This window comes from Pseudomonadota bacterium, assembly GCA_030860485.1.
Lineage (GTDB): Bacteria > Pseudomonadota > Gammaproteobacteria > JACCXJ01 > JACCXJ01 > JACCXJ01.
Genome location: JALZID010000357.1, coordinates 1 through 57,671, shown reverse-complemented (window position 1 = coordinate 57,671; position 57,671 = coordinate 1). Strand labels below are relative to the sequence as shown.

Sequence of the window (57,671 nt, the reverse complement as noted above, 5' to 3'; positions counted from 1 at the left end):
AGTTGGAAGCAGGCCTGACCTATGCTACTGGGGGACGAAAGGCCCTGCATGTGGTATTTCAAGGAAAGCCGGTATCAGAATCTATCATTGAACAGCCTCTGGTTCTATCGTCAGGGACCTATCACCTCGGGGGCCGGGTACGTCCAGACATGCTACAAGCACCTCATGGTCTAGCCTGGACCCTTTCCTGCGCCTCCGAGGACCGCCGGATACTGGCTTCGAGCGAGCGGTTCCTGGGGGCGGATCAGTGGCGCAACTTCGTGGTGGATTTTACCGTGCCTTCAGTCAACTGCGCCGGACAGCGTTTGTCCCTTCAGGTGGTGGGCAGGCATGCCGAAGATTTTGTAGCAAACGGGGAGATTTGGTTTGATGATATAGCCATTGAATGGCTGAATGATCAACCCAATGAACGATCTCTTGGCTCACGCGAGGCACCTCAACAGAGGACAATACAATGAATCATACACGTATGATCAAGCTGAATGATCAATCCAATGAACGATCTCTTGGCTCACGCGAGGCACCTCAACAGAGGACAATACAATGAACCATACACGTATGATCAAAAAGATAAGACTATTCTTTGGTTTTAGTGGTCTGGTCTTGGTACTTGTCCTTTCCAGTAGTAGGCCTGCTCTAGCCGCAACACTGGTCGTCGATGATGATCGTGTGGAATGCCCAAATGCAGGGTTTACAACTATTCAGGGCGCGGTCGATGTAGCACGTCGTGGGGATAGGATCAGGGTCTGCCCAGGAACCTATAACGAGCAGATCGGGATCACAGAGCCATTGAGTATCATAGGCAATAATGCTGTCGTGAAGCCGTCGGTGATGACGGCCAATACTACAAATCAGTTCACCGGGATCCCTATAGCCGCAGTGATCCTAGTCAGGGACACTGACGTTACTATTAGTGGACTGACGATCGATGGGGGCGACAACCGGATCGCAGCTTGTGAACCTACCCTAATCGGGATCTTCTATCAGAATGCCTCGGGGAGGATCCGAAATGTAGATATCATGAATATGAAATTAGGAGCTGGGCTTGAGGGATGTCAGAGCGGCCTCGGTATCTTCGCCCAGAAGCTAGGGGGGCGGGTGAAGGAGGTCAGGGTAGAGACTAGCAGGATCCATGGCTACCAGAAAAACGGGATCACAGCCACCGAACGGGGTACTAAGATCCGGGTCGACAGGAACACAGTCACCGGCATCGGGCCGACAGTTGGAGCTGCCCAAAACGGTATCCAGATCGGCTTTGGTGCCACTGGCGAGATCAATCGGAACGTGGTCATGAATCACATCTGGTCACCGTGCGTTTCAGTTGATGACTGCGCATTTGCAGCGACAGGTCTGGCCATCGTTAGGACCAAGAATGTGAGTATCCGCGGGAACACGGTGGGAAACAGCCAGTGCGGCATCTGCCTCTCTGGAAGAGATGAAGGCCAGGTTAATGTCAGCCAGGTTATAAGGAATACGGTCTTTGGTACTCTGGTTTTCGATGGTATCGCTCTGACCGGTAACAATAACGAGGTTGGGCGCAACATCATTATCGACAGCAGCAGATGCGGTATCTTGGTGAATGGCGATCGCAACGAGATCCTCAGAAACAGGATCAACGGGGCGCGGTGTGGCGTGTTAGAAACTCCCGGTAGCACAGGCAATGTGATAAGGGGAAATCGGTTCGTCAACGCTCGAACGCAACGCCAGAATACCGCTAGGGAGGCAGCAGATCCAACTGCAGTGCAGTCTGACGAGGCGAGCCTCGAACTCTTTCGCTAAGAGGGATCGGCACCCAGTGTGCTATCATAGTAGTGTTGTCGGACCTATTGGAACGACATGTGTACGCGGCACTGTCCTCACAAAAATCTAAACGGATGGATTTCATCCAAAGGAGGTCTATATGACTCGAGTTCGCCATTGCTTACCTATCATTACAGCCGCTTGCCTGACAAGCATTGGCCCTGTCCAGGCGGATGACTCAACTGGTGGGGTACTCCGTGAGGTTCAAGGGAACGTCTTGGTCAACCAGGGTACGAATTACGTTGTAGGCTATTCAGGCATGACGCTCAAACCTGGGGCGCGCGTGCTCACCCGGGACGGATCGAGTGCCGTTGTAAAGCAGACCGATGGCTGCCTTACTCAGCTTGAACCCAACTTGCGGTTTATGCTAAGGGAGTCAAGTATCTGTCAGACGGGAGTTGCCACCATGGAGAGAATCGGCCCCACTGACACTGGTGCGATCGGCGCCGGCACCACGGACGATGTACCTGCGGTAGCGTCCGATGCACCTGCGGTAGCGTCCGGCGCTACCAGCGATAAGGGGCCGTCCATTATGGAGACCATTGAAGTCGCCCCACAACAGCAGGGCATAGACGACCGACCGCCGCGGATAAGTGCATGGCGATAACCCCGTCTTGAGTCCGTCCACATGCAGGCAGCCACTATCTCACTGCAGAGACACAAGGAGACAGCGGTGGCGGTAGGGCTCGCCTGCCTGCTGATCTTTGCTCCCCTGCTTCGGGGTAGCGTCCATCCACTGCCTTTGATGCTCTTAGAGCTTGGGGCAGTGGCCGCTCTCCTGCTTCGCCTCTGGCCTCCAGTCTTCTCTGGCGAGACAAAGCCTCGCCCCCTCACGTGGGCAGCTCTGGCCTTGCTCTTCTTGTATGCGCTGATCTACTTGATCCCCTTGCCCTTTGCACTTTGGGCTGAGCTGCCGGGGCGCACACCCTATGCAGAGGCCCTGGGTCTGCTTGAGGCGCCCGATGTGCGGTGGCGACCATTAGCCATTGTGCCCATGCTGGCCGAATCTTTCTGGCTTGCCCTCTTGCCTCCCCTGGCGGTTTTTCTGGGCGCCGTGGCGCTGCCTATCCGCTCTCTCAATGTCTTGATAGCGATTGTGCTGGGGATGGCAGTGACCCAGGCCTTGCTCGGGCTCATGCAAATGGGCGCGGGGAGTGGCAGCCCCCTTTGCCTTGGCAATCCCTATTGCGGAGGCAGCGCCACGGGCACCTATGTTAATCGCGATCACCTGGCCGGCCTTCTCGAGATGGTCTTGCCGGTCGGCCTAGGCTTGCTTGCCGCCACCGTCGGGCGGGCCCCAAGGGATAAGCATTATCGGCGCTCATGGCGCGAACGCCTGCTCTTGTTATCGACGTGGCGCGCGCATGTAGCGGTGCTCTATGGCGCCGCCAGCATTGCCATACTGCTCGGCCTTATCTTCACGCGCTCCAGAAGCGGTCTCATGCTCGCCATGCTCGGGATCCTGCTTGCCGCTCTCACTTTCGCGCGTCGTCTCGGCGGCAATAACGTATTCGGTACGATAGGTACCCTCACCGCCATCGGTGTGGCCCTCGCTGTGGAGATCGGGCTGGCACCCGTGCTGCAGCGCTTCACTCTGCAAGACCCACTCCAGGACAACCGCTGGACTATCTATTCAAGTGCCCTGCAGGGCATCGGCAGCTTTTTCCCCTTAGGCAGCGGTGCGGGTACCTTCCCCGAGATCTACCGCCAATTCCAGCCCCTTGAGCTCGGCCGCTTCTCCGTCGATCATGCCCATAATGAATATCTCGAATGGCTGTTCGAAGGCGGGTTGATGGGTGCATTCATTTTGCTGCTCTTGCTCGCCCTCTATTCTCGCCAGTGGTTCAGGATAGGGGCACACACCCAGTGGCCGACCTTCCGCTTTGCCCAGATCGGGGCGGGCATAGGATTGTTATTGATCTCCCTGCACGGGTTGGTGGACTTCAACTGGCATATTCCCGCCAACGCCCTCTACACCGCCTTTCTCGCGGCCGTGTTCTTTCATGCTCCCGATATGCGCCCAAACAAACCGCCTGAAAGGCGTCGGTCCACACACCGAACATTCGAGCGCGAGGCATTACCGATTAAGCCCCTGCCTGCTCCTGTGCCCGTGACCAATCCTTTCTTGGAATGAGGTGTCACAACGGAACGGATAGCTCGTTGGCTTTTAAGCGACCATGATCGACCTCCACTGCCACATGCTACCCGCGATCGATGACGGTGCGCCTGAGTGGGACACCGCCTTGGAGATGGCCCGCATCGCCATAGGCGATGGGATCCGAGTGACGGTTTGCACACCCCACATCTATCCTGGTCTCTACGAGAATACAGCGCAGGGTATTCGCGCGTCTGTGACGGTGTTTGAGGAGCGCTTGCAACAGGCGGGGCTTTCTCTGAAGCTTGGCGTCGGTGCAGACACCCATCTCGTCCCTGACCTACTGGCCGGTTTGCGCAGCGGCCGTATCCCTACGTTGAATGGCAGCCGTTATTTCCTGTTGGAGCCGCCGCACCACATAGCCCCACCGCGCTTGCTGGAGACCTGCTTCGCACTGCTTGCGACCGGTTACCTACCGATCATTACGCATCCTGAGCGTTTGGGCTGGATTGAAGACAACTATCCATTGTTTCAGGAGTTGGCTAATCGAGGCGTATGGATGCAGGTGACGGCCGGGAGCCTTACGGGCCGTTTCGGTCCCCAGGCGCGCTATTGGGCGGAACGCATGCTGGATGAGGGCCTCGTGCACCTTCTGGCAACCGACGCGCATGGTGTGCAGCACCGGCCGCCTTTGCTAGCAGAAGGACGGCGAGTGGCCGAGCGCTGGCTTGGTCCACAAGAAGCGATGCGGCTAGTGGAGGAGCGGCCCCAAGGCGTGATCCAGGACATCGATTCAAATCAGTTGCCCGTCCCACCCGGATTGCTACCTCCTGACAGAACAAAGCGCAAGAAAACGGCTTCTTTTTGGCGGCAGCTATTCGGCTGAATTCACAATAAAGAAAATCCTGTGATGAAGTGTTGGAGTTACTCATGCCGGCCTGATAAGTTCGGGCTCCTTGAGCCTACAAAACTATTAACCTTCCAAGTCGTGTTCGATCACAACTCAAGATGCTTCGGTGTCCGCCGCACCTTGCCCTCGCCGTTGAGCTTGAGCTCCTTCACGCGCTTCTTGGCGTAGTCCTTCATCGCCTCGGAATTGTGGTTGGCGCAGCAGAGCAGGCCTCGGGCGGGTCGCGCTTATTCAGGCGGAAAAAAACGTGGTGTTTGTAGAAGGTCATCGAAGCCCTGTTCGAGCGGACGAAAAGCCCCGCTGCTCAACAAGGGCAAATTATCGCACGGGTTCGCGTCGTACTCTAAAGAAGAGCGCGATCAGGAACGCGAGCGCCATGAAGGGCCAGATCTCGTGCAGGAAGCGCGTGAGGGTCGCGAAGCTCGCGAGCTGCTGCCCGTAGGGCCAGCGGAAGAGGCGCAGCGATTCGTCGACGGCGCTGTAGGCACCGAAAATCTTGGAAAAGAGGGCGCCCGCGAGCACGAAGATGAGGGCGAGATAGATGCGCCCGGCGCGCGCGACGCGACGCAGGGGAGCGAGCGCGACGACTCCGGCCACCAATCCCACCACGCGCCCGACACTCAGCCATTCCTCCGCGAAATGGGGCTGCAGCATGAAGGATGCGGCCATGAACTTGAGGCACAGGGCGACGCTCAGGAGCAACAGCGCCACCCGGAGCGTGCCCTGTTTTCCCTTGAGAAACGCGGAAACGAAGAGCCCGAAGCCGCAAATGCTCATCGCCACGGCGCTCCACTGCAGGAACGCGAACTCGACCATTGCCTCGTTGCCGACGATGTTGCCCGCGCCGAAGAAGGGCAGCGCCGGATTGAGCTGGGCGATAAGCCACAGCATCACGAGCACGAGCGCCGCGTCTCCCCAGGCGCCGGGGATCACGATGCGCTCGCGCAGCTCGCCGAGCGGTCGCGTGACGAGCGAATAGAACGGATCGGCGAAGAACATCGCGCCCCAGAGCGCGCCGCCCGCGTTCGCGGCGAGGTCGTAGATCGACGCGACGCGGTAGGGCACGAAGAGCTGCGACGACTCCATCGCGAAGCTCAATGCGGCCCCGAGGCCCACGGCCTTCAGGATCGCCTTCACCCCCGGCTCGGCCTGGCGGAAATAGAGGCAGGCGAGCGTTCCCAGCGGAACGTAGGCGAGGACATTGAGCGCGACATCGAAGCCCGTGACATAGCGCGGCCGGACGAAGAACGCGCCCACCGCCTCCATCGACGGCAACCGCAGGGGCACGAAGGGGTACAGGCTCGCGTAGGCGATGAGCAGCGCCCACACCGCAAGCGAGCCGCGATACCGGCTCGCGATCATCCCAGGGGCTTGAGGCCCTGCCGGTAGTGCGCCGCGCGCTCGACGTAATGCTCGGCGATCCAGGTGTTCATGGCGATCTCCTCGGGCGTGAGGCTGCGCATGACCTTGCCCGGCACGCCGAGGACGAGCGAGCCGTCGGGAATCGTCTTGCCCTCGGGCACCAGGGCGCCCGCCCCGATGAGGCAATTCCTGCCGATCACGGCCTTGTTGAGGATGATCGCGCCGATGCCCACGAACGACTTCTCGCGGATGGTGCAGCCGTGGAGTATCACCAGGTGCCCGATGCTCACGTTCTTCTCAAGCACGACCTGGATGCCGCCGTCGGTTAAGGATAGGAAAGGATAGGACATTCAACGCGGTTTCGCAACGCATATTGCCGGGTCAGACACGCCGGGCTGTGGGGGACCCAGAAATGGCAGTCCTTTGCGCGGACGCGAGTCCAGAACACCACCTCGGACGAGCTCACGGGTCCCATCAACCTCGGCAATCCCGCCGAGTGCACCATGCTGGAGCTCGGCGAGAAGGTGTGCGCCCTGACCGGCTCGAAGTCGTCGATCGCCTTCCAACCCCTGCCGAGCGATGACCCGGTGCAGCGGCAGCCCGACATCCCCTTGGCCCGGATAGAAGAGGGGCTTATGAAGACCATCGCATACTTCGAGAAGTAGCTTAGTGCTTCGTCCACGGATGGGTGACCCGAGGTAGAAGGACTCTTTGGGGAGGTCTATCTCCCAGAGGCTGTCTACCGGGAGGTCGTAGTCGAAGGCACCGGGCAGCCGGGCGCAGCAGAGACCCAGACCGCCGTTACGCAAGGTTGGCTTCAGCAGATTGCCGTCCGGGATAGGATCGCGGTAGCCCGTAGGGCGCCTCCTACCCGCCACCCTGCTATCTATGAAACCCCGTATGGATGTCATACCTTTATACGGATACACTAGGTTTATGAAAGTCCCCTCCTCGGCCGAACGACCGTTCCACTGGGTAGGATCATCGAAGAAAGATCTGTTGTCCTTCCCGGAGTGAGGTAGTGGACGACATCGGCTATGCGCTGGGCGCGGTGCAGCTTGGCGGCACGGTTGCGTCCGCCAAGCCATGGAAAGCAGACGGCACCGGGGTGTTCGAGATTGTGGCGGACTTCCGCGGGGCAACGTATCGGGCCGTCTATACGGTCCGATTCAAGGAGGCAGTGTATGTGCTGCATTGCTTTCAGAAAAAGTCCCCGTCCGGCAACTGTACCGCAAAGACCGATATCGACTTGATTCATGAGCGCCTGAAAGCGGCGCATGCAGACCACAAGGTGCGTTATGGCAAAACTGGGTGAATCGATCCAACCCGGCACCGGCAATGTGTTTGCCGACCTGGGGTTTTCCGACGCGGGCGAGCGCCAGCTTAAAGTGCAGCTTGCGATACGATTGAACGATCTCATTCGTGAGCGCGGCCTGACTCAAGGCAAGGCAGCCAAGCTGTTCAGCGTCCCGCAGCCGCACGTGTCCGATCTCAAGAACTACAAGCTCAACCGCTTCTCCTCGGAGCGGCTGATGTACTTCATGACGTTGCTTGACCGTGACGTAGAGATCATCATCCGCCCGACGGCTACGGGACAAGAGGCGGGCGTGGTATCGGTGCGGGTCGCCCAGTAGCTGCTCACGCCTGTCTTTGCCCCGGGTCGGAACCGAATTGATCGGTGCGTGGGACGCCGCCACCCGTAGGGCCGATTGTATTCGGGCTCATCGCGTAGCAGTATGGGTACTTGCTGGTGACTACACAACCATGATCTGTTTCGGGGTGTCGCCTTTTGGTCAAGCAGTGAAGAGGGTCTTCTAGATTCTCACGCAGCCAATGTTATACAGACCGACTTCAACAAATCTGGCCAAATTTCAAATATGTTTGGCTAGGTAATCAGGCCGATTTTGCCTGCTTCATTGCGCCGCTGGCTGCGGACACAACAGCAGCGCTTGACCCCGCATCCGCCTGTGGGCTGCGCTAGCTAGGCGAGCTTCGAGCGGATCCGGAACATCGCGCTGTATTTATTGGTGCGCGGCCGAAGATGCGCGATGGTGCGCAGGAGCTCGTCCGGATGACGTTTCTTCTGCAGCGGATAGCGGGAAGGGGGTGCGCCTGAGTGGGACACCGCCTTGGAGATGGCGCGCATCGCCATAGGCGATGGGATCCGAGTGACGGTCTGCACACCCCACATCTATCCTGGTCTCTACGAGAATACAGCACAGGGTATTCGCGCGTCTGTGACGGTGTTTCAAGAGCGCCTGCAACAGGCGGGACTTTCTCTGAAGCTTGGCGTCGGTGCAGATACCCATCTTGTCCCTGACCAACTGGCCGGTTTGCGCAACGGCCGTATCCCTACGCTGAATGGCAGCCGTTATTTCCTGCTGGAGCCGCCGCACCACGTGGCGCCACCGCGGCTGATGGAGACCTGCTTCGCACTGCTTGCGACCGGTTACCTACCGATCATTACGCTATCCTGAGCGTTTGAGCTGGATCGAAGATAATTATCCATTGTTTCAGGAGTTGGCCTATCGAGGCGTATGGATGCAGGTGACGGCCGGGAGCCTTACAGGGCGTTTCGGTCCCCAGGCGCGCTATTGGGCGGAACGCATGCTGGATGAGCGCCTCGTGCACCTTCTGGCAACCGACGCGCATGGTGTGCAGCACCGGCCGCCTTTGCTAGCAGAAGGACGGCGAGTGGCCGAGCGCTGGCTTGGTCCACAAGAAGCGATGCGGCTAGTGGAAGAGCGGCCCAAAGGCGTGATCCAGGACATCGAGTCAAATCAGTTGCCCGTCCCACCCGGATTGCTACCTACTGACAGAAAAAAGCGCAAGATATCTGCTTCTTTGTGGCGGCAGCTATCGGGTGAATTCAGAACAAGGAAAATCCTGTGATGAAGTGTTGGAGTTACTCCACCGCCTGGAGGTGCGAGTAGCGCCCCTCGTCGTCCCCGACGGACTTGAACCGACCTCCCCCGTCCCCTCCAGAAAAGCCTTGAGTCTGCTCCAGCGCGTACAGTCGCGTCTCGTTCCTGTCGATCCCCATGGCACCCAGGATCGACCCAACGGCTACCGTTCAGACTCATACCAGATTGGAAACGACTGCAGCCCTTCCGCAACGCCTTGAGTTTGGCGATCGCCTGATCAACAGGGGATCCCGCCGTCGTCACTGGTTATGACTCCGTGATGAAAGGCATGCCCGTCACTCCGCGCCAAGGGCAGGTGTGGCCTCACCGGCCGCAAACGGCCTGGTGGTGACCTGCACGTCGACACGCCGGTTGAGGCGGTTAAGGATGGTTATGAGCCGGTCCACGGTGAAACGGCCAAGCTGGGCCGTGCGAATGCGCGAGAACTCGCTGGCGTTGATGCCGGTGACGCCTTCGGCCTTGCGCACCGACAGTTTGCGGTCATCGAGTACGCCGATGATCGCGGCGGCCAGGATGGATTTGAGCTGTTCCACATCGGCCCTGGGGTGACCCAGGTCACGGAAGACATTGCCGCTGCCTCTGATCAGTTCCAGGTCCTTGTTCATGTGAGCATCTCCTTCAGACGTTTGATCCGCTCGCGGATCAGGTCGATCTCATGTTTCGGGGTCTTGGTACCTTTGGTCGATTTCTTCTGAAAGGCATGGACGACCCAGAGCTCTGGTCCCAGCGGCACGATATAGACCGTCCGGTACGCCTCTCCCCGCCAGGACAGGGCGACCTCATAGACGCCGGACCCCAGCCCTTTCATCGGTTTGGCGGTATCGGCTTTGCGGCCTTCGGCGGCGATGGTCAAGGCGCGCAGGATGTCACGTTGTGCGCCCTCGGGAAACTTTTCAAACTCCTTCCGCGCCGCCTTGATCCAGGAAATGGGCCTTGTATTTCTTATCATAGCGCAACGTTGGCAATTTTGTCAACACCTGTCAAGTTCGGCTAGAAGGCTTCCCCTTCACGAACAGCGGCTTCCACGCTGATAATGGCTCGGTCGGTCTCGGCCAAAAGCGCCACATCGGCGACTGTGTACTTTCTGGCAAAGCCCTGTGCCGGCGGACGGTAGCGCTTGGTGAGCCCTCCTGTGGCCAAGCACTGCCGCACCAGGCGGGACGAGCTCACGGGTCCCATCAACCTCGGCAATCCCGCCGAGTGCACCATGCTGGAGCTCGCCGAGAAGGTGTGCGCCCTGACTGGCTCGAAGTCGCCGATCGTCTTCCAACCCCTGCCGAGCGATGACCCGCTGCAGCGGCAGCCCGACATCACCTTGGCCCGGATGCACCTGGACTGGGCGCCGAGGGTCGATCTAGAAGAAGGGCCTATGAAGACCATCGCATACTTCGAGAAGTCGCTTAGTGCTTCGTGATGGCCACCGGGGAATGACTCGAGGTAAGCGGCGGGCAAAGACGATCACCGCCTGCCCCCGGCGAGACAATGCCACACGCTGGGTCGCAGGGAGTCTTGCTTGACTACCGCCAGGGCTTGACTACCGCCAGGGTTGGGTGGATCATAAACAGTGACAGAAAAACTGCGCATCACGGGGAGGTCTTATGCATCGAATGCATCGTTGTCTCTGCGGGCTCGTCGCCACCGGGGCCTGTTCGGCCTTGTGACCGTCCAGGCCGCCGCTCCCGAGGGGGGTCCTGGGAGAGGGTGCAGGGGATAGTCCTCGTCAGTAGTCAGGGCGGGACCTACACCGTCGCCCAAAGTGCAATGAGATGTACCGATGAGAGGGTCGCAAGCTATTGAAGATCCGGCTCTTCGAAATCTCCCGGATCCCGTATAAGGCGGAGCTCAATGAATGGGGGGAAATGGTCCTTCCCCCGCCTACAATAAAGGCGGGCTCCTACAAGCTCAACGATCTGGGCTCCTCAAGGACAACCGGCACGATGGCAGGGTAGTAACGGAATGCTGAGTGAGCACCCCTGAAGGTGTTGCATAGCGGCTGTTGCAGGGAGATCGAAACGCCCTTCACGTCGCGCTGCTTGGCTCGAGACGATAGAGAGGTGTGCATATGGGTAGCTCGTCCAACGTCGTCCGTTTGCAGCCCATTTTAAGTCTGACGGATGAAGGGCCACCCTATGTTCTCCCTCTCGTTCAGGGAGCACCGGGACACTCCCTCCCCTGTCCGCTTGCGGACGGGGGAGGGCGGGGGTGGGGGTCCGGCCTTGGCGGGCTGACCAAGCCCTGTCCCGGCCGCGGCGCCTTTTACCCCCACCCTAGCCCTCCCCCGCTCCGCAGGGGAGGGGATCGGAAACTCACTCCCCCGCGACCGGGAGCGGGTGGGCATGATGGGATAAAAATCAATCAAAATATTTGATCTGATTCCCCTCATCCTAACAGCCATGTCGAGGGCGTCGACACCCCGAAGGATGAAAGTTTGTACTTTCACGGCAACCTGACGGAGAAGGGACCTCTGAGTTTGTCGAAGTCGTTCTGTATAACAATGGCTGCGTAAGAATCTAATGCTCCACGAGCGATTCAACGCCATCCTGGATACTGCGCGCCATGCATGTCTGACCTATTACGCAGCAAGGCTGGTGAGCCTCGCGGTGTTTGGGTCGGCGGCCCGGGGAACCATGCGGCCTGACTCAGACGTGGACCTTCTTGTGGTGGTGAGCGAGCTTCCTCGGGGGCGCCTGGCCAGGGTCCGGGACTTCGAAGCCGTGGAGGCCGCCACAGCCGGAGTGCTAAGCTCAGCGGAGCGGGAGGGGATCCGGACTACCCTGTCGCCCGTGCTCAAGACCCCGGAAGAAGTGTGGAAAGGGAGCCTGCTGTTTTTGGACATGGTCGACCAGGCGGCGATCCTGTTTGATCGAGAGCACTTCCTGCGCCGGTACCTCGAGGAGCTTAGGGCACGGCTTGCGGCGCTAGGCGCAAGGCGCGTCTATCGGCGGGGTGGCTACTACTGGCTACTGAAACCCGGTCTGAAGCCGGGGGAGGACCTCAGGCTGTGACCGCCGACGAACTGGCACGCGCCTATCTTGCCAAGGCCAGCAAGCGCCGCAGGGTACTGGAAGTGCTGCTCGAGGAGGAAGGCTATTCCGACGTGGTGCGGGAAGCCCAAGAGCTTGTCGAGCTCGCCTTGAAAGGCATGCTCCGGATTGTGGGGATCGACCCGCCAAAATGGCACGATGTTGGACCGATCCTGAAGGAACAGTCGCAACTGTTCCCGGAATGGATGACAAATCACATCGCTCAGCTTGCCGCCATCTCCAGATGGCTGCGAAAAGAACGCGAATTTTCGTTTTATGGCGATGTGGATTTTATCCCAACGGAAGAATACACGCGTGAGGACGCAGAGCGGGCGATGCAGGATGCGCTATTTGTTCTGGATAAGGCACGGCAACTACTGCAAGCGAAGTAAAATGGTCATGCCAGGCGCAGACGTCAGATGGTCGGAAGTGATTGAAGATCCGCGAGCTCGAGGCCACGGGGTCGCCTTCCGCTCACACAGCGACACCGAGGTCTTGCTCCACCTCTACGCCAATCGCGGCGAATGAATGGGGCGAAATCGTCCTTGACCCCGCCTACAATAAACGCGGGCTCCTACAAGCTCAACGATCTGGGCCCCTCAGGGACAACGGGCACGATGGCAGGGTACCAACGGAATGCTGAGCAAGCACGAAGGTGTTGCAGTAGCGGATGTCGCATGGGGATCGAAACGCCGTTCACGTCACGCTGCTTAGCGTGAGGCGATCGAGAGGTTTGCATATGGGTAGCTCGTCCATCGTCGTCCGTTTGCAGCCCATTGTAAGTCTGACGGATGATCAGATCTATGAGTTCTCCCAGATCAACCGGGATCTGCGGATTGAGCGCAACGCACGGGGAGAGTTGATCATCATGCCGCCTACGGGGGGAGATACCGGTAACCGAAACGCCGAGATCACGATGCAGTTGAGGTTGTGGGCCAAGCGTGATGGCACCGGAAGCACGTTCGATTCCTCAACCGGTTTTCGGCTTCCTGACGGAGCAGTGCGTTCACCTGATGCGGCATGGATCCCGTACTCACGCCTGAATACGTTGACGGCGGAACAGAGAAAGCGATTTATCCCTCTATTCCCTGACTTTGTGATCGAGCTCTGCTCTCCAGCCGATGGCCTGAACGATCTACAAGCGAAGATGGGGGAGTATATAGACAACGGGGCCCAGTTGGGGTGGCTGATTGATACAGAGCGGAGGCTCGTCCATGTCTACCGCCCTCACGAACCGGCACGAGAATTAGAAAACCTCGAAACAGTATCGGGTGACCCGGTGCTTCCCGGCTTTGAGCTGGACCTGCGTGAGATATGGTAATAGGGTCAAGTTCCACAATGGCGATGCTGATACACAAGCTTAAGCTGGAAGTGGCATAGCAGTAGCCGAAATCCGTTCTCTTTACGGAAACGATGGGTCAATCGTTGCCTGAGCCTGGCCAGTCATTCTCACAGGGTGGATGAAGCTATCAAGGCGCGAGCAGAGGAACTCGAAAAGCAAGGTCTGGGGGTGATAGATGCACTGCACGTGGCCTGTGCTGAGGCATCTGAGAGAATGAACCATACGCAAATATTCACGATGTTTAGGTCGTGCATAATGAATATCTCGAATGGCTGTTCGAAGGCGGGTTGATGGGCGCATTCATTTTGCTGCTCTTGCTCGCCCTCTATTCTCGCCAGTGGTTCAGGATACGGGCACACACCCAGTGGCCGACCTTCCGCTTTGCCCAGATCGGGGCGGGCATAGGATTGTTATTGATCTCCCTGCACGGGTTGGTGGATTTCAACTGGCATATTCCCGCCAACGCCCTCTACACCGCCTTTCTCGCGGCCGTGTTCTTTCATGCTCCCGATATGCGCCCAATGAAACCGCCTGAAGGGCGTCGGTCCACACACCGAACATTCGAGCGCGAGGCATTACCGATTAACCCCGCACCTTCTCCTGTGCCCGTGGCCAATCCTTTCTTGGAATGAGGTGTAACAACGGATAGCTCGTTGGCTTTTTAAGCGACCATGATCGACCTCCACTGCCACATGCTGCCCGCGATCGATGACGGTGCGCCTGAGTGGGACACCGCCTTGGAGATGGCCCGCATCGCCATAGGCGATGGGATCCGAGTGACGGTCTGCACACCCCACATCTATCCTGGTCTCTACGAGAATACAGCACAGGGTATTCGCGCGTCTGTGACGGTGTTTGAGGAGCACCTGCAACAGGGCGGGGCTCTCTCTGAAGCTTGGCGTCGGTGCAGATACCCATCTTGTCCCTGACCTACTGGCCGGTTTGCGCAGCGGCCGTATCCCTACGGCAGATCCAGCTCGAAGCCGGGGAGTACCGGTTTACCCGATAGTGTTTCGAGGTTTTCTAATTCTCGTACCGGTTCGTGAGGGCCATTTTGGCGGGTCGATCCCCACAATCCGGAGCATGCCTTTCAAGGCGAGCTCGACAAGCTCTTGGGCTTCCCGCACCACGTCGGAATAGCCTTCCTCCTCGAGCAGCACTCCCAGTACCCTGCGGCGCTTGCTGGCCTTGGCACGATAGGCGCGCGCCAGTTCGTCGGCGGTCACAGCCCGAGGTCCTCCCCCGGCTTCAGACCGGGTTTCAGTAGCCAGTAGTAGCCACCCCGCCTGAATGGCAGCCGTTATTTCCTGTTGGAGCCGCCTCACCATGTAGCCCCACCGCGCTTGCTGGAGACCTGCTTCGCACTGCTTGCGACCGGTTACCTACCGATCATTACGCATCCTGAGCGTTTGAGCTGGATTGAAGATAATTATCCATTGTTTCAGGAGTTGGCCAATCGAGGCGTATGGATGCAGGTGACGGCCGGGAGCCTTACAGGCCGTTTCGGTCCCCAGGCGCGCTATTGGGCGGAACGCATGTTGGATGAGGGCCTGGTGCACCTTCTGGCAACCGACGCGCATGGTGTGCAGCACCGGCCGCCTTTGCTAGCAGAAGGACGGCGAGCGGCCGAGCGCTGGCTTGGTACACAAGAAGCGATGCGGCTAGTGGAAGAGCGGCCACAAGGCGTGCTTCAGGACATCGATTCAAATCAGTTGCCCGTCCCACCCGGATTGCTACCTCCTGACAGAAAAAAGCGCAGGATATCGGCTTCTTTTTGGCGGCAGCTATTCGCGTGATTCAGAATAAGCAAAATCCTGTGCATGAAGTGTTGGAGTTACTCATGCCGGCCTGATAAGTTCGGGCTCCTTGAGCCTACAAAATTATTAACCTTCCACGTCGTGTTTGATCGAAACTAAAGATGCTTCGGTGTCCGCGGAAAGGGGATCACGTCCCGGATATTGGTAGTCCCGGTCAGCATCACGGTTAAGCGCAGCGGTCATCGACACGACCACGTTGCTCATTCCGCCGTAACGCGCGGCAATGGCCGGTATCACGTGCAGAGTCCTTATTGCCATCGCAAGTTACTGAAGAAGCTTGCCATCGAATAGCTCAACCCGCAATTCGCGCGTTTGCCAATCGCTCATAGAGCGAAAGATAGCGCCGCGCCACGTCGTCCAGTGAAAAGCGTTCCCGGTTTCGGCGGCCGAGTTCGACCAGATTCTCGCGGTACGCCGCGTCATTTATTACGCGCTCACAGCCCTGGCGGATTGAATTCACATCAAATGGATCGACGAAGCACGCGCCACGTCCAGCCACTTCCGGCATGGAAGAGCAGTTGCTGGTCACAATTGGCCGCTCGACCCACTGCGCCTCGATAATCGGCATCCCAAATCCTTCATAGGTAGAAACGAAACTGACGAGATCGCACTCGCAGTACGCGCAATACATCGCCGCCTCGTCAAGATTCTCTTCCGCTTTATAGGAGATACCGCTATGTGCCAGTTCGTATCGCAAGGATGGATTTAGGTGGCCGACGATCTTCAAATGACAGGGCAGTCCCTGCAATGCTAGAATCAATCGCAGTAGATTCTTGTTTTCCGCGGTTCCAATGTGCAGAATTCGCGGGCATTCGCTCCGAAAAACATACCGACTGGGTTGGAATACCGGCGCGGCAGCGTCGGGTATGACCTCGATCTTGCCCTCCGGCACTCGGACGCTGCGCAATAGCTGGCGTTTTGTTTCCTCTGAAATGACAGTCACAGCAGCCACGCGCTGAATCGGCAAATCGTACCAGAGCACGCGCAGCAACCAGCGCCTGATGCCCGAAAACCGCTCGAGCGACCGGCAGTCGTGAATTGTGAGAATCGTTCTGCCCGGAGAGAGCATCAACGCCACGTAATGAATATCGCCCGTGATGTGGTTCACGCTTCCCTGGTTTCTGCGTGCCCACACGATGTTCGCAATCCGCGGCCAAACTCCCTTCGACCGATGCGGCACGACCGCCAATTTGACCCCTAGGCCAAGCTCGCGCATTTTGTCCCGCAAAATGGCAAACAAAACCTCGATACTGATCTGATCGGGGAACGGGTTGCGGTGAAAGTGAACGACGCGCCCGGAGATGACTTTTAGATTTGCAGTAGTACTCACGTCGAGGAGCGGCCGGACTTAGATTCTTGCGCGACCGATATTCGATGAGCGGCACTCATTCGCGTTGCTAAGCCGTGTGTAACTTCGTCTCACTCAGGTAGATGTCTGAACACAATGACGAAAATGCGCGAGGAGGGAAATGCATGAGCTTGCTAATCCAGCGGACTGGCCCCCTGGACGAACCGTGGCCCAGCCAGTTGCGGCCGAAGATCTTCACGTCGTGCAAGGCCCATATCATTTGCAATGCAGCGCAAAATCGTCCACGCTTGGCTCTCTCACAGGGCCGCGAAACTTTTCCTCCTTATACCAATCCTGCATCGAGCTCCACCGACCATAACCGAGCGGCACTCAAATTCGCTTCGCAGATTCACATTGTTCGGAACTCCGAGCACAAATTCTCCGCTAGGCGCAAGACGAGAGCCAGCCTCCCGAAATAGAGATTTCGGTGAATTGTGCCAATGTTCCATGCTGTCGAAACTGGTGACGATATCGAGCTTGTCGACAACGTACTCCAGTTGCATCATAGTTATGGGGTGGAGATTGCAAGTCGCGACATTATCGACGTCGGAATGACCGGACTACCAGCCCACGCTGCGATTCACTTGATCGCCGAAGTCGTCGACAAGCACTACCCGGCCAAATCCTACAGCCGCGCAGCCGATTGAAAATAGACCGATTCCACCTCCAATATCGCAAATCGAAAGCTCTTTGGGCGGTGCGACATTGATCGACGTTAGAATGTGAAATGCAATGCTCGCGGATGTCCTACCGCTTGTCCGGCCACTAAGTTCGGCGGGTATTTTGCGGCAATACCCTGCGCGGACTGCACTATCACCTCAAGCAGGCCGACCTGTGGTTCGTCCCGACCGGCGACGTGCGCGCGATTCTGTTCGACTTCCGCGCCGGCTCGCCCACCTTCAAGCGCGTGACCTCCTTCGAGCTGGACGACGCGCGCCACCTGGCGCTCTAGCCGGCGTCGCGCACGCGTTCCTCGCGCGCATCGACTCGTTCATGACCTACCTCGTGGACGAGTACTATGACGGCGCCGACGAACTCGGCATCCGCTGGGACGACCGCGCGCTCGGTATCGACTGGGGCGTCGCGCAGCCCATCGTCTCGGATCGCGATCGGCAGAATCCCGCGCTCGCCGACATCGGGCCGGCGGCGCGTCCGAAGTACAGGCCGCGCTAGCCGACCGCGTCGATGATCTTACGCGCGCGCACCTGATAGGTGTCGCTGCGCACGCGCTGCCAGCCGGCTTCCGCAATGGCGCGCCGGCGCTTGTCGTTGCCGAGCAGCCCGATCGCCACGCGGCGCAGCTCTTCGGGGGTCGAGAACGTCGCCACCTCGACGCCGTCCTGCATCAGCTCGAGCACGGCGTTGGTCGACTCGGACAGCGCGCAGGCGCCGCACGCCGGGTTCTCGAACGTGCGCATGTTGTGCGCGGTCTTCTGGCTGCGCCGCATCACATTGATGGCGAGCGTGGCGTGTGCGAGCAATGACACCATGGGCTTCCCGTTGCCGACCGAGCCTCGGATACACGCGGCCAACGGATCGCCAGGAGGAAGGCGGGCCCACGACCACCTCCCCCACAGCCCCAGCGGGAGGTCCGCGATGGCACGCAGGTAGCGGATGCGCTCTTCGTCGGGGTTTCCGACGAAGACGATCTCGGGATGATCGGGCGGACGCGGACCGGCGAACTCCGGGTCGTGGATCTCGTGGTCGCGCGCGAACGCCATGAACTCCGCTCGGATTCCCGCCCGCCGCAGTTGACCCACCGCGAATCGATCGTGGACGAAGACGCGATCCAGGCGCTTCAGCTGCCCGGGCAGGGTACGGCCGATCGGCGCCGCGCCCACGGCCTCGCCGGGGTTGTCCGGAAACACGTTGACCACCCGCGCTCCGTTCCGCTGCCAAGCCTCGACCGTGCGTGCCATGACGCCGACACCCTTCACGATGACCACGAGCGGCGGCGAGAGGGCCGAAACCGCGTCGCGCAAGCCTGCCTGGGCGGCCATCATGGCCGCTGATGGGAAGCGAACGTGCTCCCCACGAAGCGCGTGAAGGCCGTGCCGCGACACATCGTGACCGAGGGCCCCGAACGCACGTGCGTAGGTTGAATCGAGCCCGACGTCAGAGTCGGGGCGGAACTCCGAAACGACGGCGATCCTCACGGCGGCCACGCACCCCATTCGTTGCGCACGCTCCGCCGGGCGACGGCTGCAACACTCGGCCAGTCTGCCGGCATACCCTTGTAGCAACACCGCTCCACCAAGTGCTCAAGCTCTTCCGAGGCTGAATCCAAATCGAAGGCCCGGACACGTTCTGTAACCTCTTCGTGGAAGGGCCGCCGGCGGATCGCGGCGGCCAGCGACGCCAGCGCGCCGCCCAGACGGTCGGGATCATCGGGCTCGGCTACCCATCCCGTGCGCCCGGTGATCACGAGATCCGCAGCCGAGCCGACCGCGGTGGTGGCGACCACAGGCACGCCGCAGGCCATGGCTTCGAGAACGCTCAATCCCCAAGGCTCGACCTTGGGCGCGTGAACGAAGATGTCGGCAGCACCATAGTAGAGAGGCAGCTCCTGGTAGGGCACGTACCCTTCCATGCGAAGAGCGGCACCCCATCGCTGAGCGCCGGCAGTTGACCGGGTCGCCTCACGCATGGGGCCGTCACCGACCAGCAGGAAGCGAGCCTTGGGCACCTTCCGGTGCATGCGGCCGAACGCGCGCACCAGGCCCAGCGGATCCTCGCGCTCGCTCAGCTTGGTCACCGCGACGACGACCGTCGCGCCGTCGCCGGCCCAGCGTCGCAGCTCGGCCGAGCGCTCGCCGAGCGCCTTCATCCGCGCCTGCCACCAAGCGACGTCGACGGGATAGAGGCCGCGCGCGATCCGATCCTCGGGAACCCCGGTGCTGGCGCAGAACTGGCGCGCCAGGATCCCGGTCACGAGGAAGCCGTCGAAGAGCCGGTTCTTGGCCGCGTGCGCCAGCGCCGACGCGGTGCGCGTCGGCTCGCGGCGCGTCCGCTCGTTGAGCGTCTTGTCGCCGGGCAGGATCACGGCGGCCCCGCGCCGGGCCGCCGCCGCGCGCGCCGACCAGGTGATGGAGGCGGTCCAACCGGCGGTCAGCACGGCGTCAGGCGCCTCGGGCAGGGCATCGATGCGCGCGGCCACCTCGGCGGCCGGCACCTCCTCGCTCGCGATCGACGGCAGCTCGCCCCAGCCGACCTTGCGGCCGACCTCGGGGTCGTGCCGGCGCGCGGTCGAGGTGTACCAGACCACCGGCCGCAGCCGGCCGCGCCGCTCCATGGCCGCCCACACAGGAGGATCGTACTGCGTCGGATGGTCGAGGACGCACAGCAGCGTCCGAGGCGCGCCGCTCACCGGACGAGCCGCAGCCCGATGACGTCGCCGTCGTGCTGCCGACGCGACCACGCGTGATAGCGATGCTTCCAAAGACGCGGGCCGAGCGACCGGAAATCGGGCGCTGTCCGCGGTCGCCCTTTCTTGCCGTCGGCGTCGACCGCCGTGGCCGCCGCCTCCCAGATCGGAAGGAACTGCACCTCGTCTACTCGAAGCCGCGCTTGGCTCGCAACGGCACGCAGAGCGGCCTCAGTGAAGTGACTGAGGTGATGAGGCAGCGCCATGTTGCCCCACGAAAGCCCCGCCGTGCGCGCGGCCCAGCAGCCGAAGTTGGGTACCGCGATCACGATCGCGCCGTCGGGTCGCAGCCGCTCGCCGAGCTGCCGGAGCGTCGCGACCGGATCGACGATGTGTTCGAGCACGTGCTCGAGCCGGATGACGTCGAACGCCTCCTTCGGCAGGTCGGCGAACGATCGCGCAACCTGGATGCCCGCGCGCTCGAGCTTGGGCAGGCCGGGCTGGTCGATGTCGTAACCCCACAGATCGCGAAACCCCTGCGCGGCCATCGAGCGTAGCCACCAGCCCCAGCCGCAGCCGAAGTCGAGGGTGCGCGCATCCCGACCGCGCTCGAACGGCTCGGACGTCGTGAACGGCACCGTGCGCGCGCCCGCGAACTCCAGCGCCGCGGTCACCACCGCCGCGCCCCGACGCAGCGCCGCCGGCGCCGCCCCCCCGTCGCGGCCCGCGAAGGCCGCGACCTCGGAGATCAGCATCTTCACCTTGCGCGACGGCGTCGCGGTCGCGCGCTGGCCCGCCTCGCCGTCATACGCGCAGTAGTCGGCCGAGTACAGCGCGCGCAGCGTCGCGTCGTCGGGCGGCGGATCGAGACGCCCGAGGCCGCACCCTCGGCACCGGAGAAGCCGAAACTCCCAAGTCCCCCGTGCCTCCCCGGCGCCCCAGGCGAAGCCATCGTTGGCGAGCACCTCCGGAGCACCATCGCTTTCGCAGGCGATGCACCGAAAACCGTTCTGGGCCATGGGTAGATTCTGCCCTTTCGCTAGGTGACGGAAGTCATCGGCGAGAGGGCAGAACCCCCTTTCAAACCCTGCGTGCGGATTTCCCGCACCCGGCTTGCCGATGGTCCGCTGATGGGGCTTGCACCGACTGAGTCGTCGGCTCGGCCCGCACCCGTAGCCCGTCTTGAGGTTCGCCCCAAGAGTGACCAAAGCAGGGCCCCTTCCCTCCGATCACGTTGTTCTGCACGGTCATCGTCGGTACTACGAGCCCCTCGGACTCCCGCTGCGCCGCGCTCGACTTCGCCTTCGGCTTATACGAGCCACGCTGCCCGACCGTAGCCACGCAGACGGGCCTCCCGTGTTCCACGCTGCGCCCCGTACTCCCCCGCCAGGACCCGCCGCGCATTCCGTACTGGTGCGTCGAGGGTGGGCTTCGCCGTGACATGAGCGGCTCCGGCTCCCGGATTGTTCCTCTGTCGAGGCTGCAGGCTTCACCTGATGTTGCGGCCCACGTGCTTGCTCCCCGCTGCGCGGCTCGCGCCGCCTGACGGGCTTTCGACGCCCCGCTTCGACGTACGGCCTCTCGACCGCGATCGGGGGCCTGCTATCCGGCACAGCGGCGTCTACCGGAGCGGGACTTCCACCCGCTGGAAAAGCGCAGCGAGAATCGGCACCGACCGGCCGGACCCTCTTTCGTCACGGCGCACCATACCGATAGTCAAGGATAGGACATTCAACGCGGTTTCGCAACGCATATTGCCGGGTCAGACAGGCCGGGTGGCAACGGGGCAACCGCCGCTGGGACGGGAAGAGGTCGTTTGGGTTGGCCATGGCCGGTGTCCAGGTGGCTGTGGGGGGACGCAGAGGTGGCAGTTCTTAGCCCGTACGCGAGCCCGCCGGTGCCGGTCAATAGCCTTGATCGGCAGGACGGTGGGGAGTGGGAAGGCGCCTACCCGCTCACGCGCTGGTCGAGATCAGGCTCACTCAGCGCGAACGTTTCGCCTTCGCGTGTATCGAAGTCCCCCTCCCCATCGGGGCGGACCTCGGGCGGCGGGGGCGATGCGCGGGGGGGGGGTGGGTGGGCTCGCCGAGGTATGCGAGGATAATGGAATGGACTCCACCCCCTCCCTAACGGCATCGTGATGTGCCACGCTGCGTCTGAAACACGTTCTTTGCAATGTCTAACCCGATCGTCGTAGAATTCATATTTCGAGCGGTGCCCCAGCAGACGCCGCCCCAGCTCGAAGTCTCCGCACCCGAGATCGACGACTTTTGCTTCTGCCGGACCAGTGGGTGTCCAGGTACTCGCCGATGCGGTTTGTATACGGCGTTGTGATCTCGTCGGTGACAGAACCGCCACCGGAGCAGAATTGACGTGATTGACCACCCCAGGCATTGTGCGGTAAACGGTCGCAAAAATTCCCGATGGAGAGCAAAGTGCGTTTTTTCCTGTCCTGGGCCGCTCGTCTGTACGCGCGGTACTGATGCAAGAGCTGTCTGGGTATCAACGATTTCAGCTTTTCTATCACAGTCGTGTCAATTTCCATAGGTCGTCTGCGCGATGTAATGAGTGCGCCGCTCCACTGGCTGCTCGAGCGACATGGGCGATCCGGAGGCCTTCGCACAGTGCGGAGGGAACGAGCTGATGTCTCACCGCGGCTATTACGCTACGCAGACCCCATCATTTCCATTGAAGCGGACGAATGTATCATCTCGGTGCATCATGGTTGAAAGCGAGCGACGCGCATGGTAGCGGAGGCTTTTCGATACCACAATCGCGTAATTCCTCTTCGGTACCGTGCTAGACAGGAGGTCGCTGCAGCCCGTGATAGCATCAATTCCGCGTGCCGCAGAATAGGAGTCCCGGAATGCCGTCCGCTCGAATGTTAGCCCCGTCGCGCGTGCTTTACCGCCTGCTGACCCTCGCGTGCTCCCTGTTCTGTGCCGCGGCCGCCTGTGCGGCGGAAAATCAATCCCTCACGGCGAGCTTCGATCAGGCCTTGACCGCGGGTATCGACGGCCGGGAGTGGAATGCGAGCTTCCCGAATGCCATGACGGTCGACGCCGTCCATCGGGCAGTCTTGGTTCGCTTTCCCGCGGTTGCGGACAGCATAAGAAGCAAGCTCAACGGTGGGTTGGACATCGCCAAAGCCGAGGTAGTCCTCGAATATGGTGGCTACGAAATCGTGCCGCAGGGTTATACGGTTCGCGTCGGAAGCAAACAAAAGTGGGCGCAGAATCAGCCGCAGTGGCATATCGTAGCGTGGCCGCTGCGACAGCCCTGGGTTCCTGAGCCAGGGCACGGACCGACCTTCAATGCCTATGTGGACGGTGTAGGCTATTGGGCCAAGTACGGCGCGGCAGACATTAAACGCGACCGCTTTGACGTGCGACTCGGACCCGTCGAGTTGTCGCGGGTAAGGCCCCAAGGCCGCATCGACATCACCGCCCTGCTGACGGGCAACGGTCTTGATAAAGATATCGGCAAGCGGCTGAGATGGATTGAGGAGAAGGGACTGCTCCTAAAAAAGCTCGAAACCTATGACATGCGTTACCGGGAAAAAACCCCGGATGCCCAATACGAGTGGAACGTTCCTACCGGGGGCCACGGACTGAAGTTCAAAAACGCCCGGCTGGTCGTGACATTCAAACCGGCCGCCGGAAAGCACGCGAATGCCTCGCTCGTGCAACTTCCGCCGCCGACCGACATCTCCAGGCTGATCGCCGAGCTCGAAAAGTCAGGGGCCAAAGGCAAGCCCACAGCAGTGATGCCTTCGCCCGCGCAGTTCAACGAGCTGGCGAAGCAGCTTGCCATCAATCCGTTGACGACGATGACGCCGTGGCTGTTTCGCCACGTAATGGACGTATACAAGATCGGTGGAGACCGAGCGAGCCCATGGGGGAAGGCGTTGGACGCGGGCGATTACAAGCAATATGAGCGGCTGATCCGGGACATATTGGAGACACCGCCGCGCTATCAGCGAGGATGGGGCATCCATGACGAACTTCTGGTCTGGTACTTGTACCGTCAGTTGCTGCCCGATTACGTCCAGGACCACATCAAGGCATATTGGGACTCCTGGCTCATGCCCGACATTCCCACGAGCGAGCTCTTCCACCCGAACAGCAAAGAAGCGGCGGAGTACTGGGAGAAAACCAAGGACTGGCGCGGGCGCTCATCATTCTTCCGCGACGGTTACCTCTACACGATGACGACGCAGAACTTCCACCACACAGCCGCAATGGGCGCGCTTCTCGGTGGAAGCATAATCGGCTCGGAGCATGCAATGGCCGATGGCCGGCACGGTTTGGAACAGTATGTTCTCAAGCTGTGGACGTTGCGTGATGGAACGCCGCAAGAGATGCTCGATCATTATTACTTGTCGGTCACTATCAGCGGACAAAAAGTGATGGCCGATTTCGGTCCGACGCAATCCGACCGGCTCATGGCCGCGATCGCTCTGGATCGCTCCGTCGACCTTCTCGCCAGCGCCTATCATCCCAATCTGAGACGAATCGTCAATCCGTCGGGACGGGCGCGCTTAGCCGGAATCCTCGTTGAACAGGCCGGTATTTACGGGATCCTGCACACACTGTCGCAGAAAGGCGTGCTCAACTATCTCGACCGCGGCTACGATGCAAAGGTCCACGACATGCTCATATGGGATTACGACGTGTCCCCGGGCCGCGTGGGAATGCAAGCTCTTCCATCGAAATGGGCGTCCGACTGGGTCGCCCAGATTGTCGACAACAAGCGCTTTCCGTTCGAGGAAACGGCTACCGACACCATGCGCGGCAATTTCAACCCGCCGCTTTGGCGGCGCGCCTATCTCGGCCGGCATTACGGCTTGGCCAGTCAGGACATCAGAGGGGGCACGGCTGACCTTATAGCGCAATGGACTCACAAGGCGGAGCCAGCCAGCACGATGGAGGACCTCGGGACTCTGACGCTGCGCTATGCCGTCAACGATCCAGACATGGCAACTACGGTCGGGGGCGTTATACCGTATGCCGGCGGCATGGTTACGTATCAGCATAAAAATCGTGCGATTGTGTGTACCAAACCGCTGTCGAATCAAAGTCGCATCATGGCTCTCGCGGGCAAGGACGGCCTCCGCAGTCTCGCTACGGTTATCGCCTTGTGGGACTTCCGAACGCAGCAGAACTGGGAGCTCTACGTCGACGGTCGGCAGATCACGCAAATACCGGCGAAGTTGAGAGCGGGCCAGGTGGTCACCATCAAAGATGGGGTGTCCTACCTCGGCATTATTCCCCTCCCGGCTACGGATCTGTCTCGCGCGAGCGAGATCGTCATGGGCAGCGGCGGCGCAGGCAAGACCGAGCCCACGGGGGCCGTGATCAAGCCTGCGCTTATCATTACGTCATACAATTATCAAAACGAGAAAGGGGCCTCGCCCAAGGATTTGGATTGGGCGAAAATCACCACGGCCAGCTACGGCGGATTCGTTGTCGAATTGGGCGATGCGGCGGAATACGGCGACTTTTCGACTTTCTCGAAGCGAATGCAGTCAAATCGGCTCACTACCCAATGGGACGCAGCGAAGAAGCTTCTGAGCGTTGAATACCGCAGCGGACAGGACGTCATGGAAATGGGCTGTGGAACCGATTATGAACAGCCCGACGCGAACTACCCTCTGAAGCCCGGCATGCAAACGAAAGCAGTTCCATATCGCAGGATAAACGGCACGTGGCCTTACCTGCCGGGGATAGATCGCGACACACCTAACTCGCAGCAGGGAACAACGGGACGCCTCGAGAAAAACGGAGCCGTGTTGACGACAGAAGCGGGACGGCCGGCGTATCTGCGGGCAGAGCCGACGAGTGGCGTTTACACCGGATACAACCCACTGCCGGAGCCAGCCGACTGGACGCTGAGCGTACCAGGTGGCGTCGTTATCAGAGGCGCGGGCAAAGTCGGTCTGCTGCGCGTCGCGATCCAGCCCAAGGAAAACCGCCTCTGGATCGATTATGCGGTCAAAGCCGGTCTGAGCCCTGCTGGCATGGCGACCCAACTCACGCTCACCGGCTTCAGACAAGCACCGCGCGTCGAGGTCAACGGAAAGCAGCTTCCGACGCCGACGCAAAGGGCTTTGCCGAATGGACAGACCGCGTACATCGTGCCGCTCGGATGAGACCGTGGTCGGACGCAATCATCGCGGTTTTTTCCTGAGGAAGAGGAAAACATTACCGCTGAGCGGGTGCAGCAAGAAGCTGTGCAGCAACGACAAAAGGAAAAGGAAATAAAGTGCGCGCGACGCGCCAATACTAAGGCTCCCCCGTGTATACATGTATACAAATGAGTAATCGTCACATTTTTCGGGCCGCTAGGGCCTTTTGACTGATCCGAGGGTATTGAGGCGGTACGCCGCCGGAAACACATCGATCGCGTTCCTGTCGGGCTGAATCGTCTTGAGCACATTCGCGTGAAACCGGTTTTTACCAACCGCGCCCCAACGCTACGTAATTACGGAAGTGGGGCAGGCATCATTAATATTAACCGTCAGTGTGCGAGTGGCGGTGAGGTTTTCGGTATTGTTGAAGCACAAGTCATAGGGGCCGGAGCCGGTGGAAGTCGTGCACAAGCCGCCGCTCTGGAAGAGCGTGGACATTCATGTCGTCGCCGGCGCAGCGGCAGCCAGCGTCTTCGCGCCTGGAGATGCATGAGTGATGCGGGAATTCTGGCAGCCGGCGACACCGGGCCCCCGAAGGACTGCCTCGCTGGGTCGTCGCTGCTCTGGCGATAAGTGCAGGTTGGTTGGCCGCGCCAGCCACCGCGACACCTGTAACCGCGGTCTGGTTTCCGCCGCTGGACGCTACCTCGGTCTGCTGAGGCGAAGGAAATTCGATGCGACTGGTCCAGCTCGTATCCGGCACCGTCGGCAGGAAGCCATTAGCTTGAATGGCGTTACCGTTCATGAGCCACGCCGGTAGCCGCGTTGCGCCAGAGAATGTCAGCTTTACCGTCGGCGTTGTAATCTCCGAAGCCGGCCATCCCCCAGGTCCCGTCGGTCACGGTGGGCAAGTAGCCTTCGGCATTACGGCGGAGCCGTTCATGAGGCAGACGTAGTTCTCCACGGTATCGCGGTTGCGCCACACGATGTCGGCGTTATCTTCTGCGTTGTAATCCGCCATGCCCGCCATGTTCCCTTACACACCCTTCCGCGCAGTGACGTACAGGAAAAAGCCCCAGAGGGGCTCAACCCACCGCTTGACCGCGGCCGGCGCGGGGAACTTGTACAGCTGGCGCAGGTCGACGCGCACCGACGCGAACGAGTTGAAGAACGCGCGCATGTCATCGGCGTCGTAGAACCGGACAAAGGGATGCGCGTTGTCCTTCCCCGGCTCCGACGGATCCGTGCTGAGCGTGAGGATGCGATCGAGATCGAACCCGCGGCCTTCGTCTTTCAGGATCACGAACATGTTGGAGACGCGACGCGGGAGGAAGAGCCGCAGCACGGAACCGAGCCCCAGCTTGTCCGCCGCGAGGAGCAGCGCAACCAGGGGCCCCACGGCGTACTTCACGAGCGCATAGTGGTACGACCGCGTGTTATAGACCATCACGGTCGCGCGCCCACCAGGCTTCAGGACACGATGGACTTCGTTGATGCACTGATCGAATTCGGGGACGCACATCAGGACGCCGTGCGAGTACACGACGTCGAAGCGGTCGCTGGGAAACGGCAGTCGCCGCGCGTCACCGACGAACAGCTTGGCTGGCAGACCGTATACCTGGAATCGCCGGCGCGCGAGGCCGATACCGGCGGGCGTGTAGTCGAGGCCGTGCACCTCGGCGCCGTGACGCGCGAACTGCAGCAGGTCGGTGCCCTGGCCGCAGCCGATCTCCAGCACCGTCTTCCCGCGGGCGTCTTCGAAGCCGGCCATCGTGAGAATGCAGGGTTCGGCGCCGTAGCGGTGTGCCTCCACGGCCTCGAAAAACTCCCGCGTGCCGACCTCGTGGCCGGCGCCCTTCTGTACCGCGTTCGGATGCTTGTTCCAGTAGCGCCAAATCGGATCGTCAATAGGAGTCATGTCCCGTCCTCAGTTCACGAGCGTGCGCGCCGCGCGGCCGCGACGTCTTCGAGTACCTGCACCAGAGCCTTGGCCGATCGATCCCAGTCGAACTCCGCCGCACGCGCGCGGCCCCGGCGCGCGAGCGACGCGGCGTGCGCCGGATCGCTCAGCACGCGTGCGAGCGCGCCGGTGAGCGTGTCCTCGTCGGAAGGATCGAAATAGCTGACGGCGTCCGCGCAGATCTCCTCCGCCACCGGAATGCGCGAGGAGACGACCGGCGCGCCGCACGCCATCGCCTCCCCGAGCGGATGGCCGAATGATTCGATGAGCGACGGAAACACGAAGGCCGCGGCGTGGCTGTACCACCGGGACAGCTCCGCATGGGGCACGGGGCCCGTCCATCGCAATCGCTCGCCAAGTCCGGCACGCGCCGCGTCGGCTTCCACTTCCGCCACGTACGCACGCTCCTGCAGCGCGCCGGCGATCACGAGCAGGTGATCCGGACCGGCCACGCGCGCAAACGCCCGCACGAGCGGTCCCAGGTTTTTGTACGCATTCACCGCACAGACCGTCAGCACGTAGGGAGCGGCCAGCGGCGCCGGCGACGCGGACCCGCGCTCCGCAAAGCGTGCGCTGAGGCCATGATGCACGACCCGGGTCTTCGCGCGCGGAATCCCGCCGTACGTCACGGCCATCGTGCGCGACGCCTCCGAGACGAAGACCACACAATCGGCCTTCCGCGCCGAGGCGCGAAAGAGCGCGCGCAGCAGCGTGAGGCGCGGCTCGTAGCGCCGCAGAAGCGGTCGCAGCTCGGGCGGCGCGTACAGTAGCGAGTTGCGGGCGGAAATCACCGTCGGGCCACGGGCGGCCAGCGGCACAGTGTCCGCCGTACTGAAGAAGACGTCGATGTGCTCCCGCCGCAGCCAGCCCGGCAGCGACAACTGCTCGAAGAGCACGCGCCGGCGTCCGCTCGCCAGCCGCGGGTCGCGCAGGATCCGCATCGCCGACGAGCCGGCGATCTCCGGGCCCTGCGGCGGCACCAGCACGAGATACTCGTGGCACGTGTCGCGGCGGCCGATCGCTGGCAGCATGTTCGCCAGATACGTCGAGCCACCCCCCAGCACGCTGGAAAGCGCGTCGATCGCGACCTTCATCGCTCAACGGCATCGTGCCCATCCGCGCTGCGCGCCTGCCACATCCGGCTGCGGACCCAACGTACTTCCCCGACGGATCCGACGGGATGTCGGCGACTTCTTCGATGACGATCTTCACCGTGTCGCCGAAGCGCTTGCGGAGCTCCCGTGAGAAGAAGTAACGCTCGTCGGCGGTCAGCGGCCGGCTCTTGACCGTGACCACGCGCAGCGTGTCGGGCGCTCGTCCCGCGCGATCTGCACCTTGCGAATCGGCTTGAACGACTCGAGGAGCTGCGCCACCAAGTGCCCCGACGCGTAGCCGCCGTCCGGGAGCGCGAGCAAGTCGAGCGTCCGTGCAACTGCGCCAGCAGCCCGAGACCACGGCCGCAAGCGCAGTGGTCCCGCGCGGCCTCTGCGACATCGCCGACGTGATACCGGATGAGAGACGCCCCATGGTTCGCCAGATTCGTCACCACGACGGCCCCCAGGCCCTGTTCGACGGGGCGTCCGTGGTATGATCACCGCCTGCCCCCGGCGAGACAATGTCACACGCCAGGTCGCAACGACACTTGGCGCCCTTCCCTCCTTTAAGAAGGACAGGGATGTTGCTTGACTATCGCCAAGGCTGGATGGATCATACACTACGAAGGACAGGGATGTTGCTTGACTATCGTCAAGGCTGGACGGATCACAGACTACCGGGAGCAAAAAATGTGCATCAAGGGGAGGTTCTTATACATCGAATTCATCGTTGTCTCTGCGCGCTCGTCGCCGCGATGGGCCTGTTCGGCGTTGTCACCGTCCAACCGCCGCTCCCGAGGGGGTCCTGGGAGAGGTGCAGGGGATAGTCCTCGTTAGTCAGGGCGGGAACCTACACCGTCACCCACTCGGGCATGTTCGGGGCGCGTGTGCTGACCTTAGCGTCCGGGAGCGCCGTCGTGACCCAGGCCAATGGTTGCGTGACCCGGCTTGACCCCAACTCGCGGTTCATCCTCAACTCGCCGAGCGTCTGCCAGGGTGGCGAGGCCGCACTCCAGCGGATCGGACCCTATTATGCGGCAGCGCTGACCGATGTGCCCGTCGCGGCGATGAGTGCGATACGCTTGAGGGGCCTCGGCGGAATCCTTGAAGATACGGGTGCATTTTTGGAGCGACCGCGACGACCGCTGCGTACGTCAGCGGGGGTATTCTGTCCGATATCGCTGGGGGCATTGCGTTTGGGATCTCTGAAGCAACGTCAGGATCAGAGCCATCCCCGGGGCCCTGCGTCATACTTGTGTTCACGCAAGGACGCAAAGCCGCGAATTGTTAGCGCCCCCTTATCTTCGCGCCTTAGCGTCTTTGCGTGTGCTGTAGCTGCCGTTTGAGGTTCATGGTCATACCAGGGCAGACGTCAGTCTGCAACAGAATCCGGTGCAATGAGATGTACCGATGAGAGGGTCGCAAGTTATTGAAGATCTGGCCCTTCGAAATCTCCCGCATCCCGTATAAGCTGGAGTTCAATGAATTCGGAAATCGTCCTTGACGCCGCGTAAAATAAACGCGGGCTCCTACAAGCTGAGCGATCTGGGCTCCTTACGGACAACAGGCACGATGGCAAGGTACTAATCGAATGCTGAGTAAGTAAGCACCCCTAAAGGTGTTGCAGTGGATGTTGCATGGGGATCGAAACGCCCTTCACGTCGCGCTGCTTAGCGTGAGGCGATTGAGAGGTCTGCCTATGGCTAGCTCGTCCATCGTCGTCCGTTTGCAGTCCATTTTAGGTCTCACGGATGATCCGCTCTATCAGTTCTCCCAGATCAACCGGGGATCTGCGGATTGAGGGCAACGCACGGGGAGAGTTGATCATCATGCGACCCACGGGGGGAAATACCGGTGACCGAAACGCCGAGATGACGATGCAGTTGAGGTTGTGGGCCAAGCGTGATGGCACCGGTGGCACGTTCGATTCCTCAACCGGTTTTCAGCTTTCTAACGGAGCAGTGCATTCACGTGATGCGGCATGGAGCCCCTACTCACGCTTGAATACGTTGACGGCGGAACAGAGAAAGCGATTTCCCCTCTATGCCCTGCCTTTGTGATCGAGCTGTGCTCTCCAGCTGATGACCTGAACGACCTACAAGCTAAGATGGGGGAGTAATATAAACAACGGGGCCCAGTTGGGGTGGCTGATTGATACAGAGCGAAGGCACGTCTATGCCATGATCCCACGCGGACCCGATGGCGCAGGGGTTTGGATCTCCGAGGACCGCCGCACCGGCCAGCCCACCGCCGCCTCGCCATCCTCGACTTCTCCGAGCGTGGTGCGCCACAAGGCTGGGAATTTGATATCGTCACAGAAGGTTCTAAATGGAGGGATAACTCCTCCGGCGTCGGAGCGGGTTTATTCCAACCAAGGAAATCCTCCCCTGATTGAGTTACTTGGTAAGGGCTGCAAGCGCTTGCTCGACATCGGCTGTGGCGCAGGTGATAACGCGGGTTTGGTCAAATCCAGGGACTCTGAGTGCGATGTTTTCGGCATTACCCATTCGGCTGTCGAGGCCGATCTGGCACGAAGACACATGGCGCAATGCTGGGTATTCGATATTGAAACAGCGCTTCCTGCTGATCTGGCTAATCAGTCATTCGATGTCCTGATTTTCTCACATGTACTAGAGCACCTTCGAGAACCCGCTGTGGTGTTGGCTCGTTTTTCACGATTACTGCGCAGCGGGGGGCAGGTGCTGATTGCAGTTCCCAATGTTTTGTCCTGGCGTATGAGGGTTCAGTTTCTATTGGGGCGGTTTGAGTACGAATCCTCGGGCGTGCTGGACGACACTCATCTTCGCTTCTTTACCTATTTCACGGCGGATAAGTATTTGCTATCAAAAGCTTCGCAGCTTGAACTAACCAATAAGATCGTAGATGGCAGTGTACCTCTTTGGTGGCTGCGCAGACATGTATTGCCTCGGAAATGGGCGGAATACGTGGATCAATGGGGTTGCCGATACTGGCCCAATCTTTTCGGCGGTCAAGTATTAATCAAGGCAGTAAAGCAATGAAGACGTGTGTTGGAGTGAAAAAAGTTCTGTCTCCAAGAATCTGAAAGATGAAGGAGACTGAGTAGTCCTGGTATTTACCGAGAAATCAAGAATGATCGAAAACGATCTGAATTATGTCAAGCGTCTCGTGGAGCAAAATAAAATAATCGGCCCAGTACTTGAGCTTGGAGCAGGTTATGGCGGCGACACCTGCAGGCAAATGTTCTTGGATGCTGGCATGAATTACCATGCAAGTGACATCCAGTCATCACCTAGTGTTGACTATGTCGCTGATTTCGAGAGTGACAACATCGAGACGTTTTTTAGTTCTACAACAAACTTTAAATCAATTCTGGTGCTAAACGTGCTGGAACATACTTTCAATCCCATCCGCGTACTTGATAATGCGACAAAACTCCTCGACGTTGATGGATCGCTTGTAGTAATTGCGCCCGCTGTCTGGACCTTGCATAAGTATCCTATTGACTGCTACAGGATGCTGCCAAATTGGTATGAACAGTATGCGGCTAGTCGGAAGATGACCCTTGACCGGGGATGCTTTGAGTATATCGGCTATGGAAATGTTAGCTCTTATTTGGATGCGGCCGGAGACTATCAATTCCCACCTCCAAGAGAAAAAGGGATTGCTTATTGGAGGTCCCGTATTGTCCATCGCTTGTTCAATACTTTTGGCAGGGGCATGGTGTTTCCTAGTCACCTTTGTATCGGTGCGGTGATCACCTCAATGGATCAACCAGTGATCCAGGTCCGTGAATAAATCAGCGGGTGCTAGGATTTCTGTTTGCCTGCTTACATACAATCACGTCGAGGTCATCGAATCTTCGCTTAGGTCGATACTCGATCAAACCATCACAGGCTACGAAGTCATCGTCAGCGATGATTGCTCGACCGACGGGACGTGGGAGAAGATTCGTGAACTTGCAGCAGCGGATGAGAGGGTCAAACCTGTTCGCACCCCTCACAACATGGGCATGCCCGGCAACGCAAATTTTGCGGTTGCACAGTCGACGCGCCCCTACATAGCTCTTTTGCATCATGATGACCTCTATCGTAGGGATCTGTTGGAGAAATGGGCCTCTGTCATGGAACGATTTTCCGACACTACTTATGTATTTAACTCTTACGATGTCCCGAATGCAGAATATCACTACGGGGAAAAGTTCTCCTCCGAGCGATTAGACGGACGGGCTTTCTTGGAGAAACACCTTTTTAAGAAATGGCGGTGTCCTGTAAGAGGGACGGCCATGATTCGTCGTTCAGCATGGGACGCAATTGGAGGTATGCGAGAGCAGTTTAATTTATTGGCGGACGTAGATATGTGGATGCGTTTATCACGTATTGGTGCCGTTGGATATGTTCCTGAGCCAGTAATTAAACCCCGGCACCAGCGCCCCGAGTACTACCCAGATATTTACACCGGTAAGCGATGGCATTGGAAAAGACAAACCATCATGTATGAAATATACGCAGCAAACCACAAGGAACACTATAAATTGAGCACATTTATTGGGCTGTGGCGTTGGTGGCAATTTCGTACTCGCTTAAGTCTATTCACCGCGAAGTGGCTGGCCTACGCCGTCGTTCGTCGCAAGGGGCACATGATTGAAACCTGCGCAGATTCCGCAACGCCGCATGATCAGTTGTGGCTCAGAGGGGTGCGTTATCTGCTGTTCGTTCTAACTAGGCCATTCATTACAACGAACTCCAAGAAGGAATGACTTGGTGATGAAATATATTATTAAGCGCTTGATGCTTGAGTCGGTACTGGGGCTCGTGCGTTCCTTCAAAATCAAGAGGCAACGCCGAGAGTTCGCGGCGCTTTCAATGTGCGTAACGTTCTCCAAGATCTATCGTGAGAAACTTTGGGGCGGGGGCCAAGATGAATTTGTCTCCGGCAGTGGTTCGTCGGGGAAAGTCGCTGAAGTATACGCAGATTACGTGTCTCGGTTTATTCGCGGCCATGGTATCGAATCGGTTGTGGATTTGGGATGTGGAGACTTTCGTATTGGCAGGGCGATTTCTCGCGTTGCGCCCCAATACACTGGTGTCGATGTGGTCCCGGAATTGATTGCACATCATGTCGCAAATTATTCAACCGAAACGGTCGCGTTCCGATGTCTGGATATTACCGAGGAAGATCTTCCGGGCGGCGACCTTTGCCTCGTTCGGCAGGTACTCCAGCACCTATCAAACGCCGAGATTGCAGTGGTTCTTAGCAAGTTGACAAGCTACCGTTTCGTGTTGATCACGGAGCATTTTCCCAGGATGAGCGTAGCGTTTTCTGCCAACAAAGACAAACCACATGGCCCAGACACTCGCTTGGTTGATCACTCTGCAGTAGTGCTAACGGCCCCACCTTTCTCGCTTCAGAGAGTTCAGGAGGTGCTTGCCGTCGAGGTAGATGATCTCCAACAATGCTCGGGCGACACAATCAGAACATTTCTATACTCGGGCGGAGATCATCTATCGACGAAGAGGTCGCCACTAGCATGAGATTTGATTCTTCTTAGCCCGTCGAACTCAAGATGAGCATCAAGCAGTTCTTCACGCCCTGCGCTCGAAACAAACGGAAGTGCTGGTGATCAGCGAGAGAATCGAACATCGGGCGGCCAAGGTTGCCTTGGTTAGCGCACTTTGGACTCTGCTATCAGTGGCGTCCCAGCTCATTTCGGTGCCTATTTGCTTGAAATATTGGGGCAGAGAAACCTATGGCAGTTGGGTGGCGCTATACGCTGCGTTCATGTTGGTTCGCTCGCTGGATACCGGGTTTGTTTCCTACGTCGGCAACAAGCTCAACTACCTCTATCATCAAGATCAGAACGCCCTGCGTGAGCACTTGGCTTCATCGATAACGGGGATCGCCGTTATTGGCGCGCTTCAGTTGTCGCTTGGCGTGGCAGCGATCTTTTTCGATGGCGTTGAGTTATTGCTGGGTGTACCCTCGGATCGTGCGGCGGCTTATCAATCCAGCCTGGGATTACTGGTATTGATTGGCACTTGGGCCTTGTCTGGATCTTATCTGGGTATTGTTCATCGACTGCTTATACCTACCGGCTTCATGTATCAGGCTGCCTGGTGGTCAATGGGGTTTCAGGTCAGTCAATTCATCGGGATTATTCTGGCGGCCATGCTGCATTTCGATATGCTCCAAACCAGCGTGCTGCTCGCTTTTGTTCAGTGTTTTATCTACTGGGCATCCGCCATTTATATTCGGTTCAAATTGCCGGCCTATTACCCCTGGTGGCGGGGTGGACGGCGGCGTACCGCAATTAAGGACTTGGGTGGCTCGATGTTGCTTACGGCAAGTAATCTCATTCAACAGGGATCGACCAATGGGACGGTCATGCTCGTTTCGGCACTTTCCAGTCCTGCGGTTGTTCCTGTTTTCTCCACTGTACGGACTTTGGCCAACCTTTGGACGAACGTCACCAACGTGCTCACCACGCCATTGCTTCCTGACGTTGTCCGTTATAGCGCCACAGGCGAAGGGCGGAAGCTGGTGACCATCAGCGAAGCCTATGCGGTGGTTGTCGGGTCCACCGTGAATCTCGGAGTTCTCATAACTTATCCACTTATGGAACCCATTTACAGTTACTGGACCGCTCATGTCGTGGCTCTTGACAAGTCTTTATTTTGCGTGCTTCTTGCCAGCGTTGTCCTGGCCAATGTTGGCGGGTTGATAACGTTGTACCTAAACGGCATCAACAGTCTCGGCGTCGTGCTGGCGGCTTCCGTGATAAGAGGGACCCTAAGCTTGGTAGTAGGCGGATTTCTTTTCTTCCACTTCGGGCTCGCTGGATTTGGTATGGCGATTTTGGTGGGAGAACTGTTGGCTCTACTGGTGTTGGGTCACTACTTTCTCAGGCGTGAGTTGCCTCGACAGGGTGTTGGCTTGCCATTTCTGTCTCTTGCGCCGATCGTCATTAGCTCGGCCTCGGTGCTCATATTTCTCATCAGTGAAGGCTTCGACTTCTCGCTCGCTCCATACCTCTATCCTGCTGCCTTGGCGGCCGTGGGATCCGCCGCGGTCTGGGGCTGGAGAACGCTGGAGCCCGGCGTAAAGCACAGGCTCCTGCGCATGATTGGGGATCGGTTTGTCGCGAAAGGGATCGCATGACCTTGTCTCTGATTTGCCCGCACGATCACCAACGCTATGCAATGTAATCCGAGAATAATTACATGAATAGTAACGCAAACAACTCCTACGTACGCCCTCTGGCCCACACCAGAAGTGAGGTGTTTATCGCCGGACTTAGGGTGCTGGTCGCATTTTCGGCCTTACTGATTTATGCAGTGCTGTCCACGGACTTGATCACAAGCTCCCAAGGATTCGTAGTCTATACGTTGCTGCTCCTGGGGTATCTCTATGCCGAGGCCAAGCATCTATGGGTGCGTGACACTCGTCTTTTCGGGATTAACCCCGTTGTATTGGCATCAATATTCACTTTTGTGATGACCTTTGGCGTCACCAACGTACTCTATTTTCTGCCTGAAGATGTGCTGGCTTTGGTGGGGCTGCAGCCTCTTGCAACGCCATGGATGAATCAGTTGATGTTGCTGGTGGTACTAGGCGCCTGTGCGATGTGGGTTGGTTATAGCTCCGGCATTGGCCGCAGCATAGGGCGGATGCTGCAGCGGAGCCGCGTGCTTCGCAAATGGATGAAAAAGTCTGGGCGGCTCAATAAGCCTGCGCTCTATGCCTGTCTAGCAATTAGCCTGATAGCACGCCTGTTGACCATCACACTGGCGCTGTATGGCTATTCCTCTACTTATGACGCTCAAATCGCGGCTGCGGACTATACTCAGTATCTCACCATGGCAGAATCGTTAGGAAAACTTGCTTTGGGGGCTGTGGCGATACACTGCTTTGCTTCGCCACGCTCCGCCCTCTCAGATCGACTACTTTTGTGGTTCGTGCTGGGCTATGAAGTTGTCTTTGGCTTTCTCTCTGGCTTCAAAAGCGCCGTGGTCATGCCTTTCATCATTGTCGGGTTCGTTTATTACAGCCAGCGTAATCGGTTTCCCCGGTGGTTGGTTCCCGCCGTTGTGGTTGCAGTAATAGCGGCTTATGCGGTGATTGAACCTTTCCGGTCTGCCCGTAACGAGGATGCAGGGTTTGTCGGTACAAGCATTGCCAGTATCGTGACAGCGATGCCCGGTTTCAGCAGTTTTGGCGCGGGCGATGGTGGAGAACGCGCTTCTATGTGGTTAAGCCTTCTTGCACGGATTAACCTGACCTACGTTGCATCCCTGGGAATTGAGTATGCGGCTAAGAATGAATTGCCGGCGGGCAGCCCAGAGTTTCTGGGCAATATCATTCTTGCGCCCGCGCATGCCCTCATACCGAGATTATTGTGGGACAGCAAACCGGCGAAAAATGTTGGGCGGTGGTACACTCAGGAAGTTATAGGGCTTTACCATTTTAGTTCCACTGCCATGAGCCCATTCACCTATCTCAATTTTGCTGGTGGACCTTTGGCCGTGATTCTCGGTTTTTTGATTGTGGGCATTCTTCAACGGGGACTGTTCGATGGGCTACGAGGCTTCGGCAGTGGCGGGTTGATTGTGCTCTTCGGGTTGCTTGGCACATTGGTATATATCGATAGTACATTCAACAGTTTGTTTATTAACATCATTAGGTTTTTGCCGCTTTTAGTTGGGGCGCAATATGCCTTACTACGCCGCCCACGTCGCTCATGTGCGGAATAGCGGGTTTTATCGCAGCACCGCGTGCGTCTGAAGCAACGGCGCTTGATGCCACTCGGCGGATGACCGACCACATGCGCCCACGCGGCCCCGACGCGGGGGGCGTATGGGGGAGCGAACGCGTTGCCCTGGGCCATCGCCGCCGCCTATTTTTACCCAGCGAACTGCCAGCACTGTTGGGAGCTGATATGGCGCGGGAGGGGTTGGCCAGGCTTGACGGGTTCCCTCCTGGAATGACATCGGCTCAAGCCAGGGATGGCGCCGCCGCCGTTGGCCCGCTGGAGTCCACGCTCTAATACTGCGCAACCAGTTGCTGCGCGATAGCGACTGGGCCAGCGAGGGACATTCGGTGGCACTGCGCACGCCGTTGGTGGATGCGCAACTGCTGGTAACGCTCGGGCCATACACCGCGGGCTTAAAGGGCGGCGCGGGCAAGGCAATGTTGGCGCGCTCGCCGGAAACGCCGCTGCCTAATACGATCGCAAACCTCCCGAAGACGGGCTTCGGCGTGCCGATGGCAAAGTGGCTGGCGGAGGCGACAGACGAGCGCGCGTGGGTCAGCGGCCCCATGCGTGCTGCGCCGGGAATATTCTGGCCTGACGTTGGGCACGAACAGTCATTGAGGAAATGGCGGGATGCAAACAATAGGCTCCAATGGGAGGACCCAGATACGCTTCCAGTTGCGTTGGCCTGCGACACGATGGGGGTCAAGCGGGTGTATTTCAGCGAGGGGCGCGAGGGATTCGTCGTCGCTATCGTGGAGGTGAGCCGGGTCTCCATCGAGCTGGTCCACGGTCTACGGTGAGCGGCCTGGTTGCGAGGCTGGATCGGGCGCTCTATCCGGGCGTGACTCGCAACTGGGACGACCAGTTGTTCCGTGAACGTATCCTTCGGCACCTGAAGCCCGAGAGCGTGGTGCTGGACCTGGGGGCCGGCGCGGGCATTGTCGAGCAGATGAATTTCAAGGGGCTGGTGGCGAGCGTATGCGGGATCGATCTGGACCCGCGCGTGGTGGACAATCGCATGCTCGACGAAGGGCGCGTGGCCGACGCCGGCGGCATTCCCTACGAGGATGCGCGCTTCGATGTGGTGTTCGCGGACAACGTGATGGAGCACCTACCGGATCCGCTGGCGGTGTTGCAAGATGTTCGGCGCGTGCTGAAGCCGGGGGGGGTATTTCTGTTTAAGACACCCAACAAGACACACTACATGCCGACCATCGCCCGACTGACACCGCACCGATTCCATCAGTGGGTGAACCGCAAGCGCGGCCGCGCGGAGGCTGATACGTTTCCGACGCTGTATCGCGCGAACACGTCATCTGCCGTCCGGCGACATGCAGCGGCGGCTGGACTAGCGATCGAGAACCTTGAATTAATCGAAGGCCGTCCCGAGTACCTGCGCTTCGCCTGGCCGGCTTATATTGGCGGGGCCCTTTACGAGCGCATCGTCAATGCTTTCGGGGTTTTGGCGCGGTTCCGCATACTGCTTGTCGGCACAGTGCGTAAGCCTTAAAACTGATGGTCGGCAAGTTATCTCGCCTCTGGCACACCGTGCGCTGGCTGGGGCCGGTGCAGGCGTGGGGGCGGTTGTAGTTTCGGCTGCATCGGCCGTGGCCGGATCTTCGGACTACACCGTCGACGCGTGCAATGGACGGTCGCTGGTTGGCCTTCGGTTTGACAGAAGATCGTCTGTTCAACTTGGTATTTACGCCTAAATCTTAACGGATCGATATGTGCGGTATTGCGGGTTTTCAGGGAAGGTTCGATTCCGAACTGCTCGGGCAGATGGCGCCCGCCATCGCCCATCGCGGCCCGGACGATGTCGGCGAGTGGCTTTCGCCCGATGGAAGCGTTGGCTTGGCGCATCACCGCCTGGCGATCATCGACCTATCGCCCCTTGGGCATCAACCTATGCTCGATGTGTGGGGCACCGTGGTCATTGTCTTCAACGGTGAGATCTACAACTTCCGCGAACTGCGAGCGCAACTGGAGTCGGAGGGCTACGGCTTTCGCGGCCACTCAGACACCGAAGTGCTGCTGGCCCTTCACCGGGCGCGTGGCGAGGCGATGCTTTCGTTGCTCAATGGCATTTTCGCCGTCGCGATTTACGATCAAGTCGAGCAGAAGCTCTTCCTCGCCTGCGACGCAATGGGTGTCAAGCCGCTGTATTTCAACGAGGGTCGCGATGGCTTTGTTTTCGCCAGCGAGTTGAAGGCCTTGGTGGCATGTGGTGGCGTGGCGGGGTCACTGGATGTGTTGGCCTTGTTTCGCTATCTCGGGTTCTTGTGGAGTCCGGGCGGGGCCACGCCGTTCAGGGGGGTCAGCCGGCTGGGACCGGGCGAGGCGTTGCGCGTGAAGGATGGTCGCATCGTCTGCCGCTGGCGTTGGGCGCGCTCTTCTTGGGCGGAGGCGCCGTTGGCCCTGGATGCGGCGGAGGCAATTCACGGGGTGCTAGAGGGCGTGCGCACCGCAGTGCACCGCCAGATGGTCGCCGATGTTCCCGTGGGGGCCTTTCTTTCAGGGGGGCTCGATTCCAGCGCTGTGGTGGCGATGGCGCGCGAGGTGTCGCCAGACATCGATTGCTTCACCATCGATACGGGCTCGGTTCGGGATGCCTGGGTAACCGACGATCTTCCCTATGCACGTCAGGTCGCCAAGCACCTGGGGGTGAAGCTGCACGTGATCCAAGTGGATTCGTTACGCATGGCGGCGGACCTGGAGCGCATGGTGTTTCAGTTGGACGAACCGCTGGCCGACCCGGCACCGTTGAATGTGCTGTATATCAGCCAGCTTGCCCGGCAACACGGGGTGAAGGTGCTGCTTTCCGGGGCCGGGGGCGATGACCTGTTCACCGGCTACCGCCGGCACCGGGCGTTGATGCTGGAACGCTATTGGGCATGGATGCCGGGGGCTGCGCGGCAAGGTCTGCGCAATATGACCGCGCGCCTGGGCCAGGGTGGAACGCTGGGGCGGCGCTCGGCCAAGGCGTTCGCCCATGCCGATTTGCCGCCGGATCAGCGCTTGGTCGGCTATTTCTTGTGGGCGGACCCGGGACGGGTGCTGGGCTTGTTTGCACCGGAACATCGTGCGGCCTTGGCGAATGAAGATATGGTCGCGCCGCTGGAAGACTATCTCGGAACGCTGCCGCCCGGCCTGCCGCCCTTGCAGCGCATGCTGGCGCTGGAGCAACGTTTTTTCCTGGCGGATCACAACCTCCTCTACACCGACAAGATGTCGATGGCGGTGGGCGTCGAGGTGCGCGTGCCGTTCCTGGATAACGATCTGGTCCGGCTGGCCAACGCGCTGCCGCCGGGGCTCAAGCAGCGTGGAGCGGAAGGTAAGTGGGTGCTCAAAAAGGCGATGGAGCCTTACCTCCCCCAAGCGGTGATCTATCGGCCCAAGACGGGGTTTGGTGCCCCCTTGCGGCACTGGCTGCGCCACGAATTGCGGGAGTGGGTGGGCGATATCCTGTCCGCCGACACGCTGCGCCGGCGTGGCCTGTTCGAGCCCAAGGCGGTGGCCGCCTTGGTCGCGGACGATCAGGCCGGGCGTGCGGACGTGGCTTACACGATTCTGGGACTCGTGTGCATCGAGATCTGGTGTCGGGAATTCATGGACAAGGTTCGCGCAAAGGGTACAGCGAGTGGATGATCTGAAGAAAGAAGTGCGCGATTTCTGGGACGAAGCGTCCTGCGGGGAGCGGCTGCTTCTCGATGCCTCGGACAAGGCGGGCTATCTGGCGCAGATGGAAAAACGGTATTCACTGGAGCCGTTCATCGAAGGCTTCGCCCGCTTCGATGGCGCACGCGATCTGATTGTGCTGGAAATTGGCGTCGGGCTGGGCGCGGACCACCAGCGCTTTGCGCAAGCCGGCGCAAGGCTGACGGGAATCGATTTGACAGATCGCCCGTGGAGCATACCCGGAGGCGTTGCGAATTGTTCGGGCTGAGGTCCGATCTTCGTGTGGCCGATGCCGAGTCTCTGCCCTTTGCTGATCAATCCTTCGATTGGGTCTACTCCTGGGGTGTGCTTCATCACACCCCCGATACGGAAAAGGCAATCAATGAGGTGTTCCGCGTTCTCAAGCCCGGCGGCGTGGCCAAGATTATGATTTACCACAAATATAGCTGCGTGGGCTTGATGTTGTGGCTCAGGTACGCCCTGCTCAGGCTAAAGCCTATGACGCCGTTGAACCAACTCTATAACCAATATTTGGAAAGCCCTGGCACGAAGGCCTATTCTATAGCGGAGGCGCGCGAGCTTTTCAAGAAGTTCCGAAACATTGAAACAAACACTGTTTTAACACACGGGGATCTCCTTTCTTCGTCTGCTGGCCAGCGCAGTCAGGGCCCGTTGCTTTCAGTAGCGCGTCTGGTCTGGCCGAGATGGGTGATCCGGACCTTTTTCTCGAAACATGGGCTGTTCATGTTGATCACCGCGACAAGGTAAATCCAGATGAGACAGATCCTCCAAGACCTTTCTAGCGGCCATACGGAACTGGCAGAGGTTCCCTGCCCGAGCTCAAAACCTGGACAATTGCTAATCCGCACCCGCCGCAGCCTCATTTCCGCTGGTACGGAGCGTATGGTGGTGGAGTTCGGGAAAGCCAACCTGATCGAAAAGGCGCGCCAGCAGCCCGACAAGGTGCGCATGGTGCTAGACAAGATCAAGACCGATGGCCTGCTCCCGACCCTTGAGGCGGTGCGCAACAAGCTCGGCCAGTCCTTGCCCTTGGGGTACTGCAATGCTGGCGTGGTTATCGAGGTGGGAGTGGGGGTGACGAGCTTTGCCGTGGGAAATCGAGTGGTCTCTAACGGCAAACACGCAGAAGTGGTGAGTGTGCCGGTGAATCTTTGCGCCAGGATCCCTGACAGTGTAAACGATGAGGAAGCGGCGTTTACTGTCATCGGAGCCATCGCGCTCCAGGGTATACGCCTGGCGCAGCCGGCCCTGGGCGAAGCATTCGTCGTCTCCGGACTCGGACTGATCGGGCTTCTTGCCGTGCAGCTTCTACGCGCCCAAGGGTGCCGGGTATTGGGGCTGGATTATGACCCAGTTAGGCTCGAGATTGCCCGCCGATTCGGGGCGGAGACAGTGGATCTGGGGCGCGGGGAGGATCCGATTGCAGCGGCGATGGCGTTGTCTCGGGGCCGCGGAATCGATGGGGTGCTCATTACGGCTTCTACCCGAAGCAGCGAACCCGTTACGCAGGGGGCGCGGATGTGCCGCAAGCGGGGGCGGATCGTGCTCGTGGGAGTGACGGGCTTGGAGCTCTCCCGAGCCGACTTCTACGAGAAGGAATTGACGTTCCAGGTTTCCTGTTCTTACGGGCCGGGCCGGTACGATCCCAACTATGAGGAGAAGGGGCAGGATTATCCTGTAGGCTTCGTGCGCTGGACTGAGCAGCGCAACTTCGAAGCGGTACTGGACATGCTCGCCGACGGGCGTCTGGATGTGGCGCCGCTCATTTCTCATCGCTTTCCGCTCGCCGAGGCTGACCGGGCATACGACCTTCTAGGCGGCGATGCGCCATCGCTGGGAATACTACTGCAATATCCGAACGCGGAGGAAAGGCCGGAATCGGTGCTTCTGCAGCGGGAAGTGAAGCTGTCAGCGCCGGTGCCGAGGCCTGCGGAGCCAGTGGTGGGATTCATCGGTTCCGGAAATTATGCGGGCCAAGTGCTGATCCCTGCCTTCAAGGCGACCGGTGCTCGGCTGAAAACTGTCGTCTCGGGTGCGGGGGTGAGCGGCGTGCACGCCGGGCGGAAGCACGGGTTTGAGGTCACCGCGACGGATGCGGATTCGTTGTTGGCCGATGGAGAGATCACCGCGGTTGTGATCGCGACGCGGCATGATAGCCACGCACGTTTCACACATGCCGCGCTTGCATCGGGGAAGCATGTGTTTGTCGAGAAGCCGCTGGCCATCAGCCGGGATGACCTTTCCGAGATTCGAGATGCTTACATGCGAGGGACAGGCCCCGCATCATGCCTGATGGTGGGATTCAATCGCCGGTTTGCGCCGCAGGTGCGAAAGATCAAGGCCCTGCTCGATGGCACTCGGGAGCCTAAGGCCTTCATTATGACCGTCAACGCGGGAGCAATCCCTGCTTCACACTGGACCCAGGATTCTGACGTGGGCGGCGGGCGTATCATCGGGGAGGCTTGCCACTTCATCGACTTGCTTCGATTCCTTGCTGGACAACCGATTGTCGGCGTACAGACGGCATCCGTGGGAGGCGGCGCCGGCGGTGGCGTGCCGGCGGATCGGGTGAGCTTCACGTTGAGCTTCGGTGATGGATCCATCGGAACCGTGCATTACCTTGCCAACGGCCATCGGTCCTTTCCGAAGGAGCGGCTGGAGGTGTTCTGCGGGGGGCGAATTCTGCAGCTTGACAATTTTCGCACGCTGCGGGGGTTCGCGTGGCCGGGTTTCACCAAGCTCAATCTCTGGCGTCAGGACAAGGGGAACGCGGCGTGTGCGGCTGCGTTCGTGGAGGCTGTCCGCAAAGGGGGCCCGAGCCCCATCCCGTTTGAGGAATTGGTGGAAGTAACGGAAGTGAGCTTCCAGATCGCAGAGGCGGCCCGGGGTTGATACTCGGTCGCTATTTCCATACGCTTTGTCATCTCAGGCCCGTCCAGTTCTACGGCCGGGTGTGGCACCGGATCTATACACCTCGTCTTGAATTTCGGCCCGCGCCGCCGATCCGCGCGGCAAGAGGGCGTTGGCAATCGCCAGCGAGAAGGCGGCCAAGCCTTTTCGGGGCCTCCCGTCTACGCTTCCTCAATGTCACACGCGATATCGCTGGTCCGGGCGGCTGGGACAACGGCTCGTGGCCTCGGCTCTGGCGCTATAATCTGCATTACTTCGACGATCTGAATGCAGAAGGCTCATCGGAGCGGGTGGACTGGCATCGGGGGCTGATCGAGCGCTGGATTGCGGAAAATCCGCCGGCCTTGGGCACGGGATGGGAGCCGTATCCGCTCTCGCTTCGCATCGTCAACTGGATCAAGTGGGCTCTTTCGGGGAACGCCCTCTCGGAGGCGGCGTGCGCCAGCCTCGCGACGCAGGTACGCTTCCTGCGCAGACGGCTGGAAGTGCATCTCTTGGGTAACCATCTCTTCGCGAACGCGAAGGCGCTGGTGTTTGCGGGTACCTTCTTCGATGGGGAGGAGGCACGCTCCTGGAGAAACAAGGGGCTCCAGATCCTGGAAAGGGAGGTTCCCGAGCAGGTACTGGCGGATGGGGGCCATTTTGAGCGTAGCCCCATGTATCACAGCTTGATCTATGAGGACCTGTTGGATCTCGTCAATCTTAGCCAAGCCTTTCCGAAACTCTTCGAGAAGTATCTGTCGCAAATGCATCGCTGGCGCGAAACGGCAACCCGGATGGGGAAGTGGCTCGAGGTGATGCGGCACCCCGACGGGGAGATCGCCTTTTTCAACGATTCGGCGTTTGGTGTCGCGCCTGCGCCGGATGAGCTGTTCCGCTATGCGCACGGCTTGGGTCTGGAGGTCCCAAAGGCACCCGGAGAGGGTATTCGCGCACTGGGGGAAAGCGGCTATCTGCGCGTTTCGCTCGGGCCATGGTCTGTGATCTTCGACGGGGCGCGGGTGGGGCCTGACTATCTGCCTGGCCATGCGCACGCCGATACGTTGAGCTTTGAGTTGTCGTTCGGCGGGCAGCGGGTGGTCGGCAATTCCGGGACCTCCTTGTACGAGGAAGGTGGCGTGAGGAGCTGGGAGCGCTCCACGGCCGCGCACAGCACTGTAACCGTGGACGATGAGGATTCCTCCGAGGTATGGGCGAGCTTTCGGGTTGCCCGGCGGGCGCGTCCCTTCGGGTTAACACATGAGGAGTCGGCCGGTGTCTTGCGAGCGGCCTGTGCGCATGACGGCTACCGGCGACTGGCCGGTTCCCCTGTTCATCGCCGGGCCCTGGAATTAACCCCCGGGGCGTTTCAATGGGAGGATGAGCTGCTGGGGCACGGGCGTCACTTCGTGAGCGGGAGGGTTCCGCTTCATCCGGATATCGAGGTGGAGCGGCGGGGCGAAGGATGGCTTCTCCGCCTTCCGGCAGGGGAAGCGCTGCTCCTTAGGTCACTGACCGGTGAAGCGCTGAACATCGAACAAGGTACATTCGCACCCGAGTTCGGGAGGGTTTTGCCGCGTGCGGTGATCGTCTGGCGGGTCGACGCGGAGTTGCCTAGAGGGGCGCGTTTTCAACTCAGCCGACCGTAGCTATCCACTTCCGTCGACTTGAGCGCCGCAGCGCGACCTAATTTTATGAAGGTCGCCCCGCTGTATAAGGCCTTCCAGGCGCAGCCTGATGCGTGGCGGGTGCGGCTGATCTACACCGGCCAAACTGGATTCCCGCCTTCGCGGGAATGACGAAAAAGGAATGGCGGTCAGGGATTGTCGATCTATGAGTCAGGAGGGATGTGCGGGTGCTCCGGGGGTGCGTGATTGCCAAGTCGGCCTATCCTATTCTCCGGGGGAAGTCAAAGCCCGGATACACAAAGGCCGGCGCAAGCCGATCGCAATCCTGTTCCGACACGCCTTCGCGTCGGAAGATCTGTCGCCAGCAGCTCCGAAGGGTCGCAGCTACGTCATCAATGACGCGAGCGGCATCTGCACGTGGATAACGAAAGCGCGCACACTCGGACAGCAGGTTCTCGCGGTTAGCCCAGCGCCCCAACCGCCCGCATACCATGGCGAGATCCCGCCGCTCGATCGAGACGGGTGCGGACGGTGTCAGGTCATAGGCCGGCGATAGCCGCCATGTCTTTCCGGGCGCGATGACAGCGTGGTTTCGAGGATGATCGTCCAGGTTGGAGATCAGCGCGTTGAAGACCATCCGGCGAAACAGTTCGTGCAGGTCATCCTCGACCCGATCGCCCCAGCGCGCCAATTCCTCTGCCAGGCGGATGTAGGACCAACCCTGGCTGGCGTCCGGCGTGTCTTCGGAATGCATGAGGGTCAGGCCGCTGGCCATGCGTGCGCGCAGGTAGCCCTGCTGCGTCTTTTCGCGGTCGAAGCGGCTGACCAGCACCACATCCTTACCGCCCACCGTGACCCGCTTGCTGGCCGCAACGGATAGACCACACTCACGCGCCAAAACCAGGGTGGAGTGCTCGACGCGGGTGTAGTTCCACGGGTCTCCCGGCGCCGGCAGCTTGGCCAGCCACAGCCCTTCGTCGTCTTCGACGACATTTTTCGGACGCGCGCCGCCCATGGATGTCCCCGGATTCACCAACTCGGCGACCTGATCGACATTGGCACGCTCAACCGCCGACAGTACCCCGGGCAGCTCCTCGTCCCGGAATATGCGCTCCGCGAGATCAAGGATCTTGCCCAGGTGCAGCGTCCGGTTGAACTGGCGGACCGGTGGCGGTGGCTCGGCGTTCAGGCCGAAGGAGAGGGCGCCGGCACGGTCTTCCGGCGAGTGCAGCAGATAGTCCAGCTCGGACAGATCCGTTCGATTCAGATGCTTCTGGATAACCCGCCTTCCCCAGGCATCGGGGCTGGCATCGCGCAGCGCACCGAAGATGCCGCCGAGCGCCGCCGTCTCATAGGTGCGGCGGACCAAGGGGAGATCGATCGGATCCAATTCGACCGCTGCCGGCCGCGCCAGATAGGACTGACCGTAAACGAACCGACCGACCGGCTGCGGGCCACTCGTATCGAGCCGGTATTTGCCGGCGGTGACCATCGTGTGCTCGCCGGGCAGCTGCACGTATACGTAACACTCTGACGGCCGGGCTTCACGACGCCTTCCGGCCTTTCTAGAAGTCATCGTCTCTAGAAGGCATCGTCCATCCCCGTGGATGAAACCCGTACACGCTTGCGGCTGCGCGCAGCCTCCAGGGCGGTGCCGACGTCGTCGGCTTCCGGCGCCGCGACGCGCTTGAGGTCCCCCAGCAGGTTGAACGCCCAGAGCGCGCTGGCGTAGACGACGGCCGCGACGGTGGGCTTGCCATGTTCCATATCCACGATGGTCTGCCGCGAGACACCGAGCTTCTCGGCCAGATCCGCCTGACGCCAACCGCGACGCTTGCGCGCCAGGGCGAGGTTGGCACCCAGTCGTTCCAGGGTACCCAGGATCTCGTAGGGCGTAGTCTTGCGGTTTAGGTTCCTTTTAGGCATGACTTATACAATAGTCACTATATTATTTAGTGTCAATGGTATTAGTCGCCATGATCGAGATGGAGAGCGCCCTGCGGTTCAAATGAAGAGGGCTATCCACTTATATGTGTGCAAATTCAATAAGCTGCCAGCACCAGGTTATTCCCCCCCCCTGGCAGAGGGGGCGAGGGTGGGGGGTTGAGCGTCGCATAGTTCTGAGAGACTCAACCCCCATCCTATCCTTGCCCCTTCCAGGGGGAAGGGATGAAAAGAGCATACAATTTCAAATATCTTTGGCTAGTGTCATTGGTGGAGCGAAGTGGATAGCCCCCACCCTACCCTCCCCCGCTAGGCGCAGGGGAGGGAACGAGGGGCCTCCTCCCTGCTACGCGCAAGGGAGGCGGTGTGGGATCTCCCTCCCCCTGTCCGCGCTTTTCGCGGGTGGGGGAACAACATACAAGGGTCTGTGATAGACACGTGCGGGAAAGGGATCCGGCTCGCTCCGATACAATCAAGGTGGCGCTTTTGATTTCAAAGACGCTCACCCAGCTTGCCTATCCGCTGAGCCTTTCGCTGCTTCTCATCCTCCTCGGAGCTGTGTTTGTGTGGCGCGGCCAGAAGCGGCCGGCTGGACTCTCGCTCCTCTGTTCCCTTCTGGTGCTGTGGGTTCCTTCGGTGCCCGCCGTCTCCGATTACCTGCGCGCCTCTCTGGAGCGGCGCCATCTGCCGATGGCGCTGGAACAGGTGCCCAAGGCCGATGCCATCGTGGTGCTGGGCGGCGGGGTGGGGGCTGCCCTCCCGCCGCGGCTCACCGTGGACCTGAGCGGGGCGAGCGATCGGGTGCTGTATGCGGCGCAGCTCTATCAGGCGGGCAAGGCACGGTTCGTCATCGCCAGCGGTGGGAATCTGCCGTGGCAGGGCAAAGGCCCGGCGGAGGCTTATGCCATGGCCGGGCTGCTACGGGCCTGGGGTGTGCCGGAACGGGCCCTCTTGCTGGAGACGGCGAGCCGCAACACCTACGAGAACGCCGTCAATAGCAAACGCCTCTTGGGGGCGCACGGCCTCCACCAGGTGTTGCTCGTGACCTCGGCCTTACACATGCCCCGGGCGCTGGCGCTCTTTCACGCCCTGGGGGTCGAAGCCGCGCCGGCGCCGACCGACTTCGAGGTGGTGGAGAGTGGCGACGAGACCTTATTGCAGTGGCTACCGGATGCCGGGGCCCTGGAGGGGAGCACCCGGGCGCTCAAGGAGTACTTCGGCCTGGGAGTGTATTGGGTCCGGGGATGGCTTTAGGAATGTTTTAAAGTGGAGAACGCTTTTGACCTGATGTGCCCCTAAATGATGGGAGGTCGCTCTTGGCACCGGGCTTGGGCGTGCGGCCTTCTCCGGCCATCCTCCTCCGCTCGCTCGCCCTCCTCCGCTCTCCTGCCCTCCTCCGCTCTGCCTCCCCTGCCGTGCTCCGTTCTGCCTCCCCTGCCGTGCTCCGTTCTACCTCCCCGGGGGCCGTACCAAACGCATTAGCAACCGCCTGAACGTGCGCCCTGTCCCGAGTGGACAGGAGCTGGAAAGCCCGGGCCAGGCGAAGGGTGTCGGGGTCGAAGTCGGCGGGCTCATCAGTGCCCAAACGCTGGCCGGTTAGGATCTCTTCTACCGTCACACCAAGCGCATGGGCCACCTTCGCCAGCTTCCTACCGGGAATGGCTCCCCTGCGCTTCCAGTTGTTCACTACCTGCTGGGACTCCCCTATGCGCTTTGCGAGCTCGACCTGCGTAAGGTCGCGGCCTCGGGCTAGCTCCAGCAGCCTGTGGACCTCATCCATGTGTCGAACCTTACGCATGATTCTATAGACCATTCCCTGATAAACGAAGTTGCGTACAAAAGCCGCGCCAGCAGGGCGCGTTCAACGTGGTGTTGAGTATACCGCACGGATTGTTTATGCTGATGGGGTGAACGCGCTCCAGGGGGCCATCGCCCTAGCCGGCAGCTCTGGGATGAGCCCAGGATAGGGTTCTTCTTCATCGGGGACCGCCCCTAGCGTGAGGGCGGCGCACGGCAAGCGCGCGTGCGTTCAACGTAGTGTTGAGTATCCCGCACGGATTGTTTATGCTTGATGGGGTAGACGCGCTCCAGAGGGCCATCGCCCTAGCCGGCAGTCGGGCAGAGCTGGCCATGCTCAGCGTGGTGCCCATGGCCGGGTGCCGGCGGAGAGGCCCGTGCTCCGACTGAGGTCGGGGGCGGGTACGAAAAGGGTGGGATCGCGAGGGCGCGGTCCCAGAACAAGATAAGTAGCGGGCCGGCGGAGGATCCGGCCCGGTGCCATCGACGCCGGGGGGGACGATGGTAGGCAGTTCCAAGGGTATAGACCATCTTCTCGCCACCGGCCCGCTCGCCCGCTGGTACAAGTACGGCCAGTCCGCCGCGCTCCAGATGTTTCTTCGTCCCCGGAGGTCTGTTGCTATGCGAATTCTCTTTCTCACCGACAACTTTCCGCCGGAAACGAACGCCCCGGCCACGCGAACCTACGAGCACACTCGCCGCTGGGTTGCCCGCAGGCACCAGGTCACGGTTATTACCGGGGCACCGAATTTTCCTGCCGGCAAAGTGTTCGGGGGCTATGAGAACAAGCTTTTTCAGCGCGAGAGGATGGACGGCATTGACGTCATTCGTGTGTCGACCTACATCACTGCGAACGAAGGGTTCCTATTGCGGACGCTGGACTACATGAGCTTCATGGTATCGGCCTTTATCGCGGGGCTGTTCTTGCCGAAGCACGATGTGATCGTTACGACCTCTCCGCAGTTCTTCACGCCCTGCGCCGGCTTCGTATTGTCCAAGTGCAAGCGCCGGCCCTTCGTGTTTGAGCTACGAGATCTTTGGCCCGACGCGATTGTGGCGGTGGGGGCGATGCGTGAATCCTTGCCGATTCGTCTGTTGAAGCGCTTGGAGTATATGCTTTATCGCAAGGCGGCGTGCATCGTAAGTGTGACGAAATCATACAAAAGCATCCTGACGGCCAATGGCATCATGCCAGAGAAAGTAGTGGTCGTTCACAACGGAGTCGATCTCGCGGCGTTTCAGGATGGGGAGCGTCTAAGGCACCTTGAAGCGAAACACGGCCTTCAGGGGAAGTTCGTCGCCGCGTACGTGGGGACCCTGGGGCTGGCGCACGGACTGGAGACCCTGCTGGACGCCGCGGACCGGTTACGGCATCGCTCCGATATTGTACTTTTGCTGATCGGTACCGGCGCGGAGGAGTCGGCGCTTCGCGATCTCGCTGCGCACCGCAAGCTGAAGAATGTCGTGTTTGCGGGCGCCGTCGATAAGGCCACCGTCAAGGACTACTGGCGACTGACGGATGTGGCGCTGGTGTTGTTGAGGGACTTACCGCTTTTTCGTCATGTGATCCCGTCGAAGATGTTCGAGGCTATGGGAACGGCTCGGCCGATTATCCTCGGCGTGCAAGGGGAGAGCGCCGAATTGCTGGCGGCGTCGGGCGCTGGTATTGCTGTGCCTCCGGAGGACGCCACGGCTTTGGCGGAGGCCGTGCGGACGCTGGCCGACAATCACTTGCAGTGTCGCGCGATGGGCCTGGCCGGACGACGTTACGCGGAACACAACTTCGACCGCAATGTTCTGGCGGACGAGATGCTGAAAACCTTGTTGAGTATTCAGGGCTCTGAGCGGCGAGCCGCTCGACCCCTGCCCCTACCGCGGCGCCATCCTGGGGCAAAAAGCTACATGGGAGGGCGGTAGCGTGCTTGCTGAGCGGTGTGCACCAGATGGGGTTGCATGTTTACCGGGGTTGGGACAACAGAGCTTCCTGACTCCTCGCCTGCCGTGTGAGCAGGGTACGGGGCCGGCTCGCGGCGCCTCTCGGGCATTGCGCCGTCCGTGGGGGAGCGTGGGGGCTGGCTTTGAGACAGGTCTTGTCAAGGAACGCGCGCTTCAGGCCTGAAGATAACGATTGCTGCGAATGTTCGGGGAGGGGGTATGCGTCTCTTCAGTGCTTGTCTCATCGGATCCGTCGTTGCCGTTCTGTTATTAGTGTGGCTCAGACCAATAGCGCTGCGCTTCCGGCTGTTGGATCTCCCTGGTGGGCGCAAAGATCATCTACGGCCGGTCCCCTTGATCGGCGGTATCGCCATGTTCGGTGGCCTAGTCTGCGCAACCGTTATGCTGCCCGCGGCAGAGCCCAAGCTCGGGGCATTGCTCGCGGCCTCGGCATTACTGGTCATCATCGGCCTCTGGGACGATTACCGCGGGCTTTCGGTGCGCACGCGGTTTGCGGTACAGATTGGCGCGGCGCTGCTGATGATCTACTGGGTCGAGGTGTCGTTGCATGATCTCGGCGATCTGTTCTGGCCTGGGGCGACGTTCGCGTTGGGATTGTGCGCCGTACCGTTCACCGTCTTCTGCACGGTCGGGGTCATCAACGCCATGAATATGGTGGATGGGCTGGACGGGCTGGCCGGGGGGATCGCGGGAATGAGCCTGCTCTTGCTGGCATGGGCGGCCTTTGTCGCCGGTCTGTACACCGATGTCCACCTCCTGCTTGTGGCCGCTGGCGTGGTCTTTACCTTTCTCTGCTTCAACCTGCGGTTTCCCTGGCGGCGAAGGGGCGCGAAGGTGTTCATGGGCAATGCGGGCAGCATGTTTCTGGGTCTAATCCTGGCCTGGTTTTTGATCAGGCTCTCGCAAGGGGAGCTGCGTGCCTTCACGCCAGTGACGGCCCTGTACCTGTTCGGCCTGCCCCTGCTGGATATGTTCACTCTCACGGTCCGTCGTATTGTAAAGCATCGGTCACCCTTTGCGGCGGATCGAGAGCACCTGCACCATCTCTTGATGCGCGCGGGTTACAGCGTGAATCAGTCGGTGATGATCATGTGGGGCCTGGCGCTGGGCCTGGGGATAACGGGACTGGCAGGGCTCTACTTCCGGATCGCCGAGAGCGTCATGTTCTACACATTTCTGGGGTTGTGTTCTCTGTACTTCTATGCTACTACGCGCGCCATCGAGGTGATGAAGGTCATCGAACACCGTGTTGCCACCGGCCGAGCGGAATTCTCGACAGTGCCATTCAGCGGCCGTCTCGTGCTGGACACCGCCTTCAGAAAAAGCGTAGAGTATGCGGCGCGGGGGCGGGTTTACCGGCGAGTAAACGGACGGCGGCAAAGCCTTCACCCACGGGCTCGCTGAGACCCTCAAAAACCTTTTCACAATTGGCGCGACCGTGGCACTGTTTTGAGCGTGAGGAGTGGTACGAGACGGAAGAGGAACCGATCCAGCGCGGGTGGCGGATGGACGGCGCCTCCACGACCCATGCCCGAGCCAGAACCTGAGACCCCCCCCATGTCGCCCCAGGTGTCGCCCCAGGTGTCGCCCCAAGAGTCCCTTCCTGCGGAGCGGCCGGCCACCGGCCTGAAACCCTTTGAGGCCTCCTATGGTGAGTCAGAAACCTACGAGGGGCTGGGTCTGCGCGGCTACTGGCGGGTGCTCGTCAAGCGTAAGTGGACGGTCCTGGTGTTTTTATCTATCACCGTGGCGCTCACCGCGACGGCGACCTTCCTGACCACCCCTATCTATCGGGCCACGACGATGCTGCAGATCGACCGTGAGGCGCCCAAGGTCGTCCAATATGAGGCCGTCACCCCGGCCGAGACAGACACCTTCGACCCACAGTTCTATCAGACGCAGTATGATCTGCTCAAGAGCCACTCGCTCGCCGAGCGGGTGGTCGAACAACTGAACCTCGCGCAGCATCCGGCCTTCCAAGGGGACGGCCAGGGCCGCTCCATCCTGGGGCTTGGGGCAGAAGCCAGTGCCCAGGAGGCGGCCACCGACCCGCGCGAGGTAAGGAGCAGCCTCGCTGCCCGACTTCTCGATAGTCTCACGGTCGAACCGATCCGGAATTCCAAGCTGGTCAAGATCCACTATGACTGGCCCGACCCCGCGCTGGCTGCCCAGATCGTCCAGGTGCTCGCCCAGACCTTTATTCAATTGAGCCTGGAGCGCCGCTTTGATGCGGCCTCGTATGCCAAAAACTTCCTCGAGCAGCGGCTGGCACAAGTCAAGGGGAGGCTCGAGGACTCCGACCAGGCGCTGGTGGCCTTTGCCCGGAGCCAGGGTATCCTTAACGTCGACAACGTCGACGGCGAAAAACAGACGCTCGCCATGCAGAAGCTGCAAGCGATGAGCGCGGCCCTGGCCGAGGCGCGGAAGGAGCGCATCGCCGCCGAGAGCCTCTATCGCGAGGCGCTTGCGGCCCAGGGCCACGGCCTCAGCCGGATCCTGGACAATTGGACCATCAACAGACTGAAACAGGTCAAGGTCGAACTGGAGGCGATCTATCAGGAGCAGCGGGTGACCCTCAAACCTGACTATCCCAAGATGCAGCAGCTCAGCAGCCGGATCACCGAGGTCGAGGATCAGATCGACCGGGAGGTCGGGGCGATCCATGAGGCATTGCGAGGCGACTACCAGGCGGCCCAGCGCAAGGAGGCGATGCTGAATTCCGAAACTGCGGAGGTCACGTCAGAGGTGATGAGGCTCCGGGACCAGACCAGCCAATACAATATCCTCATGCGCGAGGTCGATACCAACCGCACGCTCTACGACGGGCTGCTGCAACGCCTGAAGGAAGTCGGGGTTGTGGGCGGCGTAAGTTTGAACAACCTCTCGGTCATCGATGCCGCGGAGGTGCCGAAGGATCCGATCCGGCCCAATGTGCCAATAAACCTTTTGTTAGGGGTGGCATTGGGATTGCTCGGGGGGATCGGTCTCGCCTTCCTTTTTGAGCACCTCGACGATACCGTCAAGCTGCCTGAAGACCTGGAGCGCCTGGCCCGGTTACCGGTGCTGGGCGTCCTGCCGAAGCTGCCCTCTTCAACCGCGGCCACGCTGGCGACCTCGGCCTACGATGACCCGCGTTCCGCCATTGCCGAGGCCACCCGCTCGCTGCGCACGGCCCTGCTGTTTTCGACACCGGTGGGTGCGCCCCGGGTATTGCATTTTACCAGCCCCTCCGTGGCCGAAGGCAAAACGACGATCGCGCTCAATCTCGGTATCACCTTTACCCAACTGGGCTACAAGGTCTTGCTGATCGACTGTGATCTGCGCCGCCCCGCCCTGCATCGGGTTTTGGATCTCGATACCAACCGTGGCCTGACCCATTTTCTGACCAGCGAGTCGATTGGGCCCGGTGATGTCACGCAGGATGCCCATATCCCTAACCTCTTTGCGATCCCGGCCGGTCCCGTGCCGCCCAACCCCGCGGAGCTCCTGGAGTCTGCCCGCATGGTAGATTTCCTGGCGCTGGCGAAGGAGAAGTTCGATTATGTGCTCCTGGATGGCCCACCCATCCTCGGTCTTGCGGACGGTCTGATCCTCGCCAGCCTGGCCCGCAGCACGGTGGTCGTGGTCGAGGCAGCCGCCACGCGCCACGATCACTTGATCGGCGCCTTGAAGCGCCTGGCGGGCGTCCAGGCGCGGGTGCTGGGCGGGGTATTCAACAAGCTTAGCCGGCGCGACAGCGCTTACAGCTACTATCACAGCTATTACTATTATGGCAACGAGACGCCGCCGGAACGGCGGTTGCCGGCTTGACGCTGGACCCGAAGCGGGACGGGCGTCGGGCGCTTTTCAGCCTGGCGCTCGACTTCTATCGGCAACCGCTGCGCCACCGGGGGTGGGTCAACGCCGCCCGCCCCTTGCCCGCGGGGGTCGGGGACCTCCTTGCGAGCATGGCCGCCGGTTCGGGGTCCCTGGAACGGCGCGCGGCATCACTCGGCGTCACCCCCGAAGAGCTGCGTGAGGCGGGGCGCTTCTTTATTCGCCAGGTGTGGTTGGTCGAGGGCGCAGACCCCTATCGTACGCTGGGCCTGGCGCCGGGGGCGAGCCTCGAGCAAGTCCGCGACCACTACCGAAAGCTGATCCGCCTCTATCACCCCGACCGCGCGGGGGCACTGGGTGAGTGGGACACCGCCTATGCCGCCCGCATCAACCGGGCCTACCGCCTGCTGCGCGATCCCGGGACACGGCCGGACCCCGTCGGCCGGACCCAGCCTGCGGGAGGTCCGGTGCCAAAGCGGCGCAACTCCCCGGGACACTCACCCACGAAGGTGCCGTCTCGACGGTGGCGGCGCCCAGCCATTCTGCGATGGCTCTTCAAGACTTCCCGGGGTGAGCCAGGTGCCCGTCCGCAGCGCCGTCCTGCGAGCCGCCTCTTTCAGCGCCTGGGGCTCGGCCTGAGCCTGGCCGCGGTCACCGCCAGCGCCCTGTTCATCGCCCATCACCTCATCGTCCTGTACGCCTCGCTAGCGGCAGAGGGTCTCAGGCCCATGCCGCCTCTGGACGTTGCGGGTCCTTCGGGCCTGCCCGCCTCCAGGGAGGCGGGCAGCTCCTGCCGTGGCCCCCTCCCCGTCGCGGCCGGACTTCCGGGCCCTATTCTCCGAGACCCGGCCGAGCAGGCCGCGCTCCTTACCGCCCTGGCTGCCCTCCCCATGAGGCCAGCGGGCTGCACCCGCGAAAACGGCGCCTTGGGCCAGATTGGTTCGAGCCGGTCAGTTTGGACTCCCTATACCTCCCCCGAGGGCCGAGCATGGTAGAGGGTCGACACGCCGCCCTTGGAGGGCCTTCCCTCTATCGATACCTGGGGTATACCCGCCCTTATCGCGACGCGTCCGAGTAAATATCCCGTGTCGGGGTGTTCATTCGCGGTGCGCTGGTGGGCCTTGGCCTGTTGGCCTGGCGCGCCACGGTCGGGGGGATGGCGCAGTGGTATGCCGGGCAAGGAGACGCCCCCTGGGTCAATGCCGCCCTGATCTGGTATCTCAGTCACCCTGGGTTGCGGCGCGCCGCGGAGCACCGCGCTGCTCCGAGACCTCGCCAACAGCGATGCGCCGACAGGCGGTTGTACGGCGGGGAGCGGGGCGGACACGATCGAGCTACCCCTCGTAGGGCCCACACGCTGGATTGCGGTGAACAACGACACCGATAGTCCCACCGGCCTACCGATCATCACCTCGGCAATCATCACCGGGAGTTCCGTCCACTGCCACGGTGAAGAATCGGAAGTCGATCGTGGGTTCCAGCAGCCGCAGCAGCCAGCTCTCCAGCTCCTCGTTGCCAACGCGCGCCCCGCGCAGATCGGACGTCGTACCGACCAGGGCGTGATCTGGTCGCGCACGCTTCAGACCAGATAGGCGAAGGCCTTGCCCATCAAAGGCGCCGAGTTGGCCAGCGCCGAGATGTGCTCGCCGATGGCCTGTGGCTTCATCTTGAACTCGACCCACTCGGTCTCCCGGGTAACTCGCAGAGCTCGCTCAGAAGGCCGACGAGGTAATCAGCGGGGCGGTCTCATCACGCCCCGTCGACACACGGGACTGCGTCGAGGTCTTCGTGGGGGTTTCCTCGCCGTCGGGTAGGGCGTCAGCCTCGTCGGTCGGCCCCAAAAGTCCATGACCAGGGCGTCCACAGGGTCCGGCCCTGTCGGGCGCCTGAGGACGCCCCAGCGTGGCTTGGTACTTTATTCTATTGTGCTTTCAAGATGAGACTAAATATGGCACAGTGGTTGGATGGCGAGACCACGACGAATCGACGAAGAACTGGTGGCGAAAGCTCGGCAAGTTGTCGCCCACACCACCGAGGTGGAA

At 60.4% G+C, this 57,671-nt stretch carries 47 protein-coding genes and 6 pseudogenes (1 of these 53 running past the window's edge); 38 read left to right on the top strand and 15 right to left on the bottom strand.

Going from position 1 to position 57,671, the window contains the following annotated elements; genetic code table 11:
* From M3461_22330 to M3461_22315, 4 genes are all read left to right on the top strand, one after another.
* A protein-coding gene (locus tag M3461_22330; GenBank protein MDQ3776887.1) for a hypothetical protein crosses the window boundary here: on the top strand, positions 1-458 show its final stretch. 757 nt of this gene lie to the left of the window's left edge; 458 of the gene's 1,215 nt are visible here — the last part of the coding sequence; the start codon falls outside the window, past its left edge; the stop codon is at positions 456-458.
* Positions 459-558: 100 nt separating this feature from the next.
* A complete protein-coding gene (locus tag M3461_22325) occupies positions 559-1,779 on the top strand; it encodes a right-handed parallel beta-helix repeat-containing protein (GenBank protein ID MDQ3776886.1) in 1,221 nt (406 codons plus the stop codon).
* A gap of 880 nt (positions 1,780-2,659) precedes the next feature.
* Positions 2,660-3,934 carry an O-antigen ligase family protein gene (locus M3461_22320; protein ID MDQ3776885.1) on the top strand — a complete coding sequence of 425 codons (1,275 nt, stop codon included), beginning with the start codon at positions 2,660-2,662 and terminating at the stop codon, positions 3,932-3,934.
* Between the two features lie 43 nt (positions 3,935-3,977).
* Positions 3,978-4,781, top strand: a complete 804-nt coding sequence (locus tag M3461_22315) for a capsular biosynthesis protein (GenBank protein MDQ3776884.1) — start codon at positions 3,978-3,980, stop codon at positions 4,779-4,781.
* Positions 4,782-5,123: 342 nt separating this feature from the next.
* On the opposite strand, the gene M3461_22310 is transcribed toward M3461_22315, so the two are convergent.
* Together M3461_22310 and M3461_22305 are read right to left on the bottom strand one after the other, a co-directional pair.
* Entirely contained in the window at positions 5,124-6,167 is a 1,044-nt protein-coding gene (locus M3461_22310; GenBank protein MDQ3776883.1) for a VanZ family protein, read from the bottom strand.
* Positions 6,164-6,517, bottom strand: coding sequence for a gamma carbonic anhydrase family protein (locus M3461_22305; protein ID MDQ3776882.1), 354 nt, complete (start codon positions 6,515-6,517; stop codon positions 6,164-6,166). The genes M3461_22310 and M3461_22305 overlap by 4 nt, the downstream gene beginning before the upstream one ends.
* Before the next feature lie 99 nt (positions 6,518-6,616).
* On the opposite strand from M3461_22305, the pseudogene M3461_22300 reads away from it, so the two are divergent.
* The 3 genes and pseudogenes from M3461_22300 to M3461_22290 all read left to right on the top strand — a co-directional run bounded on the left by M3461_22300 (position 6,617) and on the right by M3461_22290 (position 7,801).
* A pseudogene (locus M3461_22300) lies at positions 6,617-6,832 on the top strand (SDR family NAD-dependent epimerase/dehydratase).
* A 271-nt stretch (positions 6,833-7,103) separates the two neighbouring features.
* Positions 7,104-7,482 (top strand): annotated as a pseudogene (locus M3461_22295) (type II toxin-antitoxin system RelE/ParE family toxin).
* Complete coding sequence (locus M3461_22290) at positions 7,466-7,801, top strand: helix-turn-helix domain-containing protein (GenBank protein MDQ3776881.1); 336 nt, start codon at positions 7,466-7,468, stop codon at positions 7,799-7,801. Before M3461_22295 ends, M3461_22290 begins: the two are co-directional and overlap by 17 nt.
* 347 nt (positions 7,802-8,148) lie before the next feature.
* On the opposite strand, the gene M3461_22285 is transcribed toward M3461_22290, so the two are convergent.
* Positions 8,149-8,313 carry a hypothetical protein gene (locus tag M3461_22285; protein ID MDQ3776880.1) on the bottom strand — a complete coding sequence of 55 codons (165 nt, stop codon included), beginning with the start codon at positions 8,311-8,313 and terminating at the stop codon, positions 8,149-8,151.
* On the opposite strand from M3461_22285, the pseudogene M3461_22280 reads away from it, so the two are divergent.
* Positions 8,303-9,059 (top strand): annotated as a pseudogene (locus M3461_22280) (capsular biosynthesis protein). The gene M3461_22285 and the pseudogene M3461_22280 sit on opposite strands and share 11 nt — an antisense overlap.
* Before the next feature lie 13 nt (positions 9,060-9,072).
* Here M3461_22280 and M3461_22275 read toward each other — a convergent pair.
* The 3 genes from M3461_22275 to M3461_22265 all read right to left on the bottom strand — a co-directional run bounded on the left by M3461_22275 (position 9,073) and on the right by M3461_22265 (position 10,040).
* Complete coding sequence (locus tag M3461_22275) at positions 9,073-9,210, bottom strand: hypothetical protein (GenBank protein ID MDQ3776879.1); 138 nt, start codon at positions 9,208-9,210, stop codon at positions 9,073-9,075.
* Between the two features lie 156 nt (positions 9,211-9,366).
* Positions 9,367-9,696 carry a helix-turn-helix domain-containing protein gene (locus M3461_22270; GenBank protein MDQ3776878.1) on the bottom strand — a complete coding sequence of 110 codons (330 nt, stop codon included), beginning with the start codon at positions 9,694-9,696 and terminating at the stop codon, positions 9,367-9,369.
* A complete protein-coding gene (locus tag M3461_22265; protein ID MDQ3776877.1) occupies positions 9,693-10,040 on the bottom strand; it encodes a type II toxin-antitoxin system RelE/ParE family toxin in 348 nt (115 codons plus the stop codon). Before M3461_22265 ends, M3461_22270 begins: the two co-directional genes overlap by 4 nt.
* 210 nt (positions 10,041-10,250) lie before the next feature.
* Between M3461_22265 and M3461_22260 the strand changes: the two are divergent.
* From M3461_22260 to M3461_22235, 6 genes and pseudogenes are all read left to right on the top strand, one after another.
* A pseudogene (locus tag M3461_22260) lies at positions 10,251-10,505 on the top strand (SDR family NAD-dependent epimerase/dehydratase).
* A 1,213-nt stretch (positions 10,506-11,718) separates the two neighbouring features.
* The gene (locus M3461_22255) at positions 11,719-12,096 is read left to right on the top strand and encodes a nucleotidyltransferase domain-containing protein (protein ID MDQ3776876.1); all 378 of its coding nucleotides are present in this window, start codon (positions 11,719-11,721) and stop codon (positions 12,094-12,096) included.
* Positions 12,093-12,506 (top strand): HEPN domain-containing protein, encoded by a 414-nt coding sequence (locus M3461_22250; protein MDQ3776875.1) that lies wholly within the window; start codon positions 12,093-12,095, stop codon positions 12,504-12,506. Before M3461_22255 ends, M3461_22250 begins: the two co-directional genes overlap by 4 nt.
* Positions 12,507-12,853: 347 nt before the next feature.
* Positions 12,854-13,435, top strand: coding sequence for a Uma2 family endonuclease (locus tag M3461_22245; GenBank protein ID MDQ3776874.1), 582 nt, complete (start codon positions 12,854-12,856; stop codon positions 13,433-13,435).
* A 269-nt stretch (positions 13,436-13,704) separates the two neighbouring features.
* Entirely contained in the window at positions 13,705-14,088 is a 384-nt protein-coding gene (locus M3461_22240; GenBank protein MDQ3776873.1) for a hypothetical protein, read from the top strand.
* A gap of 60 nt (positions 14,089-14,148) precedes the next feature.
* Positions 14,149-14,385, top strand: a complete 237-nt coding sequence (locus tag M3461_22235; protein MDQ3776872.1) for a hypothetical protein — start codon at positions 14,149-14,151, stop codon at positions 14,383-14,385.
* Between the two features lie 69 nt (positions 14,386-14,454).
* Here the strand turns inward: M3461_22235 and M3461_22230 are convergent, their stop codons facing one another.
* Positions 14,455-14,682, bottom strand: coding sequence for a HEPN domain-containing protein (locus M3461_22230; GenBank protein MDQ3776871.1), 228 nt, complete (start codon positions 14,680-14,682; stop codon positions 14,455-14,457).
* A 54-nt stretch (positions 14,683-14,736) separates the two neighbouring features.
* Here M3461_22230 and M3461_22225 point away from each other — a divergent pair.
* Positions 14,737-15,252: pseudogene (locus M3461_22225) on the top strand (capsular biosynthesis protein).
* A gap of 313 nt (positions 15,253-15,565) precedes the next feature.
* Here M3461_22225 and M3461_22220 read toward each other — a convergent pair.
* Positions 15,566-16,603 (bottom strand): glycosyltransferase, encoded by a 1,038-nt coding sequence (locus M3461_22220; protein MDQ3776870.1) that lies wholly within the window; start codon positions 16,601-16,603, stop codon positions 15,566-15,568.
* Positions 16,604-17,055: 452 nt separating this feature from the next.
* Between M3461_22220 and M3461_22215 the strand changes: the two genes are divergently transcribed.
* Positions 17,056-17,268, top strand: a complete 213-nt coding sequence (locus tag M3461_22215; GenBank protein MDQ3776869.1) for a hypothetical protein — start codon at positions 17,056-17,058, stop codon at positions 17,266-17,268.
* Between the two features lie 185 nt (positions 17,269-17,453).
* Positions 17,454-17,794: pseudogene (locus tag M3461_22210) on the top strand (dTDP-4-dehydrorhamnose 3,5-epimerase).
* On the opposite strand, the gene M3461_22205 reads toward M3461_22210, so the two are convergent.
* The 3 genes from M3461_22205 to M3461_22195 all read right to left on the bottom strand — a co-directional run bounded on the left by M3461_22205 (position 17,791) and on the right by M3461_22195 (position 21,004).
* Positions 17,791-18,786 (bottom strand): glycosyltransferase, encoded by a 996-nt coding sequence (locus M3461_22205; protein ID MDQ3776868.1) that lies wholly within the window; start codon positions 18,784-18,786, stop codon positions 17,791-17,793. The pseudogene M3461_22210 and the gene M3461_22205 sit on opposite strands and share 4 nt — an antisense overlap.
* On the bottom strand, positions 18,774-19,913 hold the full coding sequence (locus M3461_22200) for a glycosyltransferase (protein ID MDQ3776867.1): 1,140 nt from the start codon (positions 19,911-19,913) through the stop codon (positions 18,774-18,776). The genes M3461_22205 and M3461_22200 overlap by 13 nt, the downstream gene beginning before the upstream one ends.
* A 71-nt stretch (positions 19,914-19,984) precedes the next feature.
* Positions 19,985-21,004 carry a class I SAM-dependent methyltransferase gene (locus tag M3461_22195; protein MDQ3776866.1) on the bottom strand — a complete coding sequence of 340 codons (1,020 nt, stop codon included), beginning with the start codon at positions 21,002-21,004 and terminating at the stop codon, positions 19,985-19,987.
* Between the two features lie 1,880 nt (positions 21,005-22,884).
* Between M3461_22195 and M3461_22190 the strand changes: the two genes are divergently transcribed.
* The gene (locus tag M3461_22190; GenBank protein ID MDQ3776865.1) at positions 22,885-26,136 is read left to right on the top strand and encodes a hypothetical protein; all 3,252 of its coding nucleotides are present in this window, start codon (positions 22,885-22,887) and stop codon (positions 26,134-26,136) included.
* Between the two features lie 1,015 nt (positions 26,137-27,151).
* Here the strand turns inward: M3461_22190 and M3461_22185 are convergent.
* Together M3461_22185 and M3461_22180 are read right to left on the bottom strand one after the other, a co-directional pair.
* On the bottom strand, positions 27,152-28,033 hold the full coding sequence (locus tag M3461_22185) for a class I SAM-dependent methyltransferase (GenBank protein ID MDQ3776864.1): 882 nt from the start codon (positions 28,031-28,033) through the stop codon (positions 27,152-27,154).
* Positions 28,034-28,047: 14 nt separating this feature from the next.
* On the bottom strand, positions 28,048-29,169 hold the full coding sequence (locus M3461_22180) for a glycosyltransferase family 4 protein (GenBank protein ID MDQ3776863.1): 1,122 nt from the start codon (positions 29,167-29,169) through the stop codon (positions 28,048-28,050).
* Between the two features lie 332 nt (positions 29,170-29,501).
* On the opposite strand from M3461_22180, the gene M3461_22175 reads away from it, so the two are divergent.
* From M3461_22175 to M3461_22110, 14 genes are all read left to right on the top strand, one after another.
* Positions 29,502-29,666: a hypothetical protein gene (locus tag M3461_22175; GenBank protein MDQ3776862.1), complete on the top strand. Its 165-nt coding sequence runs from the start codon at positions 29,502-29,504 to the stop codon at positions 29,664-29,666.
* A gap of 1,641 nt (positions 29,667-31,307) precedes the next feature.
* The gene (locus M3461_22170; protein MDQ3776861.1) at positions 31,308-32,189 is read left to right on the top strand and encodes a class I SAM-dependent methyltransferase; all 882 of its coding nucleotides are present in this window, start codon (positions 31,308-31,310) and stop codon (positions 32,187-32,189) included.
* A 91-nt stretch (positions 32,190-32,280) separates the two neighbouring features.
* Positions 32,281-32,946 (top strand): class I SAM-dependent methyltransferase, encoded by a 666-nt coding sequence (locus M3461_22165; protein ID MDQ3776860.1) that lies wholly within the window; start codon positions 32,281-32,283, stop codon positions 32,944-32,946.
* Positions 32,939-33,907, top strand: a complete 969-nt coding sequence (locus M3461_22160) for a glycosyltransferase (GenBank protein MDQ3776859.1) — start codon at positions 32,939-32,941, stop codon at positions 33,905-33,907. The genes M3461_22165 and M3461_22160 overlap by 8 nt, the downstream gene beginning before the upstream one ends.
* A 7-nt stretch (positions 33,908-33,914) precedes the next feature.
* Positions 33,915-34,682, top strand: coding sequence for a class I SAM-dependent methyltransferase (locus M3461_22155; protein MDQ3776858.1), 768 nt, complete (start codon positions 33,915-33,917; stop codon positions 34,680-34,682).
* A gap of 85 nt (positions 34,683-34,767) precedes the next feature.
* A complete protein-coding gene (locus M3461_22150) occupies positions 34,768-36,306 on the top strand; it encodes a hypothetical protein (GenBank protein ID MDQ3776857.1) in 1,539 nt (512 codons plus the stop codon).
* Positions 36,307-36,425: 119 nt separating this feature from the next.
* On the top strand, positions 36,426-37,898 hold the full coding sequence (locus tag M3461_22145; protein MDQ3776856.1) for a hypothetical protein: 1,473 nt from the start codon (positions 36,426-36,428) through the stop codon (positions 37,896-37,898).
* 346 nt (positions 37,899-38,244) lie between these two features.
* Positions 38,245-38,700, top strand: coding sequence for a hypothetical protein (locus M3461_22140; protein ID MDQ3776855.1), 456 nt, complete (start codon positions 38,245-38,247; stop codon positions 38,698-38,700).
* Positions 38,697-39,410, top strand: coding sequence for a class I SAM-dependent methyltransferase (locus tag M3461_22135; GenBank protein MDQ3776854.1), 714 nt, complete (start codon positions 38,697-38,699; stop codon positions 39,408-39,410). Before M3461_22140 ends, M3461_22135 begins: the two co-directional genes overlap by 4 nt.
* A gap of 218 nt (positions 39,411-39,628) precedes the next feature.
* Positions 39,629-41,548, top strand: a complete 1,920-nt coding sequence (gene asnB / locus M3461_22130) for an asparagine synthase (glutamine-hydrolyzing) (GenBank protein ID MDQ3776853.1) — start codon at positions 39,629-39,631, stop codon at positions 41,546-41,548.
* Positions 41,541-41,846 carry a hypothetical protein gene (locus M3461_22125; protein MDQ3776852.1) on the top strand — a complete coding sequence of 102 codons (306 nt, stop codon included), beginning with the start codon at positions 41,541-41,543 and terminating at the stop codon, positions 41,844-41,846. The genes asnB and M3461_22125 overlap by 8 nt, the downstream gene beginning before the upstream one ends.
* The gene (locus M3461_22120) at positions 41,807-42,346 is read left to right on the top strand and encodes a class I SAM-dependent methyltransferase (protein ID MDQ3776851.1); all 540 of its coding nucleotides are present in this window, start codon (positions 41,807-41,809) and stop codon (positions 42,344-42,346) included. The genes M3461_22125 and M3461_22120 overlap by 40 nt, the downstream gene beginning before the upstream one ends.
* Positions 42,347-42,352: 6 nt before the next feature.
* Positions 42,353-44,491: a bi-domain-containing oxidoreductase gene (locus M3461_22115; protein ID MDQ3776850.1), complete on the top strand. Its 2,139-nt coding sequence runs from the start codon at positions 42,353-42,355 to the stop codon at positions 44,489-44,491.
* Positions 44,492-44,799: 308 nt separating this feature from the next.
* Positions 44,800-46,137 (top strand): heparinase II/III family protein, encoded by a 1,338-nt coding sequence (locus tag M3461_22110; GenBank protein MDQ3776849.1) that lies wholly within the window; start codon positions 44,800-44,802, stop codon positions 46,135-46,137.
* Between the two features lie 238 nt (positions 46,138-46,375).
* On the opposite strand, the gene M3461_22105 is transcribed toward M3461_22110, so the two are convergent.
* Together M3461_22105 and M3461_22100 are read right to left on the bottom strand one after the other, a co-directional pair.
* Positions 46,376-47,608, bottom strand: a complete 1,233-nt coding sequence (locus tag M3461_22105) for a type II toxin-antitoxin system HipA family toxin (GenBank protein MDQ3776848.1) — start codon at positions 47,606-47,608, stop codon at positions 46,376-46,378.
* Positions 47,609-47,697: 89 nt separating this feature from the next.
* Positions 47,698-48,042, bottom strand: a complete 345-nt coding sequence (locus M3461_22100; protein ID MDQ3776847.1) for a helix-turn-helix domain-containing protein — start codon at positions 48,040-48,042, stop codon at positions 47,698-47,700.
* Between the two features lie 495 nt (positions 48,043-48,537).
* On the opposite strand from M3461_22100, the gene M3461_22095 reads away from it, so the two are divergent.
* From M3461_22095 to M3461_22070, 6 genes are all read left to right on the top strand, one after another.
* A complete protein-coding gene (locus tag M3461_22095) occupies positions 48,538-49,314 on the top strand; it encodes a YdcF family protein (GenBank protein MDQ3776846.1) in 777 nt (258 codons plus the stop codon).
* A gap of 1,044 nt (positions 49,315-50,358) precedes the next feature.
* Positions 50,359-51,774, top strand: a complete 1,416-nt coding sequence (locus M3461_22090; protein ID MDQ3776845.1) for a glycosyltransferase family 4 protein — start codon at positions 50,359-50,361, stop codon at positions 51,772-51,774.
* 372 nt (positions 51,775-52,146) lie between these two features.
* Complete coding sequence (locus M3461_22085; protein MDQ3776844.1) at positions 52,147-53,217, top strand: undecaprenyl/decaprenyl-phosphate alpha-N-acetylglucosaminyl 1-phosphate transferase; 1,071 nt, start codon at positions 52,147-52,149, stop codon at positions 53,215-53,217.
* 153 nt (positions 53,218-53,370) lie between these two features.
* Positions 53,371-55,623 carry a polysaccharide biosynthesis tyrosine autokinase gene (locus tag M3461_22080; GenBank protein MDQ3776843.1) on the top strand — a complete coding sequence of 751 codons (2,253 nt, stop codon included), beginning with the start codon at positions 53,371-53,373 and terminating at the stop codon, positions 55,621-55,623.
* Positions 55,620-56,624, top strand: coding sequence for a DnaJ domain-containing protein (locus M3461_22075; GenBank protein MDQ3776842.1), 1,005 nt, complete (start codon positions 55,620-55,622; stop codon positions 56,622-56,624). The genes M3461_22080 and M3461_22075 overlap by 4 nt, the downstream gene beginning before the upstream one ends.
* Positions 56,625-56,996: 372 nt before the next feature.
* On the top strand, positions 56,997-57,221 hold the full coding sequence (locus M3461_22070; protein ID MDQ3776841.1) for a hypothetical protein: 225 nt from the start codon (positions 56,997-56,999) through the stop codon (positions 57,219-57,221).
* The last annotated feature ends 450 nt before the right edge of the window (positions 57,222-57,671 follow it).

Excerpts from the sequence above, each read along its gene's own strand:
- M3461_22325 (MDQ3776886.1), top strand. The coding sequence starts at position 559 with ATGATCAAAAAGATAAGACTATTCTTTGGTTTTAGTGGTCTGGTCTTG.
- M3461_22315 (MDQ3776884.1), top strand. The coding sequence starts at position 3,978 with ATGATCGACCTCCACTGCCACATGCTACCCGCGATCGATGACGGTGCG.
- M3461_22310 (MDQ3776883.1), bottom strand. The coding sequence starts at position 6,167 with ATGATCGCGAGCCGGTATCGCGGCTCGCTTGCGGTGTGGGCGCTGCTC.
- M3461_22305 (MDQ3776882.1), bottom strand. The coding sequence starts at position 6,517 with ATGTCCTATCCTTTCCTATCCTTAACCGACGGCGGCATCCAGGTCGTG.
- M3461_22290 (MDQ3776881.1), top strand. The coding sequence starts at position 7,466 with ATGGCAAAACTGGGTGAATCGATCCAACCCGGCACCGGCAATGTGTTT.
- M3461_22285 (MDQ3776880.1), bottom strand. The coding sequence starts at position 8,313 with ATGCGCGCCATCTCCAAGGCGGTGTCCCACTCAGGCGCACCCCCTTCC.
- M3461_22275 (MDQ3776879.1), bottom strand. The coding sequence starts at position 9,210 with ATGGGGATCGACAGGAACGAGACGCGACTGTACGCGCTGGAGCAGACT.
- M3461_22270 (MDQ3776878.1), bottom strand. The coding sequence starts at position 9,696 with ATGAACAAGGACCTGGAACTGATCAGAGGCAGCGGCAATGTCTTCCGT.
- M3461_22265 (MDQ3776877.1), bottom strand. The coding sequence starts at position 10,040 with ATGATAAGAAATACAAGGCCCATTTCCTGGATCAAGGCGGCGCGGAAG.
- M3461_22255 (MDQ3776876.1), top strand. The coding sequence starts at position 11,719 with ATGCGGCCTGACTCAGACGTGGACCTTCTTGTGGTGGTGAGCGAGCTT.
- M3461_22245 (MDQ3776874.1), top strand. The coding sequence starts at position 12,854 with ATGGGTAGCTCGTCCATCGTCGTCCGTTTGCAGCCCATTGTAAGTCTG.
- M3461_22235 (MDQ3776872.1), top strand. The coding sequence starts at position 14,149 with ATGCTGCCCGCGATCGATGACGGTGCGCCTGAGTGGGACACCGCCTTG.
- M3461_22200 (MDQ3776867.1), bottom strand. The coding sequence starts at position 19,913 with ATGGAGCGGCGCGGCCGGCTGCGGCCGGTGGTCTGGTACACCTCGACC.
- M3461_22195 (MDQ3776866.1), bottom strand. The coding sequence starts at position 21,004 with ATGGCCCAGAACGGTTTTCGGTGCATCGCCTGCGAAAGCGATGGTGCT.
- M3461_22185 (MDQ3776864.1), bottom strand. The coding sequence starts at position 28,033 with ATGACTCCTATTGACGATCCGATTTGGCGCTACTGGAACAAGCATCCG.
- M3461_22180 (MDQ3776863.1), bottom strand. The coding sequence starts at position 29,169 with ATGAAGGTCGCGATCGACGCGCTTTCCAGCGTGCTGGGGGGTGGCTCG.
- M3461_22165 (MDQ3776860.1), top strand. The coding sequence starts at position 32,281 with ATGATCGAAAACGATCTGAATTATGTCAAGCGTCTCGTGGAGCAAAAT.
- M3461_22155 (MDQ3776858.1), top strand. The coding sequence starts at position 33,915 with ATGAAATATATTATTAAGCGCTTGATGCTTGAGTCGGTACTGGGGCTC.
- asnB (MDQ3776853.1), top strand. The coding sequence starts at position 39,629 with ATGTGCGGTATTGCGGGTTTTCAGGGAAGGTTCGATTCCGAACTGCTC.
- M3461_22115 (MDQ3776850.1), top strand. The coding sequence starts at position 42,353 with ATGAGACAGATCCTCCAAGACCTTTCTAGCGGCCATACGGAACTGGCA.
- M3461_22105 (MDQ3776848.1), bottom strand. The coding sequence starts at position 47,608 with ATGGTCACCGCCGGCAAATACCGGCTCGATACGAGTGGCCCGCAGCCG.
- M3461_22100 (MDQ3776847.1), bottom strand. The coding sequence starts at position 48,042 with ATGCCTAAAAGGAACCTAAACCGCAAGACTACGCCCTACGAGATCCTG.
- M3461_22090 (MDQ3776845.1), top strand. The coding sequence starts at position 50,359 with ATGGTAGGCAGTTCCAAGGGTATAGACCATCTTCTCGCCACCGGCCCG.
- M3461_22080 (MDQ3776843.1), top strand. The coding sequence starts at position 53,371 with ATGTCGCCCCAGGTGTCGCCCCAGGTGTCGCCCCAAGAGTCCCTTCCT.